Raw genomic sequence first — 57,671 nt, 5'->3', positions numbered from 1 at the left:
GGCACGCTCCGCCCGAAGGTGTGGCAGGCGGCGCTGCCCATGAGACCGACGAGCACGCCCAGCGACGCGCCGGCGCCGGTGTGACAGGTGCCCACGTAGTAGTCGGCCTGGCCGACCCTGAGCTTCATCGCGGCGTCCATGTCGCTGGAGGGGACGACGTCGAGCGCGTCGATCCCGAGCCTGCCGATGGCCCGGGTGACCTCGACCTTGCCGACTCCACCGGTGAGGATCTTCGTCATCGCTGTTCTTCTCCCTGTATCAGGTCGTGCGCGGGGTGAGAGATGTCCGTACAGCCGGATGCGGCCGGTCAGGGCGTGGATGGGGAAGGGGGCTGCTGGGCGAGGACGGCCAGGTGCATGCCGAGGAAGTTGACCTCCGACTCGGGAAGCGCCGCCCCCAGCTGCCGCTCCGCGCGCACCGAGACGGCGCGGGCCCGGGCGACGGCACCGGGATGCCCGGCGAGCTCGGCGGCGACCTGGTCGTCGGTGAGGAACTGCTCGATCGGCTCCCCGTCCAGCAGACGGCCGAGCGCCATCATCAGATGGCTGGTGAGCATCCCGGCCGTAGCCTCGGTGACGGTGAGACCCTCGGACTCCAGCGAGGTCAGTTCGGCGGTGACGAAATCAGCGACCTCGGGCCTGACCTGACCGCCCTCGCGGAAGAGCTGGAGCCGCAGTGCGAGCTGGTCGTCCATGGTGATCCTCCTAAAATCAACAGTAACCAGGATTCTGTATTTTGAGGACGGGCGACGCTCCGGAAAAGTGAGACTCCGGTCACCGGCCCGCCGCCGGTCAGTAGGAGGGGATGCGCTCACCCCTCAGGACCTCACCCTGCAGCCGGGTCACCAGCGACAGATCGAGCGAGGTGCGGATCGCGGCCAGCGCCGTCATCCCGTCGGACCGGCAGATCACCGCGGCACTGGAGTTGCGCAACGCCAGCTCCCGGGTCACCTCGTCACCGAGCGGCAGTACGTCGACGCCGAGCCCGATCCGGTCCTGCGCCTCGTCGAGATTCCACACCGTCGCGTCCACCTCGTCACGGGAGAACAGGTCGGGCAGCTGCATGTACGAGGCCTCCCGCCACTCGATGTCCTCCCGGCCGGCGAAGACCCGCTCCACGAGCATCCGCAGATCCTCCGAGGTGTGGTCGATGGCCACCCGCAGACCCGGCGCCCGGAGATCGGCTCCCCTTCGTACGAGCATGCCGTGAGCACCCACATAGGTGGCGGGCCCGAGGTCCGCCACCAGCTCCACAGGGTGCTCCGCGATCAGCTGGTCGGCGGCGAAGCGTGACAGGACGACCAGGTCGACCTTGCCTTCCAGCAGCGCCGCGGTCCGGGCTCCGGCACCCCGCATGAAGGTCACGGCGAACGGCGCGCCCGCCTCCTCGAAGGCGCCACGCAGCCCGGTCGCCAGACCCTCGTACCGACGGGAGTAGGGGAGCGGCATCGCGGCGAGGAGGGTGCCCAGCCCGGACAGCCGCCACAGGATCGTGCGGTCCGAGCGGACGAGGAACGTGCCGAGGTGGCCCCGGGCGGTCGTCGAGATCGCCCCGGACTGCTCCAGCAGCTGAAGAGCCGCCTGGACCGTGCCGTTCCCACAGCCCAGCTGCTCCGCGAAGTCCCGCACGCGGGGCAGCCGGGTCTCCGGCTCGTGATGCAGGAGCACGGCGGCCAGCTGCCGTGCGGCGAGGCCGTTACGCGTGAGGAAGCGGGCATCCAGGTCGTTCACAAATCAAACAGTAAACAGGATTCTGGATATTGACAAGGATCCGTCGACGGGGGATTCCGGGCCCGGCGGGCGGCCCGTCCCGGGCACCGGAGCGGGTGGTTCGGCGCCGGTCGCACCGCGAGCGGACGGGTGCGTACCGATCGACAATGGCGGCAGGCGGCCGGAGCCCATGAGCGCGGCCGGACGTTCACCGGCGGGAGGCGTGCGGCATGACGACATGGCCACGGCCGTCACACCACGCCCGCCCAGGGCACGGGCTGCCGGCCGTGAGGGCGGTACACCTGAAGGCGGCACGAGCGTGACCGCCGGGGCGGGGAGGCCGGCGGTCCTGCGCAGAGCCCTCCGCATCACTCTCGCGGCGCTCGCCGGCTTCTACCCGCTCCTGTACGCCGCCGAACGACCGACCGCGGCGCTCTACGCGCTCTTCGCCCCCATCGCCGTCGGCCTGCTCTCCGCCATCCCCGGATCCGGCCGCCGACAAGCCCTCGTGGTCCTGCGTGTGCTGCCCCCGGCACTGGCTCTCGCCGCCCTCGGCACGGCTCTCGCGGTCAACACCTGGGCGGCGAGCGGCGGCATGCTCGCCGTCGGCTTCCTGCTGGCGTTCGCCGCGGTGGCGGGCCCACGGGCGGCGGGCGCCGCCCCGGGCCTCCAGCTCTTCTACATCCTGGCCTGCTTCCCGCCGTACGACCCGGATTCGCTGGGGGACCGGCTGACCGGACTGACCGTGGGCATCCTGTTCCTCGCGGCCACCGAGCTCCTGCTGCCCGACCCGTCCGTCCCGGCCTACCGGCAACGGCTCGCGGACGCCGTCGGCACGGCCGCCCGCGGAGCCTCCGGTGCCGAGGTGCCGCCGCAGAACCTCCGCGATGCCGGCGCGAGGATGCGCCTCTCCCGGCTCCCGCCGTCGGAACGCCCCGCCGGTGCGAGCCGGACGGACCGCGCACTGGAGCAGGCCGGCCGCGCGGTACGAAGGCTCCTGGACCAGCTGGCCACCCTCGCCGAGCTCCCACCGGCAGCCGACCCGGCATCCGCCGCTCTCCTCGGCCACATCGCGACGGTGTGCGACGCCTGCGCGCAGTCCCTGCGCACCGGTCGGCCCCCGCCCGTGCCCGGAGCGCTGGAGGAGGCCATGCGCGGATTCCAGTCGGCACGCGTCCGCCTGGCTTCCGAGGCATCCGCCCCGGGTTCGCCGCCCCGCACCGACGTACTGCGACGGCAGTCACGGGTGCTGGCCCTCGCCGAATTGGCACGGATCGTGGAGGTCGCCGTCGACATCGCAGCCAACGGCAGACCCGCCGTCCAGCCCGCCCCGCACGACCTCTTCTGGTACGCGCGGCTCTCCACCCCGAGGCTGTGGGCGCGGCGCGTCCTCGGCAACATGACACTGCGGTCGGTGCTCTTCCAGAACGCCGTCCGGATCGCGCTCGGCCTCGCCGCCGCCCGGCTGGTCGCCGGCTCCCTCGACCTGGCCCATGGATTCTGGGTGCTGCTCGCCGTGCTGACCCTCGGACGTACGACCGTGGGCGCCGCCTGGAAGGCGGTCCGCGAGGCGCTCGTCGGCAACGCGGTCGGGGCGCTGGCGGCAGGAGCCCTCCTGATCGGGCTCGGCTCGCACACCGACGCGTACGCCGCACTGCTCGCCCCCGCGATGCTGCTGGGATTCTCCCTGGGGCCGCTGCTCGGAATCGCCTACGCGCAAGGGCTGTTCACCCTGGTCGTGGCCACCGCCTTCGCCCAGATGACGCCCGTCACCTGGCAGTTGTCCGAGGCACGGATGATCGACGTCGCCACCGGGAGCGCCATCGGCCTCCTGTGCGGGCTCCTGGCCTGGCCGGCCGGCGCCCGCCGCGAGGCCGTCCGCGCCATGGCCGCACTGCTGCGCACCTGCGGCACGCTGGTACCGCCGACCGCGGAGGACCTGCTCACCCCGTCACCCGTGGCGCCGGCCCCACCGCGAACCCTGCCGAGCCTGCACCGGCTGCGCCTCGCCGAGGCGGCGTACGCCCAGTACCGCAGCGAGTCCGGTACGGCAGCGGACGACACGGGCCCCGACTGGCACGCGGTGCTCCTCGTCGCCGACCACATCCTCATGGGCGCCTACCGGCTGCCCCGCTTCGGGCTCCGGCCCGGAAGTGGCCCGTCGCTCCCCTGCGCCGACTGGGCGCGTGCCTCGGCGTCCCATCTCGACCGGGAGACAGGCCGGATCGCCTCCCTGCTCATCGGGGACCGCCCTGCCCCCGGGACGCCCCTCGTGCCCCCACCGGAGGGCTGCTCGCCGGCGAGGCTCTCCGTCGACCTCGAGGTGTGGATGACGAGCCTCGGCCTCCAGCTCACCCGGATTGAGGCCTCGGCCGCCCAGGCACACCGCAGTCCGGACCGCCGGGAGGACCCCCGGGAGGATCGGCGGGAGGACCGGCGGTGAGGTTCCCGTGGCACCCGCTCAAGGTGCCGCCATCCGCGCGCCGGGTAGCATTTCGTGAGAAGGGGAGCCTCGGGCCAGGGCGTGAGAACCTCCGCGAGCCGGTTCCGGGACCGCACATCCGACGAGTGGACCGAGGTGGGCGACCGATGGCGGACGACAGCGTGCGGTACCCGCGCCTCATCACCCCGGTCGGGCATGTCGAACCCGTGCCACGGCGGGTCCGGGGGACGCTCGGCGGACACCTCGTCTTCGACACCCGCCGCGCGCTGTACGGGTGGGAATGGCCCCCGTACCCCCAATTCAGCATCCCGGCCGATGACTTGGTCGACGGAGTGCTCACCGACGAGCACCACGTCGAGGCGCTGGGCGCCTGGTCCGCCCGGCGCCATACGCTCCGGGCCGGATCCGAGGTCCGGGAAGGTGCGGCCTGGGTCTGGGACGACACCGCCCCGGACGCCCTGCGCGGCGCCGTACGGTTCGAGTGGGCGGCGCTGGACTCCTGGTTCGAGGAGGACGAGCCCGTCTTCGTCCACCCCAGGAGCCCGTACGCCCGGGTCGACGCGCTGCGCTCGTCCAGCAGCGTCCGCGTCGAACTGGAGGGCGTCGTGCTGGCGGAAGCCCCCGACTGCGTCACCCTGTTCGAGACCGGCCTGCCCACCCGCTACTACCTCGACCGCACCCACATCGACTGGAGCCGGCTGCGCCCCTCCGACACGGTGACCCGCTGCCCGTACAAGGGCACGACGACCGGCTACTGGTCGTTCGACGGCCCCACCACCCGCCACGGGGACATCGCCTGGGCGTACGACTTCCCGACGGTCCAGGTCAACCGCGTCGCCGGCATGGTCGCGTTCTACAACGAGCACGTCGACCTCCGCGTCGACGGCACATTGCTGCCGAGGCCCTCCCGTCAGGCCCCGTAGACCAGCGGCTCAGAGCCCGGTGACCTTGGCGCTCGCCGAGATCTCGTAGACCAGGGTGACCGTGCGGTGGCCGTCGGGCGGCAGCGTGACGTCCCAGCGGACGATGCCCTCGGCGTCGACCGTGTCCGGCTCGGGAGAGCAGGACTCCCGGCGCAGGCGCACCTCCACGGCCGAGACCTCGGAGACCGGAAGCCGCTCCCTCAGGACGACCACCCGCTCCCCCCGCTCGCCGGGAGCGGAGAACCGGGACAGGTGCAGCCGCACCGTACGGGTGATGACGCTCCGCTGGGTGATACCGGCGGTCTCCCGCGTCTCCTCGGTGTGCCGGACCACCCGGTGGTCGTCGCAACTGCCGAACGCCAGCTCGGCCGGAGCCCCGGGGGCGGTGAACTCCAGCGTGCCGCGGCCGGCGAATCCGCTGCCGCGGACCAGGTCCACGGGCCCCGCGAGCAGCGCATGGCCGGCCAGGTTGTCGAACCGTACGACCCGGGTGACCAGAGGGGACAGCTCGGGGGAGCACGCGTACTCACTGCGCGCGGCGGTGCTGAAACCGGACAGCGGCACGCGGTGCGCCCGCCCGTCGCCAGGCACGGAGACGGGCGCCGGGGGCCGCAACACCCGTACCTCCCCGCCGTCGTCCACCCCCGGCAGACCCACGACCGGGGCGGGACCGAGGTCCCCGATCTCCTCCTCGCGCAGCTCGACGCCGACCGTGCGGCGCTCCGCGGCGGAGCGGTCCGTGAGCGTCAGCCGGTCCTCGCCCAGCTGCGGCGGGTCGGTGGCCAGCGCCGAACGGGCCGTCGACAGCGTCAGCCTGACGTCCGACCAGTCCTCGCCGGTGCGCTGCCAGACCATCGCATCGGTCTCCAGCGTCAGGGAGCCGCCGTCCAGCACCGCCCGGTAGGCGGGCCGCCACAGCGCACACGAGGTGAGATGGCTCAGCCCCAGCCCGACCGGCCCGGCCGCCGCGCACTCCACGGTCAGCTCGACATGACCGACGAGCTCAGCGGGCTCCTCCTCCGACGCGTCGACCGCCCGCTCGGTCTGCCCGAGCTCATCGGCCAGGGCGGCCAGCTCGCCCTCCACGGTACGCAACTGCTCCCCGCACGAGGCCCGTTCCTCGTCGACCTTGTCCAGCTCACCGGCCCAGCGGGCGCTGTCCGTCTCACCCGCGCCCGCGCCCTCGCCGATGTCCCGCAACAGATCGGCCGCCAGCCGGCCGAGGAGGTCCCGTCGGGCCTCCAGCCGGTCGCGCCGCTGCTCCAGCGCGAGTTGCTCGCCCCGCAGCGTGTGCACCCGCAGGCGCAGCGCTGAGTCCTCCTCGGCATGAGGTACCGGCCCGCGCGGTGTCCAGCTGCGGGTGATCCGGACGTCGAGCACGGCCGCCGGATGATCGGCGGTCAGCTCGGCGTGGAGCGTCCGGTCGACCGCCAGTGCGCTGACCGGACCGAGACGCAGCCGGTGGACCCCTGCCTCCAGGTCGAGCACGACGGCACGCTCGACGTGCGCGCGGTCCTCCAGGCAGGTCACCGCGGTGACGGGAAGGGCGATCGGCTTCGAAGTCGTGGTCATGGCGTCTGTCAGCTCCTGCGGTTGCCGCCGACGACGGCCTTGCCGGCCGGCATTCTGATCTCGTAGCCGCCGTCGAGCACGGCGGTGCCACCGGCGGGAAGGTCCACCCGCCAGACGCGGGTCCCCGGTGCGTGACGATCGGGCCCCGGGCCCTCCCCGGGCGCAGACCAGTCGGCCCGCTCCTCGATCCTGACATCGGGTTCGGAGGTGACCGGCACCCGTTCGCGGACCTCGACCGTGGCGGGGCCGGCGAGGCGGTTCGCCAGCTCCACATGGACGCGGTGGTCGAGCACCGTGGTGCTGTTGCGCAGCCCCGACGTGGACTCGTGCAGGTTCGTACGACGGGTGACCCGGATGCCTTCCGCCGGCCCGAGCCCCACCCTGCGGACACCGCCGGGAGCGAGCGTGGGCAGGGCGGCGGTCAGAAGGAAGTCGTCGTCGACGGTGACGTCCACCGGACCGGCGAGCAGGGCCTGGTCCGTGGAGTTGGAGAGCACCAGGGTCGCGTACACGGTCTGTTCCACGGACGGTACGCACAGGTACTCGGTGTGCATGCCGACGGCGATCTCCCCCACGGTGACGGTGTGCCAGGTGCCGTCCGACGGAATGTCCACGCGGGCGGCCGTGTCGAAGCGGTGGTCGAAGGAACCTGCCGACTCCCGGGGCCGTACGGCATGCCCCGGCAGCGGCAGCGCGGCCACCGACTCGGCGCGGCGCCGGTACTCGGCCGCCACCGGATCGAAGGAGGCGCCGGGGAACAGCCTCCCCCTGCGGTCCCTCTGCTCGTCGGGGCCGGACAGGACGAGCGCGGCGTAGTCGAGCTCGGCGCCGCTGGGCCGCGGAGGACCGGGCGGCTGAGCGGGCGGCGGCGCGCCTCCGGGCGCCGAGGGGGCCGCGGCGGCGGGAGCCGGGGAGGGCGCGGCACCGTAACCGGGCCCGCCGCCCCTGCGCGCCCGGGCCGGCTGCGCCGGGGCGGGCATCCGGCCGTCGAAGGCCTCGGGCGAGGCACCCCCCGGTGCCGGAAGCCCCCCGACGGGAGGCGCTCCGTACGCCATCGGCGGCGGAGGCGGAGGCGGAAGGGCCCCCGCGGCGCCGGCCACCGGCACACCGGCCGTGGCAGGACGGGGGCGTGCCCCGTCGTACCCGGTGAACAGGTCCGCGAGACCTGCCGGAGGCTCGCGCCAGCCGGAAGGCGCGGACGTCGGCTGACTGCGCCCGATCCGGATCGAACGGAGCTTCGGCAGGCCGGTCCCGCGCCGCAGGTCGGCCGTGGCCAGGCCGACGGCCACACCGGTCCAGTCCTCGCCGGTGCGCTGGGCCACCGAGGCGCGCAGCACCAGACGTCCTCCGCCCTCGCCCTGACGGTAGGCCAGCCGGTAGGCCGGCACCCAGAGGGCACCCGGCACCCCGTACTCGAGCTCGATCCCCACCTCGGCACCCGGGTCGTCGGCGCCGGACACATCGACCGTCAGGACGGCCGAGACGGTGGTCCCCACGTGCGCCGACGGTACGTCGGTGGAGGCACGGGCGAGTTCGTCCTCGGCGACACCGAGCTCGTGCTCGGCACTCCGCAGCGCCTCCTCCAGCTCGACGAGGCGGGTGTGAAGCCCCGTCAGCCGTTCGTCCACGAAGCCGCCCAGCTCCAGCCACGCGTCGACCGGGGTGCGACGGTGCCCGTCCTCACGCCTGCGGGCCGGAGGGACGGGGCGCAGCGCCCTGATCTCCTCGATGAGGCCCAGCTGGTGGTCCCGGCGCCCTCGCGCCGCCGCGTACTCCTCGCGCAACCGCTCGACCCTGCTCCGCAGCCCCTCGGGCGCCGGCGCACCGAGAGGCTCGGCCTCGACCTCCACCCGGGCCTCACCGACGCGCACCCCGTGGGCGCCGAGGACGCGGGCCCGCAGCGAACCCGGGTCCAGCGAGCGGGGCAGTCCTGTCACCCGGACCCTGCCGTCCGGTGGCACGCCGCCCCTGGCAAGGCGTCGGCAGAGCGCACCCTGCTCGTACACCACCACGGAGTCGAGCGTCGACTCCCACCTGTGAACCGTCCCGGCCGTCATACGTTGCGCCCCCCGTCGGTGCTGTGCGCAGTTTATGCCCGGGCCGTTCGGCGCGTCCGTGCAGCCCTGGGCTCAACCGAGGGGCCAGGCCTCGATGTCGCGGTAGTGGATGGGCCCACGGCTCCGGCCGGCGTTGCTGCCGACCAGATGCAGACGTCCGGCGGGCCACCGCAGGCCGCTGAACCCGGCGAACCCCTCGGCGATCTCCGCTGCCGAGGTCAGATCCCCACGGCGGGCACGGGCCAGGGTCAGATGGGGGCGCAGGGGCCGCTCCTCGAAGGTGACACCGCAGGCCTTGACCGCGGAACGTACGTCCGCGGCGAGCATGTGCAGCTCGTCGAGGTCTCCCTCGATCCCGCTCCACAGCACCCGGTCGTCGAAGACACCGCTGCCGCGCAGGGCCAGCCGGGGCGGCCGGTGGTCCGCCGCGAGGGCGGCCAGCGGTCCGTGCAGGAGCGGAACGGTGCCGACCGGAAGCTCCCCGAGGAACGCCAGGGTGATGTGCCAGTCCTCGATGCGGTTCCAGCGCATCAGGGGGTACGCGTCCTGGGCGGCACGCAGTTCCCGGGCCAGTTCTTCCTTCGCGTGGTCGGGCGGGGCGAGAGCGATGAACACGCGAACCGTCGCGGGCTGAGTCTGTTCGTTCACACAGCTCTTCGTACAGCATGCCGGTGACCGGCCGACGGACCGGGTGCGGGGCGATCGGCACGGTCCGGCTCGGACGCCGTGGACGCCGCCCCCGACCGTATGCGGGGGCGGCATCCACGGCTATGGACGGCCGGCTCAGTTCGGGTTGTCGCCGTGGGTCAGCGTCTCCCAGGCCACGAAGAGGTTGTTGCTGCCGGCCGGGCGGTTCCGCTCGGTCAGCCGCTGGGTGTTGGTCATCGCGATGCCCAGGCGGTTGTGCAGGGCGTTGTAGCCGACCTCGGTGACCGGGCCGAGGCCGGTGTGCAGCGATCCGCCGCACAGCCAGCCCGGTGCGGACTCGCCGAGCTCGTACTTGGACTGGAAGCCGAGCGCCTGCCGCAGCCGCTCGCCCACGTCCGTGCCGTAGAGGTCCTGGCCCTGGATCCGGCTGGTCTCGGCGATGTGCGCGATGGCCGAGATGCCGTAACCGGTGTGCGTGAAGTCGCGGCAGGTCTCCTGGGTCAGCCCGGTGACGAAGGTGGACTGTCCCTGCCAGTAGTTGACGATCTTCGCGGTGGTGTCGAGGTTCTGGCTCGGCACGGTCCTGGGCACGGCGCCGTCGGAGGCGAGGTAGACGTACGCGGCCGTACGCGTCCGGAACTTCGCCATGGCCTTGTCGTAGGACGTCTTGTCGTCGAGGAAGACGGAGATGCCGACGGCGGCCTCCATCATCGACAGCTCCCAGTTGCCGTTGGAGTTCGAGCCGTTGATGAGCTTCGGCAGATAGACGTCGCGCAGCATGGTCGCGAAGCGGCCCGAGTTGGACCACGTCCCCGTGTAGGTGTGCTTGATGATCTCGGCCGCCTTCGGCCAGGAGGAGCCGGCCCAGCCGGTCTGCAGCGGGGCGTTGCTGTTGGTGTGGTCCTTGATCACCGCCGACCAGGCGTCCATCAGCTCGATCGACTTCTTCGCGTACCGCTCGTCGCGGGTGATGTACCAGGCGAGCGCGTTGGTGTACGCGGCTATCGCGTCCTCACGCTCGTCCGTGCAGCCGTAGTTGGGGTTCGAGTACGAGCCGCACTCGACGGTCGCGCGGGGCTTGGCGGTGCGGTTCTGATCGGCGTACCTGCTCGCCATCATCTGGTCGTACGCGCCCTTCCACGGCTGGGCGCCGGCGTTGACCTTGCCGCGGGTGAAGTCCAGCTGCCCCTTGGAGACGGTGACTCCGGGGTGCGCGAAGGCGGCGGGGGCGGCCTCCGCGTGCTGGGTGCCGGGCAGGGAGAGGATGCCGGCCACCAGGGCGGCGGTCGCGGCGGCGGCGGTGAGCAGGAGCGCCGGGCGCCTTCTGGTGCGGTGTGATGCGCGTGTGCGGGACATGTGGGGGGCCATCCGTTCGTCTATGTGAACGATGCACTGGGTGTTGAACGATCGCGCTGACCGGTGACCATAGGTACAGACCAGAAGGCAGTCAAGACCTCGTGAGGGATCCGCAGCTCAACTGCCGTTCAAGGATGGGAACGCGCCGAAGGCGGCGTCAGGCGCGGGGAGTTCAGCCGTGCGGGCGGTGACCCGATGAGGGCGGGCGTCGTTGATCCGGTGATCGATATCGGACGGCTGGTTGGGGTACTGATGGTGACGGCTCGGCAGAAGCGCTCCCGGGCGGGCGTCGTGCTCCGGTGCGGTGCCGCGACATGCGCTCTCCTGATCGCCGGCTGCGGCAGCGGCACGGACGACAAGGGTGACGCGAAGCCGCCGGCGGGCGCGCACGCGGCGGCCGCGACCACCGCGCCGGTCGCCTCGGCCGCGCGCGGTCTCCCGGCGCCCGCTGAGGCCGAGGCCGAGGTCCTGAAGGCGTACGGCGCGATGTGGGCGGAGCGGACGAAGGCGTACCGGGCCGCCTCGGCGGAGGGGACGGACCTCGAGCTGTACCTGACGCCCGGCGCGTGGGCCGCCGTCGAGGCGGACCTGGACCGGATGAACAAGGAGGGGGCCCAGATGCGCGGTGACCTCCGGCACGACCCGGAGGTCACCACCCTCGCCGTAGGCGAGCGGCCGCCCACGGCGACCGTCAGGGACTGCGTGGACACCTCTGCATGGCAGACCCTCGACACCACGACGGGCTGGCGCCTCCCGCCGCCGGACGGCCTGTCGGCGCGACACGTGGCCACGGCGAGGCTGGAGCACGGGGAGCGGTGGACGGTCACCGAGTACGCCGAGGACAGGACCCGCTCCTGCTGAGGCCACCCCGTGCGCACCCGCCGGGGCCGGAACTCAGTCGCGTACGGCCTTCGCGTCCGTGCGCTCGGCCACCGGTACGTCCAGGGGGCGGGCGAGCCCGACCACCCCTTCGTCGAGACGCTGCAGATGACGCAGCACGCGGAAGGTCACCGTGCCGGAGGGCTCGGTGCCGGAGCCGTCGTCCCGCAGCGTCGAGGCGATGCTGGCACCGGACTCGACCTCGCCCCGCGCTCCCTCCTCCTCGACATGCGCGGCGAGCACCCGGATGTTGTGGGCGATCCGCTGCCCGGCCCGGTGGAGCCGGGGGTCCGCCGCGATCGTCTTGCTGTGCGGCACGAGCTCGGCCGTCGCCGCGAGCGAACGGGCGTGGTAGGCGCATGTCTCCAGGAGCGCCACCAGATAGCGGACGGTCCGGCGCCGGCCGCGCAGCGGGGTGATCGGGTAGGTCAGCGGATTGGTGGAGTCCCGCAGCTCGTCCAGTGCCGTGTCCAGCCCCCGCGCCTTGCTGAGCAGATCGGACGCCGGCCCGCCGGACAGCTGCTCCACCGCTGCCGACGCGACGTCACCCAGCCGTTCCAGGACGGTTCCCAGCAGTTCGTCGGTCCGGCGGTCGGTGCGCACCGGAAGCACCAGCACGGCGGCGATGACACCGCACGCCGCGCCGATCGCGGTCTCCTCGATGCGCAGCACCAGCACGTCGAAGCTGTACGAGTTCAGCAAGGTGTACAGCAGGCCCAGCATGGCCGTCACGAAGAACGACATGACCGCGTACGACAGCGGAGCGGTGAAGAACATCGCGAAGATGAAGACGAGCACCAGGGCGAACGAAACCCAGGTGTGGTCACCGACCAGCCCCGCCAGCGCCACTCCGGCGACGGCGCCGAGCAGGGTGCCCAGGAGCCGCCGGTACCCCTTGATCAGGATCTCGCCGGTGGACGCGGTGTTGAGGAAGACGACCCAGCACGTGAGAACGGCCCAGTACCAGCGCTGGTCCGAGAGGAGCTCACCACCGATCATGGCGAGCACCGAACCCACCGAGACCTGGAAGGCAGCCCTCGTGGTGGGGCGCCGCAGCCCGGACGGGTCCTCGTCCTCGGGCGTCTCGGAGGAGGCGAGCGCGATGTCCTCCGCGTCGAACTCCTCGCGGGAACGGATGGTGGCCGGGGAGTCGTCGGACTCGTCCTGGGGGCCGTCCAGCGCGAGCCGCAGCCCCAGGACGGCGCGGGCGGCCTCACCGATTCCGCGGAACGCGTCCTGGATGCCCGAGGGTGCGGCCGGAAGCCTCTCCTCGTCGCGGTAGCCGAGCAGCCTGTTGCGTATGTGGGCCACCGCCGTGCCCCCGTCGAGGGACGCCGGCCGGCTCACCAGGAGGTGCAGGGCCTTGAGGTCCCGGCGCAGAGCGATCGTCGCGTCGTCCTCGGCCGGCCTCCAGTCCCCGGTGAGCGGCACCGGGGCGTGCGGCAGATGAAGGGTCAGGGTGTCCGCACGCTCCACGCTGCGGGCGTTCAGCAGGAGCATGCCCAGCCGCTCCGTGGCTATCTCGGCGTCCGCGACCCGGCGTTGCACCAGCGCCGCCTTGTCCGCGTCCTCGGTGCCCTCCTCCAGCCGGCCCTGGATCATCAGCGCGGCCTCGTGCAGCCGCGCCGTACGCAGCCGCATGTCGTCGAGCACCTTCTCCAGCTGCTCCGGACCGGCGTCCAGCAGTTCGATCTGTACGGAGACGAGCTGGGCCAGACGCATCCGGAAGGCGTCGCGCAGCCGTGTCAGTACACGTTGGGGCGTCTCCGGGACGACACCGAACCGCACCACCGCGCTGCAGCCGAACCCGACGGCCAGAGCCAGATACAGCGCCGGCAGGGCGGACGGCGAGGCACCGACGAACAGGGCGAGGAAGTAGATCTGGAAGCCGATGAGCCCCAGCGCGGTGGCGCGCTCGCCGAACCGCCGGAAGTAGACGGCGGCGAAGATGAGGACCACGAAGAACAGGTCACCCGCGACGACCCGCGAGTTCAGCAGGGCGGCCAGCGACATGGCGGCCAGCGAGACCGGCAGCCCCAGGGCGAGGGTCACCGCCTGGTCGCGTACGAGCTTGTCCTTGACGGCGAAGGTGGCCGTCATCGCTGTCATGGCACCGGTGACCATGTGGGAGACGTCGGTGCCGAGCAGGGCCAGCACCACCAGGGTGAGCGCGATCGCCGAGACCGTGCGCAGCCCGGCCGTGAGACGCAACAGCCCCGGATCGGAGGCCGCGAACCGATCCCACACCATGGTCCCGCCCCGCCGCCGCACTGCCCTCACCCTGCACTTTCGTCCGCTACCCGCCGTGATCCACGTGCTGTTCAGCATTGCACGGCAGGGAACCCGAGGGCGAACACGGGCCCCGCGGGTACGACAGCACCGCACGGCCGTACCCCGGGGCTCCCGGGGACCGGATCTCAGCGCAGCACGCGATAGGTCACATGGGTGACGGAATCCGCCGCCCGCGACTCCACCTGTTCGAGATCCAGCGGCGGCACACCGTCGAACAGCCGGGTGCCCGCGCCGAGCGTGAACGGCACGATGTGCAGCCGCAGTACGTCGATCAGCCCTGCGGCGAGATACTGGTTGACGGTGGTCGCGCCCCCGTGGATCGACACGTCGCGGTCCCCGGCCGCCTCACGTGCCTGCCGCAGGGCGCTGTCGATGCCGTCGGTGACGAAGTGGAACGTGGTGCCGCCCTCCATCGGCTGCGGTTCGCGCGCATGGTGGGTGAGCACGAAGACCGGTGCGTGGTACGGCGGATCGTCGCCCCACCAGCCCTTCCACCGCCGGTCCCACGGGCCGCGCACGGGGCCGAACATGTTGCGGCCCATGACGAAGGCGCCGACCGAGGCCAGCTGGTCGAGCTGGGCCTGCCGCAGCTCGGGGGTCTCGAACATCCAGGAGTGCAGCCGGTTCCCCCAGCCGTCGCCCGCGTCGTCGCCGAACGGACGCTGCTCGGACTGGCCCGTCCCGGCCGAGTACCCGTCGGCCGAGACGGAGAGGTCCGAGACCACCCGGCCCGTGTGTGTGGTCACTGTTCTGTCCTCCTGAGGGGCACGGCGCGGTCCGAGGGGCACCGCTCGCCGGTCGCGGTTCGATGACATGGGACTGGTGACATAGGACAACGCGTGGCGGGGGCCCGAGTGACGGCCCCCGTTCCGAAACCTCTGAACGGGTTAAAGGCGCGGGCTAAATCCGAGGGTGCGGGCTGTTAGTGTCCGGAGCGGAGGTGGACAGCCATGGCATCCGAGGAAGAACTGTTCGCGTCGGTGGACGCTCTGCTGGAGGAGGGGCCTCAGCTCCCGCCCCCGTCCGAGCGTGCACGGCTTCGAGAGGCCGCCGGCATCACGCAGGCCCGACTCGCACAGGCCCTGAAGTCGACGACGCAGACGGTCAAGAACTGGGAGAACGGCCGGTCGGAGCCCAAGCCGCCGCGCCTGGAGGCCTACCAGCGCCTGCTGAACGGCTGGGCGGAGAAGTTCCCCGCCCACGGCTCGGGTCCCGGCACCGGCATCATCCACGGCATCGGCGCGGGGCACCCCACGCCGCCCCCCTACGTGGCCGCCGTACCCCAGCCGCAGCCCGCCCCCGACACACGCACCGCCCCGGCCGCCCCGGCCCCGGACCCCGCTCCCACGGCCACCGCACCCCCCGCGCCGATTGCCACCGCACGCCCCACCCCGGCGCCCGAGCGCCCCGCCCGCCCCGTCACGGCGGCGCGCCGTCTCCCGGACCGTACGGCCAAACCCGCCGCCGACCCGCGTTTCCCGCACGGCCCGCTCGCGGTCCTGGACGGCGACGGTTCCGCGTACGGCGTCGACGGCATCGTCCTTGACTGCCCGGCGGCCACGGTGCCGGAGCTGGTGGAGTGGACCCTCGCCGAATCCGGCCTCGGCGCCCCGCGCCTGCACCGCAACGGCAAGGACTCCGATCCCCTGATCGCGCTCACCGCCGCCGCGGCCGTGAAGCTCGGCCTCCCCGAACGCCTGGAGGGCTTCGAGCAGCGCCGCTCCCTGCGCCTGCCCGAGGACCACCCCGTCGTCAAACAGGTCGCCAAGGCCAAGTGGAAACTGACCCGGCGCGGGTTCGGCCCCTGGGCACGGATCTACCGCCCCGCCAGGACCGGACAGCGCCAGTGCGTACAGCTCGCCGTCCTCTCCTGGGACGCCCTCGACGCGCGCTCCTGGCCGGGCGTCGAGGACATGGACCCCGCCGACATCGCCCGCGTCCTGGGGATCTACGCCCAACGGGTCATCACCCCGCGCGGCAGCACCGCCGTATCCGGACTGGAGCTGATGACCGCCCTGCGCCCGCCCACCCGGGCCGTGCAGGACAAGGACAGCGGGAACTGGGTCGCCGGCCACAATCCCGGCTCGCTCGGTACGGAACCGATGGACCCCGCCCCGCCGGAAGCCAGGCCCGAACACCCCGTGGCCCAGGGCTGGAAGGGAGGCTTCCTCGACGAGGAGGCCTACCAGTGGGTCCGCGCCGTCCCGCTGCTGTCGGACGAGGAGTGCCTGCTGCCCTACGCCGTCGGCCTGGACCTGAACACCGCGTTCCTCGCGGCGGCGGCCCGGCTCACGGTCGGGCTGTCCGCCCCCGACCACTTCCACCAGCCGCGGTTCAACCCGAAGATCCCCGGCTCCTGGTTCGTCGACCTCTCCCACATCGAGCTGGACCCGCGACTGCCCTCACCGTTCACCCCCACCGGCGAACGCCCCGACGGCCCGGCCTGGTACCAGACACACACCGTCGCCTACGCCCAGGAGCTCGGCCACAACGTCACCCCGGTCGAGGCGTTCCTGCGCCGGGAGACAGGCGCCTACCTGGACCCGTGGCACGACCGTCTGAAGACCGCCTACATCGACACGCTCGCCGACCTCGGCGTCACCAAGGACCTCACCGACACCGAGTTCGTCACGGCGATGGAGCACCACAAGCAGAACGACCCCGCGCTGGCCGCCGTACTCGCCGCGATCAAGGCGACGGTCAAGGGCGGAGTCGGCAAACTCCGCGAAGGACCGCAGGGCAGGCACTACCGCGACGGTGAACGGTGGCCGGCCCTGGAGCGCCCGACCTGGCGCCCCGACATCCGCGCCGCCGTCATCAGCAAGGCCCGGGTCAACATGCACCGCAAGCTCGCCAACATGGCCCGGATGACGGGCCTCTACCCGCTCGCGGTGCTGTCCGACTGCGTCGTCTACCCGAGCGGGGGAGCCTCACCGTTGGACTTCCTGCCCTACAGCGCCTCCGGGAAGCCGCAGCCGGGCGGCTTCCGCCTCGGACTGTCCCCGGGCATGGCCAAGCTGGAGGGCGTCCAGGAGATGGCCTGGGCGGTGGACCTGATGGAGAAGGGCTACAACCCCGCCCGGCACATCAAGGGCGGGGACGCCGTCCTCGACGAGGGCGAATAGAGGTCGAGGATCGAGCCACCGGATGCGCGCCGCGCGACGCCGCGCGGCGCGCATCCGGATGATGCCGGTCAGGCGTCCTGCTTGGCCCGCGCCATCTCGCGCACCCGGCCGCGTACGACGAACCAGCCACCGACCAGAGCCGCGGCGATCAACGGCAGGAGCGTCACGGTCGTCCGTCCGACACCGCCGCCCCACCACATCAGGAACGCCACACCCACGAGGAACGCCAGCGTGACGATCTGGGTGTACGGCGCCCAGGGGAGCCGGTAGGCGGGCCTGGTGACCCGGCCGCTCTGCGAGCGGTGCCAGAACACCAGGGAGCAGAGCATGATCATGCCCCAGGTGCCGAGGATCCCGATCGACGCGAAGTTCAGCACGATCTCGAACGCCTGGCCGGGCACGACGTAGTTCAGCCCGACGCCCAGCACCCCGAAGCCCGCGGTCAGCAGAATCCCGCCGTAGGGGACCTGCCCCTTGTTCATCAGGCCGGTGAAGCGGGGCGCGGAACCCGACAGCGCCATGGACCGCAGGATCCGGCCGGTGGAGTACAGACCGGAGTTCAGGCTGGACAGGGCGGCGGTCAGCACGACCAGGTTCATCACGCCGGCCGCACCCGGTACGCCGATCTTGTCCATGACGGTAACGAACGGGCTCTGGTCGCCGGAGTACGCGGTGTAGGGCAGCAGCAGCGCGAGCAGCACCACCGAGCCGACGTAGAACAGTCCGACCCGCCACATGATGGAGTTGATCGCACGCGGCATGATCTTCTCGGGGTGCTCGGTCTCACCGGCGGCGACGCCGCACAGCTCGACGGAGGCGTAGGCGAAGACGACGCCCTGGATCACGAGCAGCATCGGAAGGGCGCCGGTGGGGAACACGCCGGTGTCCGAGACGGTGGACAGGCCCGGGGTGTGGCCGTCCACCTGATGCCGGGTGACGACGAGGAAGATCCCGATCAGCATGAAGGCGACCAGGGCCGCCACCTTGATGATCGCGAACCAGAACTCCATCTCGCCGAAGTACTTCACCGAGATGAGATTGGCCGTGAGCACCACCGCGAGGGCGATCAGCGCGAGGATCCACTGCGGGACATCGCTGAACATGCTCCAGAAGTGGGCGTACGTCGCCGCCGCCGTGATGTCCGCGACGGCCGTGGTCGACCAGTTGAGGAAGTACAGCCAGCCGGCCGCGAAGGCGCCCTTCTCGCCCATGAACTCACGGGCGTACGAGACGAAGGCGCCGGACGACGGACGGTAGAGGATCAGCTCACCCAGCGCCCGTACGACGAAGAACGCGAAGACACCGCAGACGGCGTACGCGATGGCGAGCGAGGGCCCGGCATCGGCGAGACGGCCGCCCGCGCCCAGGAAGAGCCCGGTGCCGATGGCGCCGCCGATGGCGATCATGTTGATGTGGCGGGACTTGAGGTCCTTGCTGTAACCGGCGTCGCCGGCGTCCACGTGGGGGGAGCTCGCCGGTGCGTCGGCGAGCTGACCGGCTGCTGTGATGCTGCCGTCACTCATGGAGGGGGTTCGCCTTTGTGAGGGGGAAATGACCGGTCCCGGCCGGGCCCGTGGGGGAGGCACCCGGCGATGGCTCGAAGGCGCATGATCAGGAACCCTGTGATTCTGGCAGTGCACCCGGCCTCACGAAAACAAATCTGAGGTATTTCAGAGGTTTCGGCGCAGTAAAGTAAGCGCACTCCCGAAGCCGGTCATTTCGCCCCTCGCCCTGACCGCCACCCCCTCACACGGGCCCCGCGGCCCCCTCGTCGACGGGGACGCCCAGCCGGCCCGCCACGGCGGTGAGAGCCGCTCCCAGCGGCAGCGCGACACGGGTGACGGCGTGACGGTCGCCCCGCGTCGGGTCCTGGTTGACGATCAGCACCGGCTTCCCGGCCTCGGCCGCCTGCCGCACGAACCGGAGGCCGGACATCACGGTCAGCGAGGAGCCCAGGACCAGCAGCGAGGACGCCTCACGGACCAGGGCGCGGCAGTGCTCGACCCGCTGCGGAGGCACGGATTCGCCGAAGAACACCACGTCCGGTTTGAGGATCCCGCCGCAGACCGTGCAGGGCACCACGTGGAAGTCCCCGACCTGCTCGTCGGTGAGGTCGGCGTCACCGTCCGGATTGATCCCGGCCGCCACCGGACTGAACCCCGCATTGGCCTCCTCCAGCCGCCGGGCGAGCTCACGGCGCGGACTGAAGGCACCGCACGAGAGACAGACGACCCGGTCCAGGCTTCCGTGGAGTTCCACGACGTCCTCGCTGCCGGCGGTCCGGTGCAGGCTGTCGACGTTCTGGGTGATCACACCCGAGAGCCGGCCGTGCCGCCCGAACGCGGCCACCGCGCGATGCCCGGCATTGGGGCGGGCGCGGCCGAAGGTACGCCAGCCGAGATGGCTGCGCGCCCAGTAACGGCGCCGGGCCTGTGCGCCGCCGGTGAAGTCCTGATAGGTCATTGGGGTGTGCCGACTGAGGCTGCCACCCTCGCCCCGGTAATCCGGAATGCCCGACTCCGTGGAGATGCCGGCCCCGCTCAGCACCAGCACACCACCGGCGCTCAGGGCCTCGGCGACCGGTTCCAGATCCATGGTGGCCGGCGGCAGGTCCTCCGTGGGGGTCCAGCTCAGAGTGGGGCGCATACGCATGCCCCCAGAGTACGGAACGGGCCTCGACAGGCGTCAGCCCGAGCGGACGGGCTCAGGTGCGCAGTGGGCGCGCCGGTAGGCCAGCGGCGACAGACCGAGATGGGTGTGGAAGTGCTTGCGCAGGACGACCGGGTCCCCGAATCCGCAGACGGCCGCGATCCGCGCCACGGTCAGGTCGCTGGACTCCAGCAGCCGGCGCGCCTGGGCCAGCCGGCTCTGCACCAGCCACCGGAGAGGGCTCGTCCCCACCTCGGCCCGGAAACGCCGGGTGAACGTGCGCTCACTCATATGGGCGTGGCGAGCCATGTCCTGCAGTGTGACCGGCTCGTCCAGCCGGTCCAGCGCCCACTGCCGGGTGGCCGAGGTGGAACGGTCGGCGTCCTCCGGCACCGGGTGCTCGATGAACTGCGCCTGCCCGCCCTCCCGCCACGGGGCCACCACACACCGCCGGGCTGCCGCTCCGGCCACGGTCGCGCCGTGGTCCCTGCGGACCAGATGAAGGAACAGGTCGAGGCCGGCCGCCCCACCGGCAGCCGTCAGGATGCGCCCGTTGTCGACGAAGAGGACGTCCGGATCGATCTCGACCTCGGGGAACAGCCGGGTGAACCGGTCGCAGAGCGCCCAGTGCGTCGTCGCCCGCAGCCCGTCCAGCAGCCCGGCCGCCGCGAGCAGGAACGCCGAGGTGCACAGGCTGACGATGCGGGTCCGCGGCCCGATCCGGCCGAAGGCGGCGGCGAGACGGGCGGGCAGCTCTCCCGTGGTGAGCAGATGGTCCCCGGGCTCCTGGGTGGCGATCACCACCGTGTCCGCACTCCCCAGCAGCGACTCGTCCTCGTCCACGACGATCCGGAAACCCTCGCTCGTACGGACCGGCAGCCCGCCCAGCGAGCAGGTCGTCACGGAATAGAGCCGTGCGCCGGTCGGGCCGACGGCTTCGTTGAACACCCGGGCCGCGATCCCGAGGTCCATCGGTATGACCCCGTCCAGGGCGAGAACAGCGACACGATGAGGCATGGCCGGAATGGTACGACAGGTGGCCGCCCGGCCACTCACGGCCTGCCCGGGCATCGGCGAGGCTGACACCTGCCACGGGCCGCGGGCCCGGGCCGAAGAACGTACGAAGCGGAAATGAGCGAGGACGACATGAGCGACCGGACGATGCGCGCCGTCACCATCAACGAGTTCGGCGGACCGGACGTCCTGACCACCGGCCGGATCGCACGGCCCGAACCACTGCCGACCGAGGTCCTGGTGCGCGTCCACGCCGCCGGGATCAACCCGGTGGACTGGAAGACCCGCGCGGGCCACGGCATGGCCGGCCTCCAGACACTGCCGCTGATCCTCGGCTGGGACGTCTCAGGCGTCGTCGAGGAGGTCGGCTTCGGGGTCACCACACTCGCACCCGGCGACGAGGTCTACGCCATGCCGTGGTTCCCGCGCCCGGCCGGAGCGTACGCCGAGTTCGTCACGGCACCCTCCCGCCAGTTCGCCCGTAAGCCCGACTCGCTCTCCCACGTCGAGGCCACCGCCCTGCCGCTCGCGGCACTCACCGCCTGGCAGGCACTGGTCGACACGGCGCACGTGACCGCCGGACAGCGGGTCCTGGTGCACGCCGCGGCCGGGGGAGTGGGACACCTGGCGGTGCAGATCGCCAAGCACCTCGGCGCCGAGGTGATCGCGACCGCCCGGGAGCCCCGGCACACCTGGCTCAAGGAACTGGGCGCGGACGAGACGATCGACTACACCCGCCGGCGGTTCGAGGAAGCCACGGGCGATGTGGACGTCGTCATCGACCTGATCGGCGCCGCGGACGGCACCGACGCGCGATCGGTGTCGGTCACCCGCCGGGGCGGCCTGGTCGTCTCCATCCCCAGCGGTATCTCGGACGCCCTCGCCGACGCCGCCCGGCAGAAGAGCGTGCGCACCAGCCCCCTCCTGGTCGAGCCGGACGCCGCCGCCCTCGCGGCCATCGCCCGCCTGGTCGACTCCGGCACACTCCGTGTCGAGGTCGAACGCACCTTCCCCCTCGAACAGGCCGCCGACGCACACCGGCTGGGCGAGACCAACCGCACCCGGGGCAAGCTCGTGCTCGACCTGACACAGTGACGCCGTCTCTCACCGCACGGTCCGTCATCCCCGCACCGGGCACCACGGAGCGCTCCACTGCCAGTTCCCCGTGAAGCGGCGTATTCCGTGATCACGTCATCTACGCTGACAAGATCACGGAGCACGGGGGAGGTCGAAAGCTGTGAAACACCCGACCGCACGGCTCGGCACGACCGGTCTGGTCATCGCACTGGCCCTGTTGACGGGCTGCACCGACGGCAGTACCCCGCCCCCGGACGGCGCGGCGCCCCGGGCGTCGTCCGGGCCGCAGCCCGTCATCACGACGGACGACGCGAAACAGGTCTTCGCGCGCTACGACCGCGAGAACGCCGCGGCGGACGCCGCCCTCGACGACGTAGCCGCGAGCAAGATCCAGACGGGCGTCCTGCTGAAGGAATCACTCGCCGGGTACGAGATCCACCGCAAGGCCGGGACCGAGGACGAAGTTGCCCACCTCACCCGGCCCCGCTTCCTGATGCCCGCCGAGGAAGCGGGCGCCCCGTACCCCCGCTCCTTCGCCGTACTGAGCAAGTGGAAGGGAAGCGAGAAGGACCGCTCCTCCTCACTCCTCTACTTCACCCAGGCGGAGAAAGGGGGCGCCTGGAAAGCGGACGCCGCAGGATGGGCGGTGACAGAACCCGCCAAGACGTCGGCGAGCGCATCTCCGACACCTTCCCCGGCACCGTCCAAGAAGGACGACACCGCCGTACGCGTGCAGCCGAAGGTGCTCCCGGACATCCGCCGCACTGCTTCCGGAACGGCCCAGCTGTCGGACACCCCGCAAGCCGACCGCGAGGTCTGCGACAGCTACGCCGACTACCTCAGCTTCACCTCCCCGCTCGGCAGCCCCACCGACGACCGCTTCGCGGAAGGCGGGTTCACCAGCGACCTCGTCCGCTTCTACAACGACTGGGCGGACAGCGGCCTCGGGCACACCTTCTCCTACCGGGTGACAGGCGCCGGCCTCCCCGTCTTCCGCCTCTCGACCGGCAGCTCCCTGGTCGCCTGCACCCTCGTACAGGAACACCGCACCACAGGCGCCCCGCCCACCGGCACCGTCCGGTACGACAAGGGGTCGGACACCGATCTGCTCCTCGGTGGAGGCGGCAGGCAGTGGCGCAGCGTGGACCAGACGAGCAGCCTGACCGCACTGATCGAGGTGCCGGCGCAGAAGACCCGAGCCGCCACCGTCCTGGCGTGCGACTGCTACGACCCTCAACTCCTCTCGGCAATCGGGGAACGCTCCGGCTGACGCTGCCAGGTCCGGCCCTGCGACCGGCGGGGCCACACACGCGATGTGCGCACCGTGGTCAGCGCCGGTGTCCCTCGCCGCTGAGACCCTGTACGTCGCCGTAGGCAGGCACGCTGCCGGTGACCGGCCGGCCGGAACGGATGCCGATCGCCGTATCCAGCGCCGCGCCGAGCGCGACCCGGTAGAGCAGAGAGCCCAGACTCACCCGCCGCACGCCCAGCGCACCGAGTTCCGCGACGCCGGGGCCGGAGGGCGAGTACAGGATGTTCAGCGGCACGTCCACGAACCTCACCAGGGCGGTGATGCGGGCGGGGTCGGACAGCCCGGGGACGAACACACCGTCAGCGCCCGCCCGGATGTAGGCGTCGAGCCGGGCCTCGGTCTCGTCCTGCTGGGTGCGCAGCCAGTGGGTGTCCGTGCGGGCGTTGACGAAGAGATCCGGTACGGCGTCCTTGACCGCCGCGATCTTCGCCGCGTGAACCGCTGCGGGGGTGAGCGTCCCGTCGCCTCTGCCGTCCTCCAGGTTGATGCCCGCCGCACCGGCGGCGGCCAGCCGAGCGGCGAATGCGGCGACCTGCGCCGGGTCGTCGCTGAAGCCGTTCTCGGCATCGACGGAGAGCAGGAACCCCCGGTTGCCCAACTGCCGCGTCAGCCGGAGGGTTTCGTCCTGCGTCACCGCCATGCCGTCGGGCAGCCCGGCGCCCGCGGCCACGGCGAGACTGCTGGTGCCGATGGCAGGAAACCCCTGCGCGGCCAGGGCCGCCGCCGACGCATGGTCCCAGGCGTTGGGCAGCAGGAGCGGTGACCCGGTGTGATGGAGTGCGTGGAGACTGGTCATGCCACCACGCTAGGAGCCGAACGCTTCGGTACCCGGCGAACCATGCCGAGCAGCCGGCACGGTTCCGGGCCGGCGGACGCGGCGCCGTAGCCGCCTGGTGCCGAACCCCTCCAGGACACGTCCCGCGTAGCTCGAACAGACCGCCCGAACACATCGCTCGATCCGACCTCTGTACGTGGCTCTCCCGCTCGTAGATCCTTTGTAGCTGTGACAGACACGGTGAACACTTCCTCACGGCCCACAGGCATCAGCGCGATCACCCTCTTCGTCGACGATCTGGACGCCACGAAGCGGTTCTACCGAGAGGTCTTCGGACTGCCGGTGGCCTTCGAGGACGACAACTCAGCTGTCTTCGAATTCGGCAACACCCTCATCAACCTGTTGAGGACCACCGCAGCGACCGCGGTCATCGAACCCGCCCGCGTGGCCGAGGCCGACGCCGGCTCCCGTCTCCAGCTCACCCTGCCGGTGGACGACGTGGACGCGATGTGCAAGGAACTGGCCGCACGCGGAGTCACCCTGCTCAACGGCCCCATGGACCGGCCCTGGGGCATACGAACCGCCAGCTTCCGTGATCCCGGCGGCCACATCTGGGAGATCGCCAAGTGACCGGCGCGCCGGACCCCGAGATCCGGTCGCTCCTGTCGTTCCTGCACGGACAACGCCGCCACGTACTCGGCATCCTCGACGGCCTCGACACGGATGCCCTGTGCCGGCCCGTGCTGCCATCAGGATGGAACTGCCTCGGCCTCGTCCAGCATCTCGCCCTCGACGTCGAGCGGTTCTGGTTCCGGGCGGTGGTAGCCGGCGACCAGGACGTCATCGAGTCCTCGGCCGCCGAAAGCGACGCGTGGCAGGTGGACCCAGAGGTGCAGGCTGCCGAGATCCTCGACCGGTACCGCACGGAGGCCGGCCTCGCGGATACCGTCATCAGTGCCACCGCAGCGGATGCTCCCCTGGCGTGGTGGCCCCACCACCTCTTCGGCGAGCCGCACCTGCACACCCTTCGAGACGTCCTGCTGCATGTCATCACTGAGACCGCCTGCCACGCCGGCCACCTCGACGCGGCGCGAGAACTCCTGGACGGCCGACGCTGGATGGTCCTGACCTGAGACGGCTCGGCACATGGTCCACCAGGGCCAGGCATGGAGCACGACCGGCCTCAACAGCCTTACCGGGAAAGCCTTTCGTGGGTCTCCACGATGACTATCCGGGAGCACGCCCGGTCCACGAAGTTCTCCTACCGGTCCCGACGGCGGCACGGAAGTCGGGATCGGCCGCCGTGCAGACGCCGACCACCGAATCATGATCGATTGTTGCGCTCGGCGCGGGCGGATCGCTGTTCGGCCAGTACCTCCTGTCACGGACAAGCACTCGGCAGCTCGAAGTACAGGAGTCGGCCGCGCACCGGGCGGAGCTGAAGAACGCCGTCCTGAAGTCAGCCCGCCTCACAGAGGCAGCCAGGGGCGGTACATCCGACGGGCCCGTGCTGCGCGTGTCGCAGGCGCAGTTCTTCGACGCGGCGTACGACGACATGTGGCCTGGCCATCGGCGGGCGGCTGGTGATGGGGACGCCGCTCGCGCTCCGGCCCCGCGAGCGGTTCCGTAAGGACACCGTGTGCGCGGGACAACCTTCAGCCGACCACGGACCGGCTCTCCTCGCTGTAGATGACCAACGTCAGCTCCGGCTGTTCGGCCAGGTGGAATGCGGTGTAGACGAAGTCGGCCGCTTCCCGGCCCGGAGGGCACAGCCGTTTGCGCCCGCCGTGCTGGACCTGCACGTCGTACTCCGGCCACCAGTCGCGCATGTGCGTGCTGCCCGCCTTCAGTTCGTCGATCAGCCGCGTGTACCGGCTGTTGCCCGGATGCCTCCCGGCCAGCATCCGCAGTCGGGCGACCAGGCCGCGCGCCTCCGTCTCCCAGTCGACGACGACATCCCGCGCCACGGGTTCCAGGAACGTCCAGCGGGCGAAGTTCGCGGGCCGGTCCGCAGCTGCGGTGAGGTTCGGAAACAGCTCGCCGGCTGCCCGGTTGAAGCTGAGCACGTCGTAGGTACCGTCGATGATGTACGCGGGCTGCGGCTGGAGCAGGTGCGGGACGGCCGCCACCTCAGGGGCGAGCGGCTCGGCCTCCTCGGCGAGGACCGCAGGTGCGTGACCCGCGAGCCGGAAGAGGTGTTCCCGCTCATGACGGTCGAGCCGCAACGTCGAAGCGATGGCGCCGAGCACCTGGTCGGAGGCGCGGATGTCCCGGCCCTGCTCGAGGTACGTGTACCAGGTGGCGCTGATGCCCGCGAGCAGCGCGAGTTCCTCCCGGCGCAGCCCCGGGGTACGGCGTCGGCCGGTGTAGGGGAGCCCCACCTGCTCCGGCGTGATCCGGCCTCTGCGGCTGCGAAGGAAGGCCCCCAGCTCACGACGCTGATCTTCTTCCTGCTGCATGGTGGGTACCACCCTCAGTTCTAGAATAAACGGGCTCTGTATACCAGGCTAAATCTACCGCAGACTGAAGACCAGGCCCGGGGCTCCACCACTCATCCGGGCGCCGACGGCACCTCGGCAGCAGATCCTCAGGAGCGTGTGAGCGCCGAGAGATCGAGTTGCCGCTCCTGCCGCTCACGAATCGGCCTGGCTCTGCCAGAGCCTCACTTCGGTCACCCACGGCCGGCAACAGACAAGGAAAGACCATGAGCAAGATCGCACTCATCACCGGTGCCACGTCCGGCATCGGCTACGCCATCGCCGAGGAGCTGATCTCCCGCGGCCAGCAGGTGGTCATCACGGGGCGTGATCAGGAGCGTGTCGACGCCGCTACCGCCAAGCTCGGCCCGCGGGCCTCGGGCGTCCGCGCCGACGTGGCCAGTGCCGCGGACATGGACGCGCTGTACAGCCACGTGGCCGAGCACCACGGCCACCTCGACGCCGTATTCGCCAACGCGGCCTCCGGCCACCACTCCGTTCTGGGAGCCATCACGGACGAGGAGTTCGAGCGGACCTTCTCGGTGAACGTCAGGGGCGTCCTGTACACCGTGCAGAAGGCACTGCCCCTGATGCGCTCCGGCAGCAGCATCACGATCATCGGGTCGACCGCATCGATCCACCCGCCCTACGGAATGGGCCTGTACGGCGGAGCGAAGGCCGCCATCCGGAACTTCCTGCGCTCCTGGATCCAGGACACCAAGGGGTCCGGGATCCGGATGAACGTACTCAGCCCCGGCGCGGTCGACACCGAGTCCCTGCGGGAGGCCCTGGCCCAAGCATTCGGGGCCGACGGCGTCGCAGCGCAGCTGGAAGCCATGGGCGCCGGCAGTCCGATCGGCCGTATCTCCGCCCCACGGGAGATCGCCACGGTCGCCGCGTTCCTCGCGAGCGACGACGCCGGCTTCGTACACGGCGTCGAACTGTTCGTCGACGGCGGCATGGCCCAGGTGTGACGCGTCCGCGCGGAGGCCCCAACCTCCGCAGGAACGGCCGCGGCCCGGAGACGGGGGACCGAGGAATACCGGAACGATGAGGGAGATGGAGAAGATGACAGACACCGACAAGACACAGGCCCGCGGCAAGGTGATCGCCATCACCGGCGCCAGCAGCGGCATAGGCAGGGCGACCGCGCTCGCCCTCGCGGACCGCGGTGCGACGGTCGTCCTGGGCGCCCGGCGCAGCGAGAGCCTGGAGCAACTGGCAGCAGCGATACGGCAGAACGGTGGCCGAGCCGTCGGCGTACCGACCGATGTACGCCGACGCGAAGACCTGGTCCGGCTCGTCGACACGGCGGTCGGCGAATTCGGACGCCTTGACGTCCTGGTCAACAACGCCGGGATCGGGCCGGTCTCCTTGCTGGAGGAGCTGCGGGTCGAGGAGTGGGACGACATGATCGACGTCAACCTGCGCGGCGTCCTGTATGGCGTCGCTGCCGCGCTTCCTGTCTTCCGTCGGCAGGAGGCCGGGCACCTGGTCACGGTGTCGTCGACCGCGGCGTACCGCACGGTTCCCGGCCAGGCGGTGTACTCCGCTACGAAGACAGCCGTGCGCGCGGTCTGCGAAGGACTGCGGCAGGAGGTCGGAGACCTGCGCGTCACGGTCGTCTCCCCGGGATTCGTGCACACCGACTTCGTCAACTCCGTCGCCGACCCCGAGGCCCGGGCCGCACTGCTCGCCAGCCGTGACGCCATGGCGCTGGACCCCGCAGCGATCGCGGACGCCATCACCTACGCCATCGCCCAGCCGGACAAGGTCGACGTGAACGAGATCGTGGTCCGTCCCACCGCACAGCGGTGACGGCCACTCCGCCCTCACGATGAGGTCGCGGTTGCTCCCCCCTGGAGGGCCGCGCGGGTTCGGGCCCCGCGCGGCCCATCTCTGCATCCTCTACAGCAGCGACGTGGTGGCAGCCGGACGGAGGGGACCGGTCCCGCCCACGCGGTGGCAGGCACGGTGCCCACGGGCAGCAAGAAGGACACGTGGCTGCGGGCGCCGGGGTCACTTGGATTCGAGGCGTCCCAGCGGGTGGCCGTCCGTGAGGACCGCTTGGGCGTTCTTCCAGTCGGTGAGGTCGGTTCCGGTGACGTGGCGCAGGTACGCGAGGGTCACCTGCTGGACGAGAGCGACACGGTCGGGGTTCTCGTCGGTGGTCTCCGTTACCTGGTGGCCGGAGATGCCGCCGAGGAAGTGCTCGCCGCCGCGGACGGTCAGGAGGCTCTTGTTGCCGCGGCTGAGGGTGTAGGGGTCGGCCGTCCAGGCCGGGCCCCTGGTGGAGAGCGGGAGGTCGTCCTTGTCTCCGGCGACGACGAGCCCGGGGGCGGTGATGTGCGAGAAGTCCTGATCGCGCAGCCAGGGAAGGTTGTCGTGGGCGAAGGGGGTCAGTTCGTCGCCGCCCTTGCCTGCGGTGGCCAGCTGGATGCTGGCCATCACCCGGGAATCGGACAGGTCCTCGGCGGCGCCGGTCCGCGGGTCCGTGACGCGCAGGCCCACCAGGATGCCGGCGGTCTGCCCGCCGAAGGAGTGCCCGGCCGCGACGACGCGGCTGTGGTCGATGCGGCCTTCCAGGCCCGGCACACTCGCCTCCAAGGTGGTGAGCTCGTCGAGGATCCGCCGCATGTCCTGCACGCGGTAGCGCCACATCTCGGGCCGGCGAGGATCATCGGCCGGCAGGCCGAGCCGCTTGGAGTCCAGGTGCGTGGTCTGGATGACGACAAAGCCGCCGGACGCCCAGTGATCGACCAGCGGGGCGTAGCCGTCCAGGTCCGAGCCGAAGCCATGGGCGAAGAGCACGACGGGCAGGCTCGTGCCGGTGGTGGGGGCGGTGATGCGGACGTGCTGGTCCTCGCCGCGCTGCGGAGCGCTCAGCACGAGCGGCTTGACGGATACGGTCGCGCGGGGAGCGGGGCCGGTGAGGCCGGTGGTGTGGTGCATGGTCATGCCTGTGTCTGCCTTTCGGGGAGTAACGGGTCGGGGGAGGCGGAGGGACCCGGTCCGCATCGAAGTGGTCGAGCGCGTCCCGGCCCTACTTGTCGTGCGGGGCGTGCTCCTCGACGCCGGTCACCCCGCGCGCCGGGGCAGTGCCCCGGCTCATGGAGACTCCGTTCGTCGTTCGACTCATCCCGATATGGGATCAACTGGCTCATTCGCCCGCCCTTGGGCACATGAGCTACCGTAAAACTTGACGTCGACGTGAAGGGCAAGTACGTCCGATGCAGAACACGCGGAAGGGATCGGGAATGCGGATCGGGGAACTCGCCCGCCGCACGGGCGTCACCACCCGGGCCCTGCGGTACTACGAGGAACAGAACCTGCTCACCGCCGAGCGCAGCGGCAGCGGCCAGCGCCACTACGCGGAGACCGCCGTCGAGCGCATCCACCTCATCCGCCAGCTGTACGCCGCCGGCCTGAGCAGCAAAGCCATCGCCGAGCTGACGCCCTGCGTCATCGAGGGCAGGGCCACCCCTGAGCTCCTCCAGCGCCTGGCCGTGGAGCGCAACCAGCTCGACCGGCGCATCGCGGATCTCACGCATACCCGGGACCGGCTCGACTCCGTGATCGACGGTGCCTCGTCCAACCTGCACACCGGCGCCCCCTGCCCACGTGACGCGAACGCAGAGACCCGCACCGACTCCTACCGCCTTGCCGGCACCCAGCCCCGCCCTGAAGCGGCGGCCGGCTAGGTTCCGCTGGGAGCGCCGGCCACGTCCTCGGCCTCAGGGAAGCCGGCCGGCGATCCATGGGGGCGGAGCAGGGCCCGCGACCCGTCGGGGGAGACAGGCCCCGGGTCGCGAACGGGCCGGCCGACATCGGCAGGCCAACCGGGACGGAAGCGTGTGACGAAGTCTGTGAAGTCGCTCCGCAGATACCGGGAGTCGGACGGCTTCAGCCGGATCTGCCGGCGGCTGTCCGCCCACCAGATCTCGAAATCGACAACCGTGCCCTCCGCCGGCCAGTCCTCGCCCTCGCTCGGCAGGAGCAGAACGTCGACAAATCCTCCGACGTCCAGGCCGATGTCCACGAAGATGCCGATCGCACCGGGCCTGGGAACCTTCACCACGGTGCCCTTGAAGACCTGCCCGAAGCGCAGGTCACTCCGAATCCGCGTCCACTCGGCATCTGTCACCACGAACGGATCATCGCACCTTGTCCCGCCGACGCGCAGCCGGGCGAAGTAGCGCCCGCTCGGGCCGAGTCGAGCGGCTGTGGCGGCGACAAGCAGGATCGTTGGCCCCCAACAGCACGCCGATCCGCAGGCGACCGGTCCGGACCTTCACCCCCCGCTCCCGTCTGTTCACTGCGGCGGTGTGAAGCGGCGGAGCACGTCGGCCTTACGGTCTGCCAGCCAGAACGAGCCGTCCTCCACAGCCACCAGAGCACCCAGGTCCTGGGCGCCCGGGACCGCCCACAGGGTCATGTTGCCCTGGGGGGTGAGGCGGCCGATGCGGTGGTCGGCGGTGAACCAGAGGCACTTGTCCGTACCTACCGCGAGGTGGCTCAGGTAGGTGGCATTGCGGACCGGATAGCGGGTGAGATCGCCGTCCGTGCCGAATCGGCTGATGCTGCCGTAGTCGGTGAACCACAGGGCCCGGTCCGGGCCGGTGACGAGGTCACCGGGGGACGCATCCGCAGGCAGCGGCCACTTGCGGTACGTTCCGTCGGGGGTGAGGCGGCCGATGCCTTCGCGCTGCTTCGCGTCGTACTCGTCGCGCTGGGTGAACCACACCGCGCCGTCCGGCCCCTCGGTCATGGCGACGACGCTGAACTGGGTGTCCAGCCGGACGATCCGCGTCGGCCCCTGCTCCAGGTCGACACGGCTGAAGACCTTGTCGCCCGCGGCGGAGTGCTCGTACCAGACCGTGTCGTCCGGCCCGAGGGCGAGCGCGTCAGGAAAGCCGGGCACATCAGGTCCTGCCCCAGGACCGTTACCCACATCGGCCCCGTCTCCCCACCAGGTGAACTTCCCCGACCGGCTGAGGTGGCCCAGCTGGTCACCGGCGGCGTACCAGATCCCACAGTCAGGAGAGGGGACCAGATCCGAGGGGCTGGGCGGAAAGCCGTTTCCTCGCGGCAGCGGATGCTGGGTGACCTTCCCGGACAGCGCGATCTGAGCAATCGCCGCCAGCGAGGGCTCGGCGACCCAGAGCGTCCCGTCCCGGCTCTGCACCATGCCCGCAGGCCGCGCCTTGGGCGGCAGAGGGATCACCGCAGGCGCGGAGGAGGCAGAGGGGCTGGAGCGAGCGTCCGTACGGCTGCCCGAGCCGGAGGAGCAACCGGTCACCACGAGCACCGCCGCCAGCACAGCGGCAGCCGCCCTACTTCCCACAGCGCAGCGACGACGGCGCCGGCGAATCCATGTGCTGCTCCCAGTCGCGGGGCCGTAGTTCACGGCCGGCAGTGGAGCAGACCGCGCTGATCCAGTCACGCGGATCGAGCCTCCATTGGATGAGCGTTCCGAGTTCGTCGGTTGTTGGGCCGTCCGGTGAGGGGGAGTCGGTCTCGGAGTAATCGGCCTCGGTTGCGGTGACGAGCCCCGTGCCGTCCGGGGTGAGGGCGAGCCCGGTGGAGTTCTCGAAGTTGTGCTCGGGCAGAGGGAGGGTGCCGAGGCCGGTCTGCGACGCGAGGTCGAGCAGGCGGACGGCCTGGTCCTCGACGGTGGTCCCTGCCAACAGCCTGCCGTCGGTCACCGGTCCCACCGCAGGGTCGTCCACGCCCTCCGCCGTGTCCAGCTGTCGGGCACCGGAGGCGGACAGCACCTTGATGGCACCGTTGCCCTGCTGGATCAACAGGTGGTCGCCGCTGTAGGCGATGCCACGGGTATCGACCGCCGGGGTAGTGCGGATACGGCCGGAATCCGTGCTGATCACGTGCAGGAGAGGCGCACCGGAGGAAGTGGTATCCGGTTCCCGTTCCAGAATCGCCGCGTACGCGCCTCGTTCGTCCAGTGCCACCTGGGTGAACGACGGCTGCCGGTAGCCGTCGGCAGTCGGCGACATCGACCGCGGCCCCTTCACTTTCCGTAGCGGCTTCCCCGACGCCGCGTCCCGGAACCAGACGGCACCGGACATGTGCACCTCGGCTACCGTCCGGCCGTCGGGCAGGTACCGCGCCACGGCCGGCGGATCGGACAGTCCCAGCGGATTCGGTACCGCCGGCCAGGAGCCGGCCGGCCTCCACGTCTTGCCCCGCTCGAGGCTCTGGGCGCTGCCGTCCGGCGCCAGCACGATCAGCCGCCTGCTGTCCGGCCGCCACAGCAGCGTCGAGAACCCGGGGATCCGCATCGTGCCCTCGTAGCCCCGCTGCTCGGTTCCTGGCGGGCCGAGCCGCGCCAGCGCCAGCTTGTTGCCCGAACCGTCGACGACCGCCGCGTCCTGCCCGTCCGGAGCCACCACCACCTGCGGCGCCACACAGCTCAGACCGCAGCCGGGGACGTCGATCTTGTCCTCCCAGGCGATCCGGGTGTGCTGCCTCAGGTCCCACAGGCTCAGCAGATCCGAGGAAGCCGACAAGAGCCGGTCGCCGCCCGAGCCGAGAAAGGTGACCGCATTCGCCGGCACCGATCCGGCACCCGACAGCGTCAGCGGCCCGGAGCCCTTCCCGGCCGGCTTGTGCGTCCGGCTCACCCGCAGCGTGGAGCCGATCGCCAACGCCACATGCGTACCGCCCCGGCTGACCGCGAGCGCCGAGGGCAGTCCCGGCTCGGTGTCCGCGACCCGTTCCGGCTTGTCGACCTCCGGCTTGCCCTGGGAAGGCCAGACCGGCAGCGGGGAGCCCTTGTTGCTGTAGGTGAGATAGCCGCCGTCAGGGGCGAGCGCGGAGGCCGAGTTGTGTACGCCGAAGCCGATGGTGCTGCCGGCTGTGGGCTTGAGCCGCGGCACGGAGACACGGTTCCAACCGCCGTATCCGAACTCGGCGACCACCAACTCCTCGTCTCCGTCGAAGGCGAGGGCGCTGGGACCCAAGGACAGGTCAGCGAGCTTCAGCTGTTCGGTGCGGCCGGAGTCCCGGTCCAGCACCGAGAGAGCGCCGGGGACGTCGAACCTCGGCGACTCGGTGGCGACCGCGATGAAACGGCCCGACGGTGAGACCGCGACAGCCGCAGGTGCCTGCCCCTCGGGCAGACGGGGTGCGGCACCGTGCTGCCCGGCGTTCCAGACACTGACCGTACGGTCGTCGGAGGCAGCCACGACGCGGCCGTCGGCATCGGAAGCCACCGTCTCCACCGAGCCGGGCAGGCGGCCGACGCTCTGGTGATGTCCGGTGAACCTGCCGCCCTTCAGGCCCCACACCTCCACATCACCGCTGCGGGTCCCGGTGAGCGCCCGCTCCCCGCTCTGCGAAGCCGCCACCACCGAGACCGTACCGGCGGCCCGGACCGAGCCGGCCAGATGCGGGCTCTCGGTCACTGCCCGGAACAGCGCCTTCCGGGTCTGCGGATCGGCATGCTGCCGGTACGCCTGCTCGGCGAACAGCCCAGCCAGCGTGACATCCGTGGACAGCAGATCCGCCGAGACCTCCGCCAGCCTGTGCGCCTGTGCCATGCGCTCCCGTGCCGTGGCCTCCCGGTACTGGACCACCACCCCGGACGCCACCACCGCCAGGACCATCGCCACCACGGTGACCAGACGGCCGGTACGGAACCGGCGGGCGTAACGGTCGGCCTGGCGGAGCGTCTCGGCGAACAACACGTCCGCCGGCTCGGGCGCGTGTGCCACGTCGGGCCGGTTCGCCGCGGGCGCCACCAAGCGCAGCCCTTTACGGTGGGCCGCCAGCAGCTTGCCCTGCATGCCGCTGACGCTGTCCAGACGCTCACCGTGGCCCAGAGCCCCGGTCACCGCCGTACGAGGACGCAGCCCGTGGAACACGCCGCGCAGCCACGCGGCGCTGGGCCGACGCCGCTGCGGATAACGCAGAAGTTCCCGCAGGCCCAAAGCGAACGCGACACCCAGCGAAGGCCCTTCGATACGGGTGGGGGACCGGTCGGCGAACACCAGCCGCCACAGCACACATCGCGCCCCCGGACCGCGGCCGGCCACCGCCCACGCCCGCCCCAACGCGGACGCGAACTGCCCGTCCGAGCTTCGCAGTCCGGTCATGTACCGCGGATCGGGGTAGAGACCCGGGGGCCCGGCGGGGAACTCGCAGAGCTCCAGCACGCCAGTGGCACCCTCCTCGCCGGAACGCTCCGTCCCGCCGAACACCACCGGGAGCTGGACCCGTCGCCCCGTCCGGCAGCCCGCCATCAGCAGGACCGTGGCCACCAGCATGCTGTCGGGCGCGGGGGCCGTCTCCCCGGGCAGGTGCGGGATGCGCTCCAGTACGGCCTCGAGGCGAGCGGCAGCTGCTTCCGGCACGGCGTCCAGGCCACGGCCGGACGGTTGCACGGGGCCGGGCGCGGCGTTCACCGACACCAGGCCGGAGCCGGCCCACATGGTGCGTACGGAGACCAGCGCCTCGTCATGGCCGGTCGGCGAGGCCAGGGCACGGGCCAGAACGAATGCGTGCCGGGCGGGCGTGAGGGCGAGGGGCTCGCGGTCCGGGGCATTGGCGTCGATCCAGTCCGCCAGAGCCTCAGCGGGTCCCTCGGCCAGCCAGGCGGGGTCGGCACGGGCGGCCTCACTGCAGGACTCCCACCACAACCGCCGCTCACCCAGCAGCTCGTGGACCGCCCCCTGCGGGGTGGACTCACGGAGGACGGAGTCCAGAGCCGTGCGGTGCGTGCTCGCCGTCTCTGTCACAGCGCCCCGTCGATGGTCTCGCGTATCGCCCGGCCGGTACGTTCGCCGACCTGACGCCAAGCCTCACGGGTCGCCTCGTTGTACGCGGCACGGACGGAGTCGGCCAGCGTTGCCGAGGGCCAGTCGGGGTTCTCGGGAACCGCTGCCGGGCCGGCGGCCTGCCAGGCCGAACCGGCTGCGAAGCCTTCGAGGCGGACGAAGGAGGCTGTGGGGCCCACCGGGGAAGGGGCCACCGGGATGAGAAGAGTGCGCTGTTCACCATCCGGCCGGGTATACCTGACCGTGGCCAGCTCCGGCTGGTCGGCGACATCTCGCAGGACGAGCTCAAGACCGTACTCTGCGGTTCGCTCGTCCACGCGGCGCAGGACGAACACTGCTCGGCGGTCGGGGGAGGACACCTCCAGGACCGCCGTGTCGCTTCCGGAAGCGGTCAGCGCGCCGGCCGAAGGAAGCGAGGGCAGGACGAACCAGCCCCCGGAGGCAGGGAGCACCTGTGGGCGCGGCTCGGGCGTGGAGCCGGTAGCCGTGCCAGGCGCATGTCCGAGGCGTGGGGGCAGATCGATTCCGGCGAACGACGCCCAGGCCCGCTGCCACAGCGCGTATCCGGCGCGGCCACGCTCCCTCGCGGCCGGGGGAGCAGCACGACGGCCCGAGGAGAAGGACGACCAGGAGCGCCGTACGACCGATCCGCGCGTCACGGGATGGCCTCCCCGGATGCAGGAGAGGGGGACGCCTGGCCGGAAGGAGCGGCTGGAGCTGCGGCTGCCCCCGGTGCACCCGGGGCAGCCGAACCAGAGGGCGGGGCCGCCGGGTTGGGCACCACTGGCCCCGCGGCTTCCGCAGCCGTACCGGGCGTGGGACCCCACTGCAGCGCCTCGGCGACCGTCGTGGCACTGCCCATCTGCGCCAGCACCGCAGGCGCGGAAGCCCCCACAGCAACCGCCGCGAGCATCCCGCCCAACTCACCGTGGAGCAACCAGCCTGCGGCGCAGCCCAGCACCACCCGGAACAGCGCCGCGAGTGAATCAGCAGGCGGATCGATGTACGCGCCGAGCTTCGGAAGCGCATCGCCGGCCACCCGCGACGCGTGCCGCGCCTGCTGCCACGCGTGCAGCCGCCCGAAGGTCACGACGGCCTCGACCACCAGCCCGCCGCCGGCACCGTACAGCGCGCCCTCGGCCCCCGAAAGCATCCGACCTCCTCTGAGCGACCGGCACGTGCTGCACCGCCGGGCCGATCAGAAAAATCTAGTGGTGCGTCGGCTGCGCTGACCTCGGTTCCACGGAAGTTCTGCATCCGCGCTGGGATATGGCCGGATCCGTATGGACAGCCGAGAGCAGCAGCCGGCCGTGCGGGCGGGGAAAGAGGTTCCCCGCCCGCAGCCGAGAAGTCCCACGGCCCGCGGCAGAAGTGAGGGCCTGGGGCGCGGGCTTGTTCAGACGCAGACCACGATCTTTCCTCGGGTGCGTCCGCGCTCGGCGTGCGCGTGGGCGTCGGAGATCCGCTCCAGGGGGTAGGTCTGTTCGATTCGGGGTGTGTAGCGGCCTTGCGCGCCGAGTTCCGCCGCTGCGGACAGAAGAGCGGAATCGTTCTCCGCATTGACCACATGCGTGCCCAGGCGCTGTCCGCCCGCATGGTCGGCGACCGTCGCCACGCGCTTCGGGTCACCTGTGATCGAGACGAGGTCGTCCAGGGATCCGGAGGCGGCGGTGTCGAGCACGATGTCGACGCCGCGCGGTGCGAGGGTGGCGAGGCGCTGCGCGAGGCCGGGGCCGTAGGTGGTGGGAACGGCGCCGAGTGCGGTGAGGAACCCGTGGTTGCGTTCGCTGGCTGTCCCGATCACGGTGGCACCTTGTGCTACCGCGATCTCGACCGCCGCGCTGCCCACGCCTCCGGCCGCGCCCTCGACGAGAAGGGTGCGCCCCGCGAGGGACCCGAGCGCGTTCAGTCCACCCATCGCGGTCACGGACGCGAGTCCGGCGCCGGCTGCCTGCTCGTCGCTCCATGTGGCGGGGGTGTGCGCCCAGGCGGAGAGGATGAGCAGTTCCGCGGTCGCCCCGGTGACCCCGCCCAGTCCGAAGACGCGGTCGCCGATGCTCACCCCGTGCACCCCGTCGCCGATCTCGTCGACCACGCCGGCGCCGTCGCGCCCGGGGATGGCGGGAAGCTCCAGAGGAATGAGCTGGTGCAGGGCACCGGCGCGTAGCTTCCAGTCGATGGGGTTGACGCCGGCCGCCGCGACGCGGATACGGATCTCACCGGGTCCCGGGTGGGGGTCGGGCGCTTGTTCGATCACCAGGGTCTCCGCTTTGCCGTATTCGTGGAACCGGGCTGCGCGCATAGTGGTCTGCCTTACTTCGAGACGGGCCGGAACGGCGTGTTCGTCCGACGCTCGTCACTCTAGAACCTGACGTTGACGTGAGGTGCAAGTCGCTGCTGCGGCCCGGCGCGGATGGGGGAGGTTCCCGAGCAGGCGGCGGTGAGCGCGGGGGCCTGTGCCACTGCGAGGGATCACGCCACCCGTGACGGCCGAAAACCATGAGCCCCGCCTCGGGCGGCCTCGGCGGTCCGACACGACACGAGGACTGAGGTGCGTACGTGAATCCCGTGAACGCCCTCGGACCCGCGACCAAGCGGTGGATCAGCCCCGAGGCTCGCCCCTGGGCCGATATGGCTAACCTGAAGCTGACGTCAACGTGACGTACGAGCGGGAAGGGAGTGGCCTGCGTCATGCGCATCGGACAGCTTGCCAGGCGGTCGGGGGTCAGCGTGCGGGCCTTGCGTTACTACGAGGAGCAGCGGCTTCTGGAATCGGCGCGGACGCCCGGTGGGCAGCGTGACTATCCTGACGAAGCCCTGGAGCGGGTCCAGCTCATCCAGGATCTCTTCGCGGCGGGCCTGTCCAGCCGTACTGTGGTCGAGCTCCTGCCGTGCGTGAGCACGGGCGTCGCGACCCCTGCCATGCTGGAGCAGCTGATCATCGAACGCGACCGGATCGCCGCGCGTATCCAGGACCTGAACCGGGCGAAGAAGAAACTCGGCCATGTGATCGAAAATGTGACCGCGGCGAACGTGGTGCAGGACTGATCGACCCGTTGCGAGGGGTGGGGGTCCCGGGAGTGGTTCAGGCGCTCCCCGTGGGGTCCGCGTGGGGGCTGCTTCAGAAGGCGGCGAAGGCCGGTGGGGGAGGTGTCGCTGTACCTGCCAGTACGTCCCGCAGGACGTACTGGAAGCCCGCTGATGCGCACTTTCCACGTCGTCACTCACGCACTTCAGGGTGAACAGGATGTCCCGTGGGGCCCTGTTCCTCAGCGGGAGTAGCACCGCCCGGCGGGTCCTGTCCGGCGTCTCCGCCCGGCACATTCCACTGGCCGCTCGCTCTCAACGATTCCGGCTACCGTAAACCCGGACGTCCAGCGAGCCGACGGCCATCTCCTGAATCGCATGCTCGAATCCCGCAGCGAGAGCTGACAGCCGTGAGCCCGGTGGAAAGACCCGCGTGTGTCTTTGGCGGCTCGGGAGTTACGTCTTGATGGTGTACGTGTGAGTGGTGGCGCACCGGCGCCTCGTCGCTCATTCCAATAGAAAATACCTCTAGTGGCCAGAAGGCGAAAAGCGCTCGGCTGTGAAACTCTCACAGCCGAGCGTTGGCGCGCTGTTTCCACACCGGTTGACGGAGCAATGTGCCTTTCTACCGCGCGGGCCCGTATCCGAAACGCCGAAAATTAACCTGCGCGACGATGAATCAGGCGTACCAGTTGCTCGTACCGTTGACACTCAGTCGCACGTTCACGGACCCGCCGCCCGACGAGGGTATGTTGACTGTCGGTGCGAAGCAGCCGCGAGTGAATCCCGGGTTTAAGGTCGAGCTGTTGCACAGCGTGTTGCTGCCGAAGTTCGACACAACCTCGCCGGCGACGATCGCAGCGGCGGTCCCAGTGTGCTGGATGACGAGAACAACTTGCGTGTCATTGTTGGCATTGGTGACGACACACGGCTTGAACTTGATGTTCGCGGAGATTCTGTGTGTTTTGCAAGGAAGGCAATTCCAGTTGCTGTTCGTGTTCACTTCCTGCCAGTTCGCCGCAGCGCTGGCAGGGGAGGCGGTGAACGCGAGGGCTCCCGCAGCGGCGGCAGCAACCGTCAGAGCTTTGAAGCGCACAGGAATTCTATCTCCTCGATCGATTTTCCCGCCGTGTGATTACGGAAGGGGTACTCACCCGAGCAGATTCCATTGGTCGGAGCCAGCTCGCTGATCTTATGGACACTGCACTCCGACAGAAAGAAACAAACTGGCCACAAAATCTTCACACATGGCTGAGGGGTGATGTTTGAGGCGGCCAAATTTCTTGGTGGTGCGGGCGCGGCCGTGGAGTTCGGTGGACATCGACAGTGATCCGGCTTCGCCGCCGGCCACGACGAGGACGGGCTGGGTGAGCAGGTCCTCGACCATGTGGAAGATGAGGATTCGCGAGACGATCTTGGTGAACAGGAACGTGTTCTTGGTATTGGGGTGCCGGGTGCGCGGGGTGAGGTAGTAGTCGTGCGAGAGACCCGCCTCGGGGGCGGCTTCGTTCATGAGAATGGGTTCTGGCACAGGTTCTGTGAGGTCGTCGCGCTGAGTGATCAGTCCTATTGGATAAATTTCAGAGCGCTGGGTGTGGGGGGCTCGTATGATCGTGGGCGGGATGGGGCTCGTAGCGCAGTGGCTGTCGCGCCTTCACCGCATGTGGGAGGACGCCGGTTCGAATCCGGCCAGCCCCATCCCACCCTGGCTCATGCCAACAGGACGCGTTTCCGTAGGAGTTGAAATCCTGCGCGACCGAACATCTGGCGCTTGAGCATCTTGATCCTGTTGACATGGCCTTCGACGACGCCCGAGTTCCAGGGGAGGGTGAGGCCGGCGATGACGGCTTCGCGGTCGCGGTCGATGCCCGCGGCGAGCGTGTGGAGGCTGGGCAGGTCGTCCTGTCTCACGGCGGTGAGCCAATCCGGCAGGCGCTCACCCTGGCGCTCAGTGAGCATGGTCGCGAAGGACCGAACGTGCCTGGTGAGTGCGTCAATTTCGGGGCAGTTGGCCCGGACGTGCTTCAAGTTGAGCTGTTCGGTCTCGGAGAGATTCTCCGGACGGCGGAGGACCCATCCGGCGACGCTTCGGGGCGAAGGCGGACGGGCCGTCACCGGCCGCAGCGAGGTGCGTTTCTGGCGAAGGTAGGCGCGAACCCGCTGGTAGCTGCCCGTGTAGCCGAGCGGGACGATCTCTTCCCACAGTTTCCAGGCGTTGGTGCAGCCCTCGTTCCAGCGGTCGTCGAGGTAGGGCTTGTACTCGTCGAGAACCGAGGTCCTTGCCTGCCACTGCCCGGTGAAAAGGTCTTCCGGCCTGGCGGCGTCCGCGTACCGTTTGACGGTTCGGCTTGTCATGCGGAGCTGCCGCTGGATCGCGCGGCGACTGTGCCCCGCCTCCACCAGGGCGTGGACCGAGGCGTGAACGGTCCGGGTCCGGTCGGCGAACCGGTGGCCGGTCGGCCAAGGCGAGCCGGACAACTCCTGCGCAGGTTCTGGCTCCGTCTCGGGCGTTTCAGGTGTCTCGGGAGCCAGAACACGCAGACATCGGCGGTGCTGGGCGATGCTCCGCTCGGCGGCCTCGCTGAGGTTGTGCCAGAGGTGCCACCGGTCTGCGACCTGCACAGCCTGCGGTGCACCGGCCGTGGTGCCCTCGGCGAAGAACGGCGCACGATCCCGGCACACGACCTCGATTCCGGGTCGCTGGGCCAGCCATGCGGCCAGGCTCGACGACTCCCGGTCCGGCAGCAGGTCGATCGGCCGGCGGGTTTCCACGTCGACGAGGACCGTGCCGTAGTGGCGGCCCTTGCGGGTGGCGTACTCGTCGACGCCGACCACCCGCGGAGCGGGCACCTCCGGCTCGGGAAGCGCGTCGACCAACCGCAGGACCGTGCTGCGGCTGACCCCCGCACCCACGATGTCGGCCAGGCGGGCGCCGGCCCGGCCCGCGAGGGCAAGACCGATCGCGGCCAGAGTCGACCGGAGCCGCTCGGTCCGCTGACCGTTCCTCCGGGTCAGGCCGGGTATCTGCTCGACGAACGTGCGACGTCCGCACTCAACGTTCCAGCAGGCGAACCGGCGGACCTGAAGTTGGAGAACGACGCTTCGTCCCGCACTCGGAACATCAGCGGGAAACCGCAGGTAGGAGCCGTGCACCTTGGCTGACCACGCCCCACAACCCGGACACGAGGCACCGGCTGCGGTGCACCGCACATCAACACGCACTATCGCGATGTTCACGTCTACCGACAGCACCGCGACGTCTGCGATCGACGGGAACAACAGCTCTTCCAGCCGGAACAAGATCTCATCCACAGCCACGAACTGTCGGCCCGGTCACTCGTGCCACTGCTCGCTTTGAGGCAACTTCCCATGCCCTCCACACAGTTCAGCCTTCACTCACAGTGCACGGATCACACAACCTGAGCCAGAACCCGTTCTCATGGACAAAGCCAACCGGGTCCTTCCGATGCGGCGGCTTCGTAGCAGGCCGCGCCAGGTGAACCGGGGGGCGGGACTGGGGTGCCTGCGGGCGACCGGCCGGAGACTGAGCCGGCGGGAGCATCGGCTGAACGGGCTGGGGGAACGTTGCCCCTTCGGTGGACGGCTGAGCGGGCGCGGCCGGGGCGGGGACGGCGACTGGGGGCTGGGGAGCCGGTCGTTGGGCGTGTTCGCGGGCGAGACGGCGACGGTGCGTCTCGCGGCCGTTCTGGGCCTTCTCCAGTGCGGCCATCAGCTGGAACGCGGGAGCACGCCGGAGCCCGGGGTGATGCCCGAGGCCGGACAGGGGGAGGGGGACCAGGCCCCACCAGTTGGCGCCGTCGGCCGGGCAGGGGTGGGAGATCTTCCGGAGCGTCTGAGTAGCATGAAAAATCGAACATGCAATCTAATTAGTGGATGGAGCGCTTCCCCTTCCCTGACGACCTCGTACGAGCCCAGCAGGAGTGGCACGACACCTGCCGCGCACTCGCCCTCCCGCGCCCACGCCGCACCACCGAGCTCCGCCGCCGCCTGCTTGCCCTGTCCGTCCGGATCCACTGGCACCCCTTCTGGTCCACCCCGCCGGGCCGCACGCCTGCGGCCCGGGTGGACCTACGGCGGCGGGCCCGCGGCGGCCGGCGGACGGAGGGTGCAGCGTGACGCGGCTGCCGACTCGGTGTGGCCCCGAGGCATAGCCATGCCCGACGGCACCCCGCCATCACCCGAATACAACAAAAACTTCCCGCACCGCTCGCAGCGCTGTGTACAGGTCAAGGGGCATGACCGGCTGCCGTGCGTCACAGTCAAGCGCTGAGGCCTTCGCTTGACGGGTTCACGGAAGCCGACTTCCAGATCCACCTGAGCATATAGGCGCATCGCGCCCGCACTCCGGGACAGCGCCACAACCTGCCACGGGCCCACGTCTCAGAGCAGCATTTCTCTCGGTCGGTCCCCCCGGAGCCCTCACGCCCGGGGGGCTGTGCTCTGAGCCCCATCACGACGGCGCCCGCCGCCCCCGGAAGAAGGCCGAGGGCGGGCGCCGTCATTGCATCGAGTGATGCCTCCCCGACTTGAACCGCAGGCCGAGGAAGGGGCTGAGGTGACCGGCTCTCGGGCTACTCACGCTGGTCGTGGACGGCAATCCGGCAGGGAGATCGCCTGGCAGGGCGGCTTTGCCGATTACTTCACCCTCCGCGAGCGGTCTACCCAGCGACACGACCGTTCTCCATAGGAGTGCCATGTCCACCATCCAGCCAGTGATCCTGACTGCCGACCAGGACGTCCTGCTCGGCTTCTATACGAAGCTGTTCGGCGCCGAGGAGACCTTCCGGGTACCGGAGAAAGGGCCAGCCTTCTACCGCGGCTTGCGCATCGGCGACACCGACCTCGGGCTAGTAGCCAAGACGGACCTGGGGACCGGGGCTGCACCGCGGATGCTGCTCAGCATCGGTGTTGACGACGTCGACGAAACGCTCGGCCGCGTGGAGGCTCTGGGCGGCTCGGTCCGCAGCGGCCCCAACGACATGCCGTGGGGACAGCGCGTCGCCCACATTCAGGACCCCGACGGCAACCCGGTGAACCTGACCCAGCCGATCCCGGCCCAGTGACAAACCGGTAGGGCGCCCGCTGGGATCCTCCATGGCGGGCACCATCTTCGTGGAGTCAGTCTGCCCACTGCAGTCCGAGGGCGGCGAGCACGGCGAGTTTGTCGGCGGCGAGCGTGGCCCGCCTGGTATTGCTGTGAGAGCAGGGGCGTCAGCCCGAGTCCTACCTGCCGCTGCTGCTCGGGGAGCAGGCTGCTCTCCCGCCCTGCGCCCACGCCTCATCACCCGTGCCCGCGCTGCCTCGTGGCGTGACCGCTCACGAGGGGGCCGACGCCCTTCGTCTTTGGCGGCGGCTTTCACGCGGCTTGAGGACCTCGATACGCAGTGCGCGCAGCAGCTTGAGCGTGCCGTGGTTGTCGGTGGTCAGTCAAGGCGTGAATCGCCATGAGGACGGACCCCCCGATCTGTTTCGCGGTGGCCAGGTCGTTCGCTGCCAGGGCGGCCTGATTGAACAAGGCGTGAGCCGTCGGTCAGGATCTCAGGGCGCTGCGTCGGCCAGCCGGTGAACCGGCGGATTCCTAGTGGCGGGGAGGGCCACCGCGGATGTGCTGGCGGCGCCTCGGTCGCAGATAGTCGCTCTCGTTGGCTTCACTCGCACGGGAGCCTTGTCGACCGGGGCCGAGGGCCAACTGCCCAGACCCCACACGACGGAGGGACTGAAGGGACTGGAATGTACAGACGACAAACGTGATTCCCCACGTTCTCCCCCCGACCGCCTCGGCCCCCCGCACTGACACCGAGCTCGCGTCCCAGCTACCGGAGCTACACCTGCCGGAGCAGTCCCTCACAGAACAACCGTCGGCCGACAGCCCGGCCTCCACCGGCGGCCCGACTCCCATCGACAACGAAGCCACCCGCACCGCGGACACCGACAAGGACGCCTCGTGAACCGCATCTTCCTCGACGTGCACGCCCTCCAGACCGTCCCGCCCAGCAACGTCAACCGTGACGACACCGGCGCCCTAAAGACTGCGGTGTACGGGGGAGTGCCGCGTGCCCGGGTATCCAGTCAGGCCTGGAAGCGGGCGGCCCGTACCTACTTCGACGACGAGCACCTGCTGGATGCGAGCGAGCTCGGGGTGGGACGAAGAAGATCGTGGAGGCGGTGGCCGACCGGATCACGGGGCTGGACCCGTCGGTCGGCAGCGAGGCGGCTCTGCGCATCGCGGACGAGACGGTCAAGGCCACAGGCCTGAAGACGGAGGTGCCGAGCGTGAGGCCACCGCTGCCACGGAGGGGAGCCGGAGCCGCGCCCGAGGCCAAGTACCTCGTCTTCCTCAGCTCCCGCCAGCTGGACGGCCTCGCCCGGCTGGCCGCGGCTGGCACCGACGACATCACCACTCACGCCCCGAAGACATCGGCCAGCCTTGCGCCGGCGCAGCCAGCCAGGGCGAGGCCGACCTCGGCCAGGGCTGACCGCATTCGCTCGGTCCGCTGGCTGTACCGCCGGGTCAGGTCCGCGACCTGCGCGACGAACGTCCGTCGCGCGCAGGAGATGTCTTCGCCCGTGAAGCGCCGGACGCCGAGTCGCAGCACCACCCGCCGTCCTGCCACGGGTAGGTCGGCGGGAAACCGCAGGTAGGAGCCGTGCAACCGCCCCGAACACCTACCGCAGCCTGGACACCGAGACCCAGCCGTCCGGCATCTGACACCGACTCGGATCACCTCGCCATCCTCCTGGGCCGACTCCACTCTGATCCCGGGATCCGCCAGGAAGAGCAGCTCTTCCCATCGGAGCAGTACCTCGCGCACAGCCCAGAACCATCAGCCGAACGCGGTCGGCACTGGCAGTTTCCGGACGATCTCGCGAGACCTAGCAGCAGACAGACGGTCACAGGCAGTAGGCACACCACAGAAGTCGGACCAGAACCGGTTCTCGTGAACAGAGCCGGTCAGTCGAGCAGCGGATGTACGGCCCCCGACGTGTCGGGCTCACCCCGTTGCACCCGCACCAGCCGGTGCTGTTCCGAGGTCAGCCCCAGTTCGGCCACGGGGAGTTTGTCACCGAGCAGCGCCGCCTGCGTGGACTGGGACAGCGACAGCGTCACCCCGGCGGCGGCGAGTTCCGCGAGCGACACCATCCCCTTGACCGGCACCACGGGCGGCGGCGGGGGAGGCGGAGCACCGGGCGGCCCGGCGGACGCGGTCTTGACCTGTTCGGGCACGACCCGCACGCCCAGCCGTTCCGTGAAGAGTCCCGCCACCTCTCCCAGCCAGCCCGCCGCCACGGCCGGATCGAGACCGGGCCGGACAGCCCCGCTCATGTAGCGGCCCGACTTGTCGTTCACCGTCCACCGCTCCAGCTTCTGACTCCACCGGAACTCTCCCGAGATCCGGCTCATCCCGGTGTCCGACAGTCCTGACTCACCGAAGCGGGCCGCGATGCCCGTGTGCCCCAGCCCGTCCAGGTCGTCCCGCAGCTCGTCCGCCGTCAGGTCCGGGGTCACCCGCCGCATGCCTGCGAGCAGCGCCTCGAACTGCTCGGGCGTGACGATCGCGCTCGGCCGTTCGCTGCCGAGCAGGACCCGCCCCTCCGGGTTCACCGTGTAGATCCAGACCGCGTCCCTGTTGCCGGTGATCAGCAGGGCGGGGTCGATCTCGTCAAGGGGCGTCCACAGCGGGTTCACCCGTACGTCGCCGACGGCGTCCCGCTCCTCGGGCTTGACGCGTTTCGGAGCCACGGTCTCGCCGAAGACGAGCAGGTCGGTGGGTTCCGCGGTGCTTCCGTCGTAGTGGTCCCTGCCGTTGTAGTGGACCTCGATCACTCGGGAGGCACCGCTGGGTCCGACCCTGCGGGTGTCGGCCAGGCGGCCGTTCCACGCCACCTCGATTCTGGCCTCGAACGCGTGGGCGAGCAGGGGCAGGAAGATCTCGCCGACATCGGTCATGTAGCGGTCCTCCCAATGGGAGACGGCGTCCAGGACCTCGTAGGTCTCCACGGTGTCCAGCGGGGCCGTACTCGTCGGGTACACAGCGGCCAGCTCCGCGCGCAGGCCCGCCTCCGACCGGTCGGCCAGCGTGTCCGCGTCCACGCCGTGGTGCGCGAGCAGCGGGACGAGCCCGGCTCGGTGGAGACGCGCGATCCGCTGCCCGAACTCCGTTACCGTCGACAGGCGCAGCTGTCCGGTGACGGCGTGGGGCAGCCGGCCTTCGCTCGCGGTCAGGTAGGTCCGGACGGCCTCGCGCATCGCGCTGACGACAGCGGTCTCCGGGCCGCCCGGCTCGTACCGGCTCGCGGACCTGACCACCGCGCGGCTGCTCAGGTCCGCGCGTACGCCGCTCACGTCGCCCAGCCAGGCGTACGCGTCGGGGTGGGACTCCGCCAGGCCGGGCAGTCGGCTGCGTACGTGAGCGGGGTCGCCGGCGATCAGCGCGAAGAAGAGGCACTCCCCGGTGCCCGGAACCCGCACCGGCCGCCCCCTGGCAGCAGCGCCGGATGGAAGCGGAGCGGGCGAGAACGGCGGGGACGGCGGAGCGGGCGGGGTCTGCCCCGGCCCCCGCTCACCGGTTGTGCGGCCGTGCTTCGGCCGGTCGGACCGGGGCCCGGTCCTCGACACGCCGGTTTCGGACCCGTCCGTCCCGCCCGCCGGATCGACCACGTCGACCGTCGGCTTCGCCGCCCCGGCAGTCTTCGCCGAGGTCGCCCCGGTCTCCGCACCGGGCTCGTCCGTCACCTCCACGGCCGCTTCCCGCACCGCGAGCTGGTAGTGGCGGCCGACCAGGCTCAGCACCACACGCGGTCTCGGGCCACCCGCCCGTACGTCCAGCGAACCCGCCAGGTGCCCGGTGGGGTCGGACGGGCCCGGGCCGAAGTCCTGGAAGCGCCCTTCGCCGTCCACGACCGTGATGTCGACGTCGAACGTCCGGGCGGCCAGCACCGGCAGCAGGTCCGCGGCCCCGTGGTCCCAGCCCGCCTCGCCCTCCATGTTGCCCGGGCGCGTCAACTGGGCGACGGCCAGCGCGGCCCGGGCTTCGGGACCAAGGTTCACGGAGTACGGGATCAGGCCGCCGAGCCCGTCGAACTCGCGGCCGCCAGGGGTGTTCTCCCCGAGCGGCCCTGATCCCCGCAGCCCCGCCCCGGTGGCCTCGGCGTCGCTGAAGGTGTCGGTGATGTCCGGGGCGACGGCGTCGAGCAGATCCGCGTCCGACGGGTCCATGAGCCTGGCCGCGAGCGCCCGCCGCACTGTGTCCACCGCCGCCCGTCGGTCCGCGAGGTCCACCCCCCGGTCGGTGAGCAGGTCCGGCGCGCTCCTGCTCAGCCCCTCCACCAGGGCGTGCAGGAAGGCGTCTCCGTCCTCCGGCACCTCGTGCACGGCGTACGTGACGTGGTCGGGCGAGGTCAGCCGGGAGCCCTCGCCGGTGCCGGTCCTCGTATACACCGGCGGCCGGGTGGCGGCAGACGGCTCGGGCGGCGGTGGAGCGGCGGCGGGCTTCCGGTGGCTGACGGCCGGGGGCTCCGGCCGCCCCGCGAGGCGGGCCCGGCCCTCGGCGGTGGCCGCTTCCTGGTGCCAGCGGGTGAGCTGGTCGGTCGCCGCCCGCACCCGGTGGTACTCCGCCGCCGCGGTCTCCGCCGTCGTCCTCAGTGCGTCGAGCAGGGCGCGCCGGTTGTCGAAGGCGGAGACCGCGGCGTCGCGTCGGCGGGCCGCCGTCGCGACCCGGAGCGCCGCGGCGGCCACCTCCTCCTCGGCACGGCGCACAGCGCGGCCGGCCTCCTCCGCAGGCCCGCGCAGGGCGGCCATCCGTGCCTCGGCGGCCCGCAGCCGCGCCTCGGAGGCGACAAGCGTCCCACGGGCCGCCATGATCTGCTCGCGCATCAGGTCGGCCCAGCCGTCGTGAGCGACTTCACCGGCGGACTCCACGAGCGCGTCGAGTTCTGTCCGGGCCGCCCCCACCTGCTCCCGCACCTCGTTCCGGTGGGCCGTCGCCTCCGCCAGGGCGTTGCGGGGTCCCTCGGCGGCCCGGCCGGCCGCGGCCAGGCGCCGGCCGTCCGCCTCGGCGGCCCTCTCCGCCCCGGCGAGGGTGATCCGTGCGGCGTCCCGCTCCTCCCGCAGGCCGATGGCGGCCCGTCGCTTCTTCCAGTACGCCTTGTCGGCGTCGACCCACGCCTTGCTCGCGCTGCCGACGGCGTCCCACGCGGCGCCCACCCGGGCGGGGAAGTTGGTGTCGTCGATCAGCCCGAGCTCCCTGGCGACGTCGTCCCTGACCCAGACCAGGGCGTACGCCTGGGAACTCACGGCCTTCGGCCCGGGCCGGACATGGCCGAAGGTGCCGCCGACGAAGCGCCCGACACGGGTGTCCTTGACGCCCCGTCGCACGTCGGCGACGCTCAGCCAGGAGGTGGGGACCGCGAACAGGAAGACCCGCCCCGTCTTGGGCTTCGTGTTGATGGAGGTCAGCTGGTCCGCCGAGGTGGGCAGCGCGTCGCCTTCGGCGGCGTAGGGGCCGGTGCCCGACCCGCCCAGCTGGTGGAGCCCCGTCTTGTCTGAGCTGATCAGGACACCGGCCCCCAGCGCGGAGTCCTGGGCGTTCTCGCGGCCGACGGTCGCCGCGGCGCCGGCCCCGGTCCGCCGGAGCATCTCCATCTTCTTGCCGTCGGCGACGGTCAGCAGCCGGGCACGGCTGAAGTCGGGCTTGGCGTACAGGTCGAGCTGGGCCCTTTCGTCGCCGACGATGTTCTTCTCGCTCAGGCCCGGAATGCCGTAACCCTGCGGCGTCGTCGCCCGGTGGTAATACGCCGTCAGGGCGGCGTTGCCGGTTCCGTCCTCCAGCGCCTGGGCGGATCCCGTGCCGAGCCGGGTCAGCCCGGTGTCCCGGGCTCGGCGGGGCGCGTCGGGCCCGTCCATGGAGAACCCCGCGTCGTACGAGAGGGCGAGCGCGTAGGTGTTCGCGACCTGGATGTCGGCGAGTCCGACGATCCGGCGCACGTCGAAGCCGGTGTCGGGGAAGCGGAACGGTTTCAGGGAACCGTCCCCGTGCAGGGTGTCGGGCCCCAGCACATACGGCGAGACGCCCTGCCGGGGTGCGGCGAGCGCCGTCAGGTCCGGGGCCTCCAGCAGGTCCGCGCCCGGATCCGTGTCGGGGACCATCAGACTCAGAGGGACGTGCTCCCGCAGGGTCCCGGCGGGCCCCTCCTCGGTGAGGACCTGCTTGCCCCGGAACCGGTCGAACCCGGTGCGTACCGTGCCCCGCCCCTCCGGCGGCGGATCGTCCGCCTCCAGCGTGATCCGGAGGGTGTAGGGCGTCGCGATCTCCGCGTACGGTTCCGTCGAGGCCACCCGGAACACGGTCAGGGTGGATTCGGTACGGCTCTCGCCGCTGGATTTCCGGCCGGATCCGGTCTCCGTGAAGGTGGGGCCCGCGGCCACCGCCGTGGAGTTCTCCGTGTGCACCGCCTCACCGACGAGGTACCCGAAGTCGGCGCCCTTCGTGGACTCCGCGCCCTCGGTGACGGTCTCGATCGCCCGCCGGTTCTCCTCCATCTCCACGCTGTGGTCCAGCATCGTGAACGCCGCCTCACCGGGCACGAGTTGGACCCGGATCCGGATCTGCCGCCTGCCGAGGCGGATGCTGTGCCACCCCCAGGCCCCGGTACGGGCGGGAATCGACGCGCCGCCCCCCGTCATCTCCTTGTCCAGGGACCGCAGGACCCGTGACGAGACGAGGGTGCGTACGCGCTCCCGGCCCGCGTCGTCGAGACCGAGCGCGGCCACCCGCCGTTCGAACGCGGCGAGCACCGCCGACGGGTCCAGCGCGTTGACGGCGTACGTACCGAAGTTGTTCTCCCTGAGCCATGGCTGCGGGGACCAGCGGGCCTGGGTGTAGCGCGGCACCTCGCCCATGCCGTCCTCGATCAGCCCCACGAGGTGGGCGCTCTTCTCCGGTACGTGGGCCAGCCAGCCGCCGGGCACGGTCGTCATCCGCCCGGCCGCCGCGGCCAGCCGGTCGGGCACCAGCGGCCTGCCCGCGGCTTTGGAGCCCAGCAGGCTGGACGTCAACGCCAGCCAGTGCTCGGCGGTGCCCGACACGAGCACCTGGTGGCCGAAGCCCTTGCGGTTCATGTCGTGGACGAAGGAGCGGGCCACGGTCCTGCTCGTCTGGTCGGCCGTCGACCACGGGGAGGCGACCAGGCCGTACGTGCCGAGCAGTCCGGGCCCGGTCGCGTGGGAGCGGGCGTAGACGATCTGCCCGCCGGTGAAGAAGGTGCGGGTCCTGGTGAGCTTGCCCGTCGACTGGCCGCTGCCGCCGAGCACCATCTCCGTGTCCATCGGCACCGCTCCGGTCAGCGCACGGACGCCGTCCACCGCCGTCAGATGCCGGAAGTTCGCCCAGAGGGTGGCGTACGGGCCCTTGCCCATCAGCCCCGAGGCACTCCAGCCCAGCGGCCCGGAACTCTGGTCGAAGTTGGCCGTCAGATACTGGGCCTGGAAGGCCCGGAGCACAGCCTCACGGGTGGGCGCGCCCTCCTCGGTGAGCTGCCACGCGCCACCTGACCCGGAGGCCATGACCTGCCCCAGCGCCGCGACGAGCGCGGGGGAGGGCACGACACCGACGGTCAGGAACGGATGGTTCTGCAGCTCCCGGAACATCCGCGAACCCCGGCCGTCCGGCGTCACCGGGCCCGCCTCGCCCACCACGTCGGCGGCGCGCACCAGGCTCCCGGGCCGGGACAGATCGCCCAGTGCCAGCGCCCGTGCCCGGTCGGGCCGCAGCGTGCGCACCGGCTGCGTGGCGACGGCCGTGTAGGGGTTGACCGCCCCCCGGCCGTGCGGGTCCACGGCGGGGGCGTGCGAGCCCGGGATGCTGATGAGCACCTGCCCGGTCCGGGGGCCCCCACCGACCGTACGGCCGCCGGGCGTGGTCCCGACGAGCAGGTCCAGCGGCTGCCGGAAGACGAACGGCTGGGTCCCCAGCAGACCCAGCGTCGCGGCCCCGCGCAGCAGGCCGCGGAAGCGCCAGTACCCGCCGCGGTCCACGGTCAGCGAGAGGTCGTAGCGGTAGAGGTGCGAAGGCCCGGCGCTCACCGTCATCGGCTCGTACGTGGCCGTCGCGCCGAAGCCGGTCTCGTCGTCGGACTGCCACCCCCAGCGCACACCGGCGCTCGGCCCGCCCGCGTTGTGCGGGGCGCCGATGTCGTCCGCCATCGGGTCGCGGAAAGCGAGCAGCCCCTCGACACCCGCTTCCCCGAGGCGCTTGGAGCTCTTCTGCCCGTCGACCCGCTCCACACCGACCGAGCTGTAGCGCAGCTTGAAGTCGTCCTGCACACCCTCGAAGCGACGATTCGTCAGCTCTCCGCGCAGCCATATGTAGCGGTGCCCCTGCCCGATCCGGCCCGGCTCGACGAAGCGGACCCGGATGCCGGTCGTGGTCAGCGCCTCCAGATTCCCGGCCATGCTCCGGTGCGACAGGGCGGTGAGCACCTCGAGCGTGTTGGCCAGGGCCGTGCGGTACGCGTCGTCGTCGCGCCACCGCGACGGCAGGGGGCGCGCGCCGGCGGACGACCCGGACGGGCCCAGCAGGGCCGCGGTCCGCTCCCCCCACGTCCTGCGCTCCGGCGGCGCCAACTGGTGGAGCCGCGCGACGAGTCCCGGATACGCCGCCGCGAGCGCCGTCAGCACCTCGTCGGCGAAGGTGTCCAGAAGGGTGCGCCGCTGTCCCGCGGGGTCCGGCGGCCCCGTCCTCGTACCGTCGTCGAAGGCGAACTCCTCCACCCGGTGCATGCCCAGGGTGTGCGGCCGGTCCCGGGTCAGGTATGCGGGGGCGAACGGCTCGGGCGCTCCCGTCCGCGACGCACGCCGTAGCCCGTCGTCCCAGCCGGCCAGCCGCCGTGCCTCCGTACGGGTCATCCGGTCGACGCTCCACGTGTGGAACTGCCGGGGCGGGGTGGTGTTGCCGCTGAGCTGGACGTGGACCGTCTTGCGGACCAGGTAGAGGCCGGTGAGGTTGCCCTTGACCTGGCCGGCCGACTTGATCGCCCCCGATCCGCCCAGTCCCGCGGTGCGCGACACGGAGAAGAGATAGCGGAACGCCCCGCCGAACTGCAGCCGGAGATTGAGGGTGCTGTCCGCCAGGTCGAAGAAGTTGAAGGCCGGGCCCGCGACCCCGTCGATGCCGACCGCCGCCGTCTTCTGAAGACTCCGGTCGTTGCGCACGGTCAGGGTGTTGATGTCGCGCATCTCGGCGTCGGCCGTCTCCGTGATCAGCGTCGCCCGGCCCGGCACGACGTCGACGACGAAGACACCCAGGGGCGTGCGGGCCTTGTCGTCGGCGAACAGCGGGACGGTGGTGACGCGGCCCCTCGACAGGGCGGGGCTCTGCCGCTGGAAGCTCAACGAGGAGAAGAAGGAGTTCAGTTCACCGTAGGCGGTGCTGCCCGGTGCCACGCCGAGCTCCTGCGCCGCCCAGTCCCGCATCCGGGAGACCGGCCCGAAGCCCTCCGTCCTGACCAGCCGGTAGGACGATTGCCGGTCGAGCTCCATGGAGCGGGGGATGCGCCCGGGGGCGGCCTTGGTGCTCGTCACGCTGTCCGGCAGCCGTACGGACAGCCCGTTCCGCACCGCGAACCCGCGGAGGGCGGGCGCGGTGCCGGTCACGGTCCGGCCCTCCGCGTCGGTCACCCGCAGCTCGTAGTACACGTGGTCCAGGTAGACCCGGGAGCCGTCCAGCGAACGCGTCTCCGTCTGGGTCGTCCCCTGTTCGGTCTGCCCGTACCCCACCCGGTCGGTCCGGCCGAGTCGCAGACCGATCCGTCCGAAACCGCTGAAGGCTGCAGCCCCCACCGGCCCGACGGGCCCGCCCAGCGCCAACTGGGTCACCGACTGCATGGTCTTGTTCTGCCCGGCCGCCGCGACCGAGCGGTGCATCCCGTCCACCTTCACGGGACTGCCGTACGTATCGGTGAACTGCTCCCAGTCGCCGTAGTGGCGCACGGTGACCGCCAGCTTCCGCACACCGCCGTCCCGCGCCGTGTACGGGAAGACACGCCCGTCCCCGGCCAGCGTCTTGGGCTCGTGCGTGAACGCGTACGTGACGTCGTCCATCAGGGCCGACCCGGTCGACCGGCCCTTCCCCGACGGCGCGGGGCGCACGGTGTCGCCTCCCTCCGCCAGCACCCGACCGATCTCCGCCAGCGCCTGCCCGGTGCCGCGCAGCACCACGTCGCTGTGTCCGAAGGTCATGCCGCCGGAGACCAGCGAGAGGAGGATGGCGGGCGGCACGTCCCCGATGAGTTCGCCGACGTCGTCGATGTAGGCGGGCATCCGGGTGCCGTTGCCGAAGTCGACCGGCTCCCGCCGCCCACCGAGCGGGCGGGGCAGGCCCCGGTCCAGGACGGGCGGCCTGGTGCCGGGGAGTACGGGGGCGTACGGCTCGGCACCGGGCGCGCGGCCGGCCGTGGCCTGCCGCGATGCGGACGGCGGCACGGTGACGGACGTGGTCGCCGTCGCGGGTGCGGACGCGGTGGCGGGGGCGGTGATCGGGGCCGGGGCGGCGGCGGGTGCGGGTGTCGCGGGGGTCGACCCCGTGGTGGTGGGCCGGACAGCAGGTGGGTCCCCTATGTGTGCCGCGATCAGGTCCAGGTGGCGCCCGCGCAGGCCGCCCTGAACGAGCCCCTGGGGTGCGGGGCGCCGGTAGTCCCCGAGGAGGCTTCCCCCGATGTCCGGGCGGTGCGGTGCGACAGCGTGCCGGGACTCGTCACGCAGGCCGAGCATGTGCGAGATCTCGTGGGCGTAGTCGACGGGATGGGCGTCCGCCCACCACGCGGACCGTGTCATCTGCCGGTCGCGGCCGACGATCTGGACGTCGAGACCGTTGGGGTGCGGATCACTTTCGACGCGCTCCACGGTCACGTGCAGGAGATCCCCGTTCAGCAGCCGGTGGCCGGGGGCGTTGAACACCGTCTCCACACCGCTGAGGACCTTCTCCCAGACGCCCTCCGGCAGCCCGCCGGAACGGCCGACGCCGACCTGGACGGTCAGATCGGTGACCAGCTCGCCACCTGCCTCGAAGCGCCGTACGTCGAACTTCGACCTCACCACGAACTGGGTCGTCTGACCGGGCCGTTGCGGGTCGGGCGGCGCCGACAGCGGATCGACCCAGGTGTGCGAGCGTGCCTCCGGCACCGCACCGGCACGCGCCGCCTCCCAGGCGGGCGACCCGAGGGCCCCGCGCCCGGAAGCCTCCGGACTCTCCGGCGTTCCGAGGCCGGCCGGGGCCGCTGCACCGGACGGTTCCTGTCGTTCCGCGGACCGCATGTCCGGCGACGACGGTGTGGATGCGGCCGACGGGGCCGCGGTGTCCGGCCCGTAGGCGGGCGTGGTGGTGGCGGGAAGGGCCGTGGACGGGGCGGGCACGGGGGAGGCCGGGCCCGGCACACCCGTGGCCGACGTGGTGGGAAGCGGAGACGCCGGTGCTACGGACAGGGCGGTGGACGTGGAGTCCGGCGCCACGGCCGGTGCGCTTGGCGGCGCCGCGCCAGTGATCGCGGTCTCGGAGTCGGCGGTCCCGAAACGGGTGGTCCCGGCATCGGTGGTCCCGGCATCGGTGGTTCCGGAATGGTCGGGGAGCTCCCGCCCCGGCTCATCGGCCGGGCCGGTCCGATCCACGCCAGGCCCTCTTCGCGCGGGCGGGGGAGAAGCATCCGGTGAAGCGGCGGGTGAGGACGACACCGGGACGTGCGGCACGGTGGCCGGCGCCCCCGATGGCTCCCTGCCGAGGGCGGCCTCCGTGTCGTCGCCGCTCATCTCCGTCGCCTCGGCCGACCGCTGCGGGGCCCCGGTTGCCGCGCCCGGACCGGCCGACGGCCGTATCGCCTCCGCAGCTGCCATCGCGTCGTCGCTCACGGACTCCGGAGGGGGCAGAAGCGTCTCGGCGAGCGGCGGAGGCACGGCCCGCTGCGAAACAGGCGCGGAGCCCCAGGACGGCCCCGACGCACCACTTCCGAGCCGGGCCGTGTCCGACAGACCGCTTCGGACACTGTCCGACGGCATGGGGGCGGGCGTCGAAGCGGGCCCGTCGACCGTCTGTGAGGACGTCGCGAACGGTGTGGACGTCAGAGACGTGGACGGCACGGGCGTCGTGGGCGTGCCGGATGCCGTGGGGGCTACCGGCGTCGTGACGGGCGGGGACGGGGCCACCGGCGGTGGCTCGGGCGCCGGGGACAGGAACGCGGGTGGCACGGCCGGCAACGGCATGGTCACGGGAGGAGGCACGGTGGCCGGAGGCGTCATGGTCAGGGGCAGGCCGCGTCCCATGACCGGCCCGGGGCCGGCACCGGGCCCCGTGGACGGCGCCGTACTCGCACCCGGCCCGTCGCCGGGGGTACCGCCCTTGCGCGGCGGATCGTTGAGCCTGCCGGGGGCCACCGGCGGAGCGAGGAACTTGTCGTTCAGCCAGAGTGCGCCTTGGCCGACCGCCGACTCGGCGTACATGCCGAACACCCCGCTGGTGCCGGACCCCACGAAGGTCTCCCACTTGAACTCCCATGTTCCGTCGAAGAGCCCGGTGACCAGCACCTCCGCGAGCGTCTCGCTGAGTCCCGAGACGACGAAGACCGCCGGGACGTCATACGCGTCGTTGAGTCCCTTGGACAGAACGGGATTCCGCTTCGGGAAGTCGGTCTTCAGGTGGTCGAGGTACTGGCCGCCCCCGTTTCTGAACCAGCTCTTGAAATTGTTCGAGAAGTGTCCGAAGACGCTCCCGAAGACACCCCCGAGGGCGCCGAAGGCCGCCGCCTTGCCGACATCACCCCAGTCGATGCCCGACGGTCTGCGGCCCGGCGGGTTGACCGCGATCTGGGTGAGCTTGACCGCCAGCGTCTGGATCGCCTCGACGAAGGCCTCGCTGAGGGCGGGTGCGAGGTGGGTCATCCGCAGCAGCCGGTCGATGATCATCAGCAGTGCCAGCCTGCTGCGGGCCCGGGCCAGTGCCATCTGGGAGATCGAGGTGCCGCCCGTGAAGAACGCCAAGGCGGCCAGGAAGGCCAGCTCGATCAGGAGCATGACGATTTCGGCGATGATCTCCCACTTCGACTCCTGGATCTTCATCGAGTAGTCGATCTGACCGCGCGCCATGTCGTCCAGCTGATCGACGAACCCCTGGAGCCGGTCGACCCCTCCGTCACCCGTCAGCAGCGACAGCCCCTGGGTGTACCCACGTGCGACGTCCTCCGGAAGCGCGTGGCCGGCGTTGCGCACGGACTGCTGTATGGCGCCCCGCAGTTCGACGACCCGTTTCGCCAGGTCGAGGTAGAGGTCACGGCTGTTCCAGGCCAGGTTCTCCCTGGCCTGCAACGGCATCTCGCCAAGCAGGACCCAGAGCATCTTCCTGACGTCCTCGGGGAAATCGATCTCCTGCACTCAGTGCTTCCCCTGCCCGCCTTGACCCTGGGAGCCCTCGTACCTACTTCTGCCGTGGGCCTCGATCCGTTCGGTGGCGTCGGTGCGGGTGCTCTCGATGCTGTCCAGGTTGGCGAGCGTCGCCGAGACCAGCGCGTCCAGCGCCTCGTACAGTCCCTGGACGACGTCGGCGCAGTACGTGTTGTTCCGCTGGTACCGCGGACGCACCTGGAGAGCGAAGTCGTCCGTCCAGCCGGGCCAGGCCGTGTAGGCACCCTCCTGGTGCCGGAAGTCCTGCACCATCCGCTTCGCCAGGACGGGCAGGCTCTTCATCTCCTCGACACTGTGCCGCAGACCGCTCGGGTCCGCCTCGTACACCCCGCTCATCCCCGGACACCCTGCTCCTGGACCGGCCGCGGACCGGCCGCGGGGGCGTCGGCGGGGACGCTTAGGCCGATTGCCCGGGCGGGAGCGCGGAAGCGCGGGCGGCATGGTCCGGCCATCTCTGTGACGGTCATGGGGCCTCTCTCCTGGAGTCGTGCACGCCCGAACATGCGCCGCTGCCCGAGGTGTTGGTCCGACGGATCGTAAGCACGCAGACCCGCCTCCCGGGGCGCTCCGGCAGACGGGGAGCCGGACCCTCCGCCAGCATTCACGGCCGCGCCCCTGACCGTTGTCCGGACGTTCATCACTCCCGGTCCATGCTTGCGTCGCACCCGTGTATGCCCGTTCCGAGCTGTGGTTCTGCGTGACGGGACGTCGACTGCGGGAGCAGCAGAGCCGCGTCGGGCCGCTCCACGGGGCCTGACGTGCCGTTCGTCGGCGACGTCGGACGGGCGCAGGAGTCACTCCTCGACGCCGGCCTGGGGCGCTACCCACGGCCGTAGCAGCCCCCACAGGGAGGCCCGAGCTCAGAAGGCCTGGCTGGGGAGGCCAATCCCGACAGCGGCCTCTTTCAGCGCCGTACCTTCTTCTTGCTGCCCCACGACAGGCCGAACGACCCCGAGGGTCTCTACAAGGAGGGCGCGCCGGGCGAGGCGGTCGACCCGAGGACGATCGAGCCGCGGCGGGTGGGGGAGAAGACCCCGCGCTCCCAGGGGAGGCGCAGAAACGAGAAGGTGCCCTCCTG

General features: G+C 71.2%; 41 protein-coding genes, 1 tRNA gene and 2 pseudogenes (1 of these 44 running past the window's edge). 17 read left to right on the top strand and 27 right to left on the bottom strand.

The window, feature by feature from the left end:
- From JKV81_RS11495 to yhfZ, 3 genes are all read right to left on the bottom strand, one after another.
- Positions 1–239, bottom strand: the 5' portion of a protein-coding gene (locus tag JKV81_RS11495) for a DUF2620 domain-containing protein (RefSeq protein WP_202075646.1). It extends 118 nt beyond the left edge of the window; only the first 239 of its 357 coding nucleotides appear in the window; it begins with the start codon at positions 237–239; its stop codon lies beyond the left edge, outside the window.
- A 68-nt stretch (positions 240–307) separates the two neighbouring features.
- On the bottom strand, positions 308–694 hold the full coding sequence (locus JKV81_RS11490) for a transcriptional antiterminator (RefSeq protein ID WP_202075644.1): 387 nt from the start codon (positions 692–694) through the stop codon (positions 308–310).
- Between the two features lie 97 nt (positions 695–791).
- Entirely contained in the window at positions 792–1,730 is a 939-nt protein-coding gene (yhfZ, locus tag JKV81_RS11485; RefSeq protein ID WP_202075642.1) for a GntR family transcriptional regulator YhfZ, read from the bottom strand.
- Positions 1,731–2,028: 298 nt separating this feature from the next.
- On the opposite strand from yhfZ, the gene JKV81_RS11480 reads away from it, so the two are divergent.
- A complete protein-coding gene (locus JKV81_RS11480; protein WP_307820519.1) occupies positions 2,029–4,152 on the top strand; it encodes an FUSC family protein in 2,124 nt (707 codons plus the stop codon).
- A gap of 146 nt (positions 4,153–4,298) precedes the next feature.
- Positions 4,299–5,075 (top strand): DUF427 domain-containing protein, encoded by a 777-nt coding sequence (locus tag JKV81_RS11475; protein WP_202075635.1) that lies wholly within the window; start codon positions 4,299–4,301, stop codon positions 5,073–5,075.
- A gap of 9 nt (positions 5,076–5,084) precedes the next feature.
- On the opposite strand, the gene JKV81_RS11470 is transcribed toward JKV81_RS11475, so the two are convergent.
- The 4 genes from JKV81_RS11470 to JKV81_RS11455 form a co-directional block, all read right to left on the bottom strand.
- Positions 5,085–6,647, bottom strand: a complete 1,563-nt coding sequence (locus tag JKV81_RS11470) for a mucoidy inhibitor MuiA family protein (protein ID WP_202075630.1) — start codon at positions 6,645–6,647, stop codon at positions 5,085–5,087.
- Between the two features lie 8 nt (positions 6,648–6,655).
- On the bottom strand, positions 6,656–8,704 hold the full coding sequence (locus tag JKV81_RS11465) for a DUF4139 domain-containing protein (protein ID WP_202075628.1): 2,049 nt from the start codon (positions 8,702–8,704) through the stop codon (positions 6,656–6,658).
- Positions 8,705–8,776: 72 nt separating this feature from the next.
- The gene (thpR, locus tag JKV81_RS11460; protein ID WP_164992616.1) at positions 8,777–9,352 is read right to left on the bottom strand and encodes an RNA 2',3'-cyclic phosphodiesterase; all 576 of its coding nucleotides are present in this window, start codon (positions 9,350–9,352) and stop codon (positions 8,777–8,779) included.
- 135 nt (positions 9,353–9,487) lie between these two features.
- The gene (locus tag JKV81_RS11455) at positions 9,488–10,708 is read right to left on the bottom strand and encodes an alginate lyase family protein (RefSeq protein WP_202075626.1); all 1,221 of its coding nucleotides are present in this window, start codon (positions 10,706–10,708) and stop codon (positions 9,488–9,490) included.
- Positions 10,709–10,960: 252 nt separating this feature from the next.
- Between JKV81_RS11455 and JKV81_RS11450 the strand changes: the two genes are divergently transcribed.
- On the top strand, positions 10,961–11,569 hold the full coding sequence (locus JKV81_RS11450) for a secreted protein/lipoprotein (protein ID WP_202075623.1): 609 nt from the start codon (positions 10,961–10,963) through the stop codon (positions 11,567–11,569).
- A gap of 33 nt (positions 11,570–11,602) precedes the next feature.
- On the opposite strand, the gene JKV81_RS11445 is transcribed toward JKV81_RS11450, so the two are convergent.
- Positions 11,603–13,837: an FUSC family protein gene (locus tag JKV81_RS11445; RefSeq protein WP_236056322.1), complete on the bottom strand. Its 2,235-nt coding sequence runs from the start codon at positions 13,835–13,837 to the stop codon at positions 11,603–11,605.
- Positions 13,838–14,004: 167 nt separating this feature from the next.
- The gene (locus tag JKV81_RS11440; protein ID WP_202075621.1) at positions 14,005–14,625 is read right to left on the bottom strand and encodes a dihydrofolate reductase family protein; all 621 of its coding nucleotides are present in this window, start codon (positions 14,623–14,625) and stop codon (positions 14,005–14,007) included.
- A gap of 204 nt (positions 14,626–14,829) precedes the next feature.
- Here JKV81_RS11440 and tap point away from each other — a divergent pair, with 204 nt between their 5' ends.
- Positions 14,830–17,004: a telomere-associated protein Tap gene (gene tap / locus JKV81_RS11435; RefSeq protein WP_202075619.1), complete on the top strand. Its 2,175-nt coding sequence runs from the start codon at positions 14,830–14,832 to the stop codon at positions 17,002–17,004.
- A 68-nt stretch (positions 17,005–17,072) separates the two neighbouring features.
- Here tap and JKV81_RS11430 read toward each other — a convergent pair whose 3' ends face one another.
- The 3 genes from JKV81_RS11430 to JKV81_RS11420 all read right to left on the bottom strand — a co-directional run bounded on the left by JKV81_RS11430 (position 17,073) and on the right by JKV81_RS11420 (position 20,670).
- Positions 17,073–18,527, bottom strand: a complete 1,455-nt coding sequence (locus JKV81_RS11430; RefSeq protein WP_202075617.1) for an amino acid permease — start codon at positions 18,525–18,527, stop codon at positions 17,073–17,075.
- Between the two features lie 223 nt (positions 18,528–18,750).
- Positions 18,751–19,656: an NAD-dependent protein deacetylase gene (locus JKV81_RS11425; protein WP_129260186.1), complete on the bottom strand. Its 906-nt coding sequence runs from the start codon at positions 19,654–19,656 to the stop codon at positions 18,751–18,753.
- Positions 19,657–19,689: 33 nt separating this feature from the next.
- Positions 19,690–20,670, bottom strand: a complete 981-nt coding sequence (locus JKV81_RS11420; RefSeq protein WP_202075611.1) for a GlxA family transcriptional regulator — start codon at positions 20,668–20,670, stop codon at positions 19,690–19,692.
- Positions 20,671–20,784: 114 nt separating this feature from the next.
- Between JKV81_RS11420 and JKV81_RS11415 the strand changes: the two genes are divergently transcribed.
- Both JKV81_RS11415 and JKV81_RS11410 read left to right on the top strand, forming a co-directional pair.
- Positions 20,785–21,762: an NADP-dependent oxidoreductase gene (locus JKV81_RS11415; protein WP_372444124.1), complete on the top strand. Its 978-nt coding sequence runs from the start codon at positions 20,785–20,787 to the stop codon at positions 21,760–21,762.
- A 142-nt stretch (positions 21,763–21,904) separates the two neighbouring features.
- Positions 21,905–23,014 (top strand): DUF8094 domain-containing protein, encoded by a 1,110-nt coding sequence (locus JKV81_RS11410; protein WP_202075609.1) that lies wholly within the window; start codon positions 21,905–21,907, stop codon positions 23,012–23,014.
- Between the two features lie 58 nt (positions 23,015–23,072).
- Here JKV81_RS11410 and JKV81_RS11405 read toward each other — a convergent pair whose 3' ends face one another.
- Positions 23,073–23,852 (bottom strand): isocitrate lyase/PEP mutase family protein, encoded by a 780-nt coding sequence (locus tag JKV81_RS11405; RefSeq protein ID WP_202075607.1) that lies wholly within the window; start codon positions 23,850–23,852, stop codon positions 23,073–23,075.
- Between the two features lie 219 nt (positions 23,853–24,071).
- On the opposite strand from JKV81_RS11405, the gene JKV81_RS11400 reads away from it, so the two are divergent.
- Positions 24,072–24,461 carry a VOC family protein gene (locus JKV81_RS11400; RefSeq protein ID WP_307820518.1) on the top strand — a complete coding sequence of 130 codons (390 nt, stop codon included), beginning with the start codon at positions 24,072–24,074 and terminating at the stop codon, positions 24,459–24,461.
- Positions 24,458–24,964 (top strand): DinB family protein, encoded by a 507-nt coding sequence (locus JKV81_RS11395; RefSeq protein ID WP_129260190.1) that lies wholly within the window; start codon positions 24,458–24,460, stop codon positions 24,962–24,964. Before JKV81_RS11400 ends, JKV81_RS11395 begins: the two co-directional genes overlap by 4 nt.
- Positions 24,965–25,486: 522 nt before the next feature.
- Here JKV81_RS11395 and JKV81_RS11390 read toward each other — a convergent pair.
- Positions 25,487–26,290 carry a helix-turn-helix transcriptional regulator gene (locus JKV81_RS11390; RefSeq protein ID WP_129260191.1) on the bottom strand — a complete coding sequence of 268 codons (804 nt, stop codon included), beginning with the start codon at positions 26,288–26,290 and terminating at the stop codon, positions 25,487–25,489.
- Positions 26,291–26,535: 245 nt separating this feature from the next.
- On the opposite strand from JKV81_RS11390, the gene JKV81_RS11385 reads away from it, so the two are divergent.
- Positions 26,536–27,282, top strand: a complete 747-nt coding sequence (locus tag JKV81_RS11385) for an SDR family NAD(P)-dependent oxidoreductase (RefSeq protein ID WP_129260192.1) — start codon at positions 26,536–26,538, stop codon at positions 27,280–27,282.
- Positions 27,283–27,376: 94 nt separating this feature from the next.
- A complete protein-coding gene (locus tag JKV81_RS11380) occupies positions 27,377–28,126 on the top strand; it encodes an SDR family oxidoreductase (protein WP_202075672.1) in 750 nt (249 codons plus the stop codon).
- Positions 28,127–28,327: 201 nt separating this feature from the next.
- Here JKV81_RS11380 and JKV81_RS11375 read toward each other — a convergent pair whose 3' ends face one another.
- The gene (locus JKV81_RS11375; protein ID WP_129260194.1) at positions 28,328–29,266 is read right to left on the bottom strand and encodes an alpha/beta hydrolase family protein; all 939 of its coding nucleotides are present in this window, start codon (positions 29,264–29,266) and stop codon (positions 28,328–28,330) included.
- Between the two features lie 299 nt (positions 29,267–29,565).
- Between JKV81_RS11375 and JKV81_RS11370 the strand changes: the two genes are divergently transcribed.
- Positions 29,566–30,009, top strand: a complete 444-nt coding sequence (locus JKV81_RS11370) for a MerR family transcriptional regulator (protein ID WP_129260195.1) — start codon at positions 29,566–29,568, stop codon at positions 30,007–30,009.
- Here JKV81_RS11370 and JKV81_RS11365 read toward each other — a convergent pair.
- The 6 genes from JKV81_RS11365 to JKV81_RS11340 form a co-directional block, all read right to left on the bottom strand.
- Entirely contained in the window at positions 30,006–30,455 is a 450-nt protein-coding gene (locus tag JKV81_RS11365; protein WP_241748354.1) for a hypothetical protein, read from the bottom strand. The genes JKV81_RS11370 and JKV81_RS11365 overlap by 4 nt on opposite strands.
- Before the next feature lie 165 nt (positions 30,456–30,620).
- A complete protein-coding gene (locus JKV81_RS11360; protein WP_236056319.1) occupies positions 30,621–31,496 on the bottom strand; it encodes a Vgb family protein in 876 nt (291 codons plus the stop codon).
- A gap of 145 nt (positions 31,497–31,641) precedes the next feature.
- Entirely contained in the window at positions 31,642–35,064 is a 3,423-nt protein-coding gene (locus JKV81_RS11355) for a hypothetical protein (RefSeq protein WP_129260197.1), read from the bottom strand.
- The gene (locus tag JKV81_RS36180) at positions 35,061–35,762 is read right to left on the bottom strand and encodes a hypothetical protein (RefSeq protein ID WP_236056312.1); all 702 of its coding nucleotides are present in this window, start codon (positions 35,760–35,762) and stop codon (positions 35,061–35,063) included. Before JKV81_RS36180 ends, JKV81_RS11355 begins: the two co-directional genes overlap by 4 nt.
- Positions 35,759–36,256 (bottom strand): hypothetical protein, encoded by a 498-nt coding sequence (locus JKV81_RS11345; protein ID WP_129260198.1) that lies wholly within the window; start codon positions 36,254–36,256, stop codon positions 35,759–35,761. Before JKV81_RS11345 ends, JKV81_RS36180 begins: the two co-directional genes overlap by 4 nt.
- A gap of 243 nt (positions 36,257–36,499) precedes the next feature.
- Positions 36,500–37,405, bottom strand: a complete 906-nt coding sequence (locus JKV81_RS11340) for an NADP-dependent oxidoreductase (protein WP_202075603.1) — start codon at positions 37,403–37,405, stop codon at positions 36,500–36,502.
- Between the two features lie 389 nt (positions 37,406–37,794).
- Between JKV81_RS11340 and JKV81_RS11335 the strand changes: the two genes are divergently transcribed.
- On the top strand, positions 37,795–38,151 hold the full coding sequence (locus JKV81_RS11335; RefSeq protein ID WP_202075601.1) for a MerR family transcriptional regulator: 357 nt from the start codon (positions 37,795–37,797) through the stop codon (positions 38,149–38,151).
- A 658-nt stretch (positions 38,152–38,809) separates the two neighbouring features.
- Here the strand turns inward: JKV81_RS11335 and JKV81_RS11330 are convergent.
- Together JKV81_RS11330 and JKV81_RS11325 are read right to left on the bottom strand one after the other, a co-directional pair.
- Positions 38,810–39,226, bottom strand: a complete 417-nt coding sequence (locus tag JKV81_RS11330) for a hypothetical protein (RefSeq protein WP_202075600.1) — start codon at positions 39,224–39,226, stop codon at positions 38,810–38,812.
- A 96-nt stretch (positions 39,227–39,322) separates the two neighbouring features.
- Positions 39,323–39,643, bottom strand: coding sequence for a hypothetical protein (locus tag JKV81_RS11325; protein ID WP_236056311.1), 321 nt, complete (start codon positions 39,641–39,643; stop codon positions 39,323–39,325).
- Positions 39,644–39,754: 111 nt separating this feature from the next.
- Between JKV81_RS11325 and JKV81_RS11320 the strand changes: the two genes are divergently transcribed.
- Positions 39,755–39,828: transfer RNA gene (locus JKV81_RS11320), tRNA-Ala, on the top strand.
- 12 nt (positions 39,829–39,840) lie between these two features.
- On the opposite strand, the gene JKV81_RS11315 is transcribed toward JKV81_RS11320, so the two are convergent.
- Positions 39,841–41,442 carry an ISL3 family transposase gene (locus JKV81_RS11315; protein WP_129260202.1) on the bottom strand — a complete coding sequence of 534 codons (1,602 nt, stop codon included), beginning with the start codon at positions 41,440–41,442 and terminating at the stop codon, positions 39,841–39,843.
- Positions 41,443–42,024: 582 nt separating this feature from the next.
- Between JKV81_RS11315 and JKV81_RS11310 the strand changes: the two genes are divergently transcribed.
- The 3 genes and pseudogenes from JKV81_RS11310 to JKV81_RS11300 form a co-directional block, all read left to right on the top strand.
- Complete coding sequence (locus JKV81_RS11310) at positions 42,025–42,267, top strand: DUF8825 domain-containing protein (protein ID WP_129260203.1); 243 nt, start codon at positions 42,025–42,027, stop codon at positions 42,265–42,267.
- Positions 42,268–42,845: 578 nt separating this feature from the next.
- Entirely contained in the window at positions 42,846–43,214 is a 369-nt protein-coding gene (locus tag JKV81_RS11305) for a VOC family protein (RefSeq protein WP_124278864.1), read from the top strand.
- Between the two features lie 881 nt (positions 43,215–44,095).
- Positions 44,096–44,556: pseudogene (locus JKV81_RS11300) on the top strand (type I-E CRISPR-associated protein Cas7/Cse4/CasC); the annotation flags it as partial.
- On the opposite strand, the gene JKV81_RS36520 reads toward JKV81_RS11300, so the two are convergent.
- From JKV81_RS36520 to JKV81_RS11285, 3 genes are all read right to left on the bottom strand, one after another.
- Positions 44,553–44,876 (bottom strand): transposase family protein, encoded by a 324-nt coding sequence (locus tag JKV81_RS36520; RefSeq protein WP_307820521.1) that lies wholly within the window; start codon positions 44,874–44,876, stop codon positions 44,553–44,555. The pseudogene JKV81_RS11300 and the gene JKV81_RS36520 sit on opposite strands and share 4 nt — an antisense overlap.
- 227 nt (positions 44,877–45,103) lie before the next feature.
- Positions 45,104–56,563: a WXG100-like domain-containing protein gene (locus JKV81_RS11290; protein ID WP_202075599.1), complete on the bottom strand. Its 11,460-nt coding sequence runs from the start codon at positions 56,561–56,563 to the stop codon at positions 45,104–45,106.
- Positions 56,564–56,929: a hypothetical protein gene (locus JKV81_RS11285; protein ID WP_129260206.1), complete on the bottom strand. Its 366-nt coding sequence runs from the start codon at positions 56,927–56,929 to the stop codon at positions 56,564–56,566.
- 542 nt (positions 56,930–57,471) lie between these two features.
- Here JKV81_RS11285 and JKV81_RS36170 point away from each other — a divergent pair.
- Positions 57,472–57,671, top strand: a pseudogene (locus JKV81_RS36170) (DUF6009 family protein); the annotation flags it as partial.

The sequence above is a fragment of the Streptomyces silvae genome (genome assembly GCF_016745505.1).
Lineage (GTDB): Bacteria > Actinomycetota > Actinomycetes > Streptomycetales > Streptomycetaceae > Streptomyces > Streptomyces silvae.
The sequence above is the reverse complement of the archived record's forward strand: the minus strand, read 5'-3'. Positions and strand labels throughout refer to the sequence as shown.

Coding starts and splice junctions, on each gene's coding strand:
- JKV81_RS11490 (WP_202075644.1), bottom strand. CDS start 694: ATGGACGACCAGCTCGCACTGCGGCTCCAGCTCTTCCGCGAGGGCGGT.
- JKV81_RS11345 (WP_129260198.1), bottom strand. CDS start 36,256: ATGCTTTCGGGGGCCGAGGGCGCGCTGTACGGTGCCGGCGGCGGGCTG.
- JKV81_RS11335 (WP_202075601.1), top strand. CDS start 37,795: ATGCGCATCGGACAGCTTGCCAGGCGGTCGGGGGTCAGCGTGCGGGCC.
- JKV81_RS11430 (WP_202075617.1), bottom strand. CDS start 18,527: ATGAGTGACGGCAGCATCACAGCAGCCGGTCAGCTCGCCGACGCACCG.
- JKV81_RS11475 (WP_202075635.1), top strand. CDS start 4,299: ATGGCGGACGACAGCGTGCGGTACCCGCGCCTCATCACCCCGGTCGGG.
- JKV81_RS11455 (WP_202075626.1), bottom strand. CDS start 10,708: ATGTCCCGCACACGCGCATCACACCGCACCAGAAGGCGCCCGGCGCTC.
- JKV81_RS11370 (WP_129260195.1), top strand. CDS start 29,566: ATGCGGATCGGGGAACTCGCCCGCCGCACGGGCGTCACCACCCGGGCC.
- JKV81_RS11405 (WP_202075607.1), bottom strand. CDS start 23,852: ATGACCAGTCTCCACGCACTCCATCACACCGGGTCACCGCTCCTGCTG.
- tap (WP_202075619.1), top strand. CDS start 14,830: ATGGCATCCGAGGAAGAACTGTTCGCGTCGGTGGACGCTCTGCTGGAG.
- JKV81_RS11285 (WP_129260206.1), bottom strand. CDS start 56,929: ATGAGCGGGGTGTACGAGGCGGACCCGAGCGGTCTGCGGCACAGTGTC.
- JKV81_RS11375 (WP_129260194.1), bottom strand. CDS start 29,266: ATGACCATGCACCACACCACCGGCCTCACCGGCCCCGCTCCCCGCGCG.
- JKV81_RS11340 (WP_202075603.1), bottom strand. CDS start 37,405: ATGCGCGCAGCCCGGTTCCACGAATACGGCAAAGCGGAGACCCTGGTG.
- JKV81_RS11390 (WP_129260191.1), bottom strand. CDS start 26,290: ATGCAGCAGGAAGAAGATCAGCGTCGTGAGCTGGGGGCCTTCCTTCGC.
- JKV81_RS11415 (WP_372444124.1), top strand. CDS start 20,785: ATGAGCGAGGACGACATGAGCGACCGGACGATGCGCGCCGTCACCATC.
- JKV81_RS11360 (WP_236056319.1), bottom strand. CDS start 31,496: ATGGTGCAGAGCCGGGACGGGACGCTCTGGGTCGCCGAGCCCTCGCTG.
- JKV81_RS11470 (WP_202075630.1), bottom strand. CDS start 6,647: ATGACCACGACTTCGAAGCCGATCGCCCTTCCCGTCACCGCGGTGACC.
- JKV81_RS11420 (WP_202075611.1), bottom strand. CDS start 20,670: ATGCCTCATCGTGTCGCTGTTCTCGCCCTGGACGGGGTCATACCGATG.
- JKV81_RS11385 (WP_129260192.1), top strand. CDS start 26,536: ATGAGCAAGATCGCACTCATCACCGGTGCCACGTCCGGCATCGGCTAC.
- JKV81_RS11465 (WP_202075628.1), bottom strand. CDS start 8,704: ATGACGGCCGGGACGGTTCACAGGTGGGAGTCGACGCTCGACTCCGTG.
- JKV81_RS11380 (WP_202075672.1), top strand. CDS start 27,377: ATGACAGACACCGACAAGACACAGGCCCGCGGCAAGGTGATCGCCATC.
- JKV81_RS11305 (WP_124278864.1), top strand. CDS start 42,846: ATGTCCACCATCCAGCCAGTGATCCTGACTGCCGACCAGGACGTCCTG.
- JKV81_RS11325 (WP_236056311.1), bottom strand. CDS start 39,643: ATGAACGAAGCCGCCCCCGAGGCGGGTCTCTCGCACGACTACTACCTC.
- JKV81_RS11425 (WP_129260186.1), bottom strand. CDS start 19,656: ATGCGTATGCGCCCCACTCTGAGCTGGACCCCCACGGAGGACCTGCCG.
- JKV81_RS11450 (WP_202075623.1), top strand. CDS start 10,961: ATGGTGACGGCTCGGCAGAAGCGCTCCCGGGCGGGCGTCGTGCTCCGG.
- JKV81_RS11310 (WP_129260203.1), top strand. CDS start 42,025: ATGGAGCGCTTCCCCTTCCCTGACGACCTCGTACGAGCCCAGCAGGAG.
- JKV81_RS11445 (WP_236056322.1), bottom strand. CDS start 13,837: ATGGTGTGGGATCGGTTCGCGGCCTCCGATCCGGGGCTGTTGCGTCTC.